This window comes from Streptococcus varani, from assembly GCF_001375655.1.
Taxonomy (GTDB): Bacteria; Bacillota; Bacilli; order Lactobacillales; family Streptococcaceae; genus Streptococcus; species Streptococcus varani.
On record NZ_CTEN01000003.1, the window covers coordinates 173,015 to 230,685 of the forward strand.

Annotated in this window: 55 protein-coding genes and 1 pseudogene (1 of these 56 cut by a window edge); 2 read left to right on the forward strand and 54 right to left on the reverse strand. The window is 40.7% G+C overall.

From position 1 onward, the window contains the following. Nucleotides 1-8: 8 nt before the first annotated feature. From rfbD to recJ, 13 genes are all read right to left on the reverse strand, one after another. Nucleotides 9-860: a dTDP-4-dehydrorhamnose reductase gene (gene rfbD / locus BN1356_RS06910; RefSeq protein ID WP_093650676.1), complete on the reverse strand. Its 852-nt coding sequence runs from the start codon at nt 858-860 to the stop codon at nt 9-11. Between the two features lie 56 nt (nt 861-916). After that, the gene (locus BN1356_RS06915; RefSeq protein WP_093650677.1) at nt 917-1,873 is read right to left on the reverse strand and encodes a glycosyltransferase family 2 protein; all 957 of its coding nucleotides are present in this window, start codon (nt 1,871-1,873) and stop codon (nt 917-919) included. A 125-nt stretch (nt 1,874-1,998) separates the two neighbouring features. Beyond that, nucleotides 1,999-3,039, reverse strand: a complete 1,041-nt coding sequence (gene rfbB / locus BN1356_RS06920) for a dTDP-glucose 4,6-dehydratase (protein ID WP_093650678.1) — start codon at nt 3,037-3,039, stop codon at nt 1,999-2,001. 262 nt (nt 3,040-3,301) lie between these two features. Then, nucleotides 3,302-3,757 (reverse strand): phosphoribosylanthranilate isomerase, encoded by a 456-nt coding sequence (locus BN1356_RS06925; RefSeq protein ID WP_245620316.1) that lies wholly within the window; start codon nt 3,755-3,757, stop codon nt 3,302-3,304. Nucleotides 3,758-3,800: 43 nt separating this feature from the next. Further along, entirely contained in the window at nt 3,801-4,394 is a 594-nt protein-coding gene (locus BN1356_RS06930; protein WP_093650679.1) for a dTDP-4-dehydrorhamnose 3,5-epimerase family protein, read from the reverse strand. Continuing rightward, nucleotides 4,391-5,263 (reverse strand): glucose-1-phosphate thymidylyltransferase RfbA, encoded by an 873-nt coding sequence (rfbA, locus tag BN1356_RS06935; protein WP_093650680.1) that lies wholly within the window; start codon nt 5,261-5,263, stop codon nt 4,391-4,393. The genes BN1356_RS06930 and rfbA overlap by 4 nt, the downstream gene beginning before the upstream one ends. A gap of 475 nt (nt 5,264-5,738) precedes the next feature. Continuing rightward, nucleotides 5,739-6,563 (reverse strand): ZIP family metal transporter, encoded by an 825-nt coding sequence (locus tag BN1356_RS06940; RefSeq protein WP_093650983.1) that lies wholly within the window; start codon nt 6,561-6,563, stop codon nt 5,739-5,741. A gap of 187 nt (nt 6,564-6,750) precedes the next feature. Further along, nucleotides 6,751-7,545: a Nif3-like dinuclear metal center hexameric protein gene (locus BN1356_RS06945; RefSeq protein ID WP_093650681.1), complete on the reverse strand. Its 795-nt coding sequence runs from the start codon at nt 7,543-7,545 to the stop codon at nt 6,751-6,753. Further along, nucleotides 7,535-8,218 (reverse strand): tRNA (adenine(22)-N(1))-methyltransferase, encoded by a 684-nt coding sequence (locus BN1356_RS06950; RefSeq protein ID WP_093650682.1) that lies wholly within the window; start codon nt 8,216-8,218, stop codon nt 7,535-7,537. The genes BN1356_RS06945 and BN1356_RS06950 overlap by 11 nt, the downstream gene beginning before the upstream one ends. Nucleotide 8,219: 1 nt before the next feature. Next, a complete protein-coding gene (locus tag BN1356_RS06955) occupies nt 8,220-8,891 on the reverse strand; it encodes a DnaD domain-containing protein (RefSeq protein WP_093650683.1) in 672 nt (223 codons plus the stop codon). 8 nt (nt 8,892-8,899) lie between these two features. After that, nucleotides 8,900-9,841 carry a homoserine O-acetyltransferase MetA gene (gene metA, locus BN1356_RS06960; protein ID WP_093650684.1) on the reverse strand — a complete coding sequence of 314 codons (942 nt, stop codon included), beginning with the start codon at nt 9,839-9,841 and terminating at the stop codon, nt 8,900-8,902. A 125-nt stretch (nt 9,842-9,966) separates the two neighbouring features. Further along, the gene (locus BN1356_RS06965; protein ID WP_093650685.1) at nt 9,967-10,485 is read right to left on the reverse strand and encodes an adenine phosphoribosyltransferase; all 519 of its coding nucleotides are present in this window, start codon (nt 10,483-10,485) and stop codon (nt 9,967-9,969) included. Nucleotides 10,486-10,633: 148 nt separating this feature from the next. Continuing rightward, complete coding sequence (gene recJ, locus BN1356_RS06970; protein WP_093650686.1) at nt 10,634-12,832, reverse strand: single-stranded-DNA-specific exonuclease RecJ; 2,199 nt, start codon at nt 12,830-12,832, stop codon at nt 10,634-10,636. 167 nt (nt 12,833-12,999) lie between these two features. Here recJ and BN1356_RS13105 point away from each other — a divergent pair. Next, nucleotides 13,000-13,350: pseudogene (locus tag BN1356_RS13105) on the forward strand (transposase); the annotation flags it as partial. Nucleotides 13,351-13,376: 26 nt separating this feature from the next. After that, complete coding sequence (locus BN1356_RS13110; RefSeq protein ID WP_425423525.1) at nt 13,377-13,736, forward strand: transposase; 360 nt, start codon at nt 13,377-13,379, stop codon at nt 13,734-13,736. On the opposite strand, the gene cls is transcribed toward BN1356_RS13110, so the two are convergent. The 41 genes from cls to BN1356_RS07180 form a co-directional block, all read right to left on the reverse strand. Beyond that, nucleotides 13,676-15,223, reverse strand: coding sequence for a cardiolipin synthase (gene cls, locus BN1356_RS06980; protein WP_093650687.1), 1,548 nt, complete (start codon nt 15,221-15,223; stop codon nt 13,676-13,678). The genes BN1356_RS13110 and cls overlap by 61 nt on opposite strands. Nucleotides 15,224-15,459: 236 nt before the next feature. Next, entirely contained in the window at nt 15,460-15,840 is a 381-nt protein-coding gene (locus BN1356_RS06985; RefSeq protein ID WP_245620317.1) for a hypothetical protein, read from the reverse strand. A 186-nt stretch (nt 15,841-16,026) separates the two neighbouring features. After that, nucleotides 16,027-16,341 (reverse strand): phosphoribosyl-ATP diphosphatase, encoded by a 315-nt coding sequence (gene hisE, locus BN1356_RS06990; RefSeq protein ID WP_093650688.1) that lies wholly within the window; start codon nt 16,339-16,341, stop codon nt 16,027-16,029. A 26-nt stretch (nt 16,342-16,367) separates the two neighbouring features. Continuing rightward, nucleotides 16,368-16,691 carry a phosphoribosyl-AMP cyclohydrolase gene (gene hisI / locus BN1356_RS06995; protein ID WP_093650689.1) on the reverse strand — a complete coding sequence of 108 codons (324 nt, stop codon included), beginning with the start codon at nt 16,689-16,691 and terminating at the stop codon, nt 16,368-16,370. Further along, nucleotides 16,688-17,446, reverse strand: coding sequence for an imidazole glycerol phosphate synthase subunit HisF (hisF, locus tag BN1356_RS07000; protein WP_093650690.1), 759 nt, complete (start codon nt 17,444-17,446; stop codon nt 16,688-16,690). The genes hisI and hisF overlap by 4 nt, the downstream gene beginning before the upstream one ends. Nucleotides 17,447-17,448: 2 nt before the next feature. Continuing rightward, on the reverse strand, nt 17,449-18,168 hold the full coding sequence (hisA, locus tag BN1356_RS07005) for a 1-(5-phosphoribosyl)-5-[(5-phosphoribosylamino)methylideneamino]imidazole-4-carboxamide isomerase (RefSeq protein ID WP_093650691.1): 720 nt from the start codon (nt 18,166-18,168) through the stop codon (nt 17,449-17,451). Between the two features lie 189 nt (nt 18,169-18,357). Beyond that, complete coding sequence (gene hisH / locus BN1356_RS07010) at nt 18,358-18,963, reverse strand: imidazole glycerol phosphate synthase subunit HisH (protein ID WP_093650692.1); 606 nt, start codon at nt 18,961-18,963, stop codon at nt 18,358-18,360. 1 nt (nt 18,964) lies between these two features. Then, nucleotides 18,965-19,549: an imidazoleglycerol-phosphate dehydratase HisB gene (hisB, locus tag BN1356_RS07015; RefSeq protein ID WP_093650693.1), complete on the reverse strand. Its 585-nt coding sequence runs from the start codon at nt 19,547-19,549 to the stop codon at nt 18,965-18,967. Nucleotides 19,550-19,660: 111 nt separating this feature from the next. Next, complete coding sequence (serB, locus tag BN1356_RS07020) at nt 19,661-20,302, reverse strand: phosphoserine phosphatase SerB (RefSeq protein ID WP_093650694.1); 642 nt, start codon at nt 20,300-20,302, stop codon at nt 19,661-19,663. Continuing rightward, a complete protein-coding gene (gene hisD, locus BN1356_RS07025; RefSeq protein ID WP_093650695.1) occupies nt 20,289-21,572 on the reverse strand; it encodes a histidinol dehydrogenase in 1,284 nt (427 codons plus the stop codon). Before hisD ends, serB begins: the two co-directional genes overlap by 14 nt. Further along, nucleotides 21,569-22,216, reverse strand: coding sequence for an ATP phosphoribosyltransferase (gene hisG / locus BN1356_RS07030; RefSeq protein WP_093650696.1), 648 nt, complete (start codon nt 22,214-22,216; stop codon nt 21,569-21,571). The genes hisD and hisG overlap by 4 nt, the downstream gene beginning before the upstream one ends. A gap of 13 nt (nt 22,217-22,229) precedes the next feature. After that, nucleotides 22,230-23,186, reverse strand: a complete 957-nt coding sequence (locus BN1356_RS07035) for an ATP phosphoribosyltransferase regulatory subunit (protein ID WP_093650697.1) — start codon at nt 23,184-23,186, stop codon at nt 22,230-22,232. After that, nucleotides 23,183-24,232, reverse strand: a complete 1,050-nt coding sequence (hisC, locus tag BN1356_RS07040) for a histidinol-phosphate transaminase (RefSeq protein WP_093650698.1) — start codon at nt 24,230-24,232, stop codon at nt 23,183-23,185. The genes BN1356_RS07035 and hisC overlap by 4 nt, the downstream gene beginning before the upstream one ends. Before the next feature lie 483 nt (nt 24,233-24,715). Then, entirely contained in the window at nt 24,716-26,440 is a 1,725-nt protein-coding gene (gene ezrA, locus BN1356_RS07045; RefSeq protein WP_093650699.1) for a septation ring formation regulator EzrA, read from the reverse strand. 90 nt (nt 26,441-26,530) lie between these two features. Beyond that, a complete protein-coding gene (gene gyrB / locus BN1356_RS07050) occupies nt 26,531-28,483 on the reverse strand; it encodes a DNA topoisomerase (ATP-hydrolyzing) subunit B (RefSeq protein ID WP_093650700.1) in 1,953 nt (650 codons plus the stop codon). Nucleotides 28,484-28,615: 132 nt separating this feature from the next. Then, entirely contained in the window at nt 28,616-29,164 is a 549-nt protein-coding gene (locus BN1356_RS07055; protein WP_093650701.1) for a DJ-1 family glyoxalase III, read from the reverse strand. 8 nt (nt 29,165-29,172) lie between these two features. Further along, entirely contained in the window at nt 29,173-30,405 is a 1,233-nt protein-coding gene (locus BN1356_RS07060; RefSeq protein ID WP_093650702.1) for an FtsW/RodA/SpoVE family cell cycle protein, read from the reverse strand. A 509-nt stretch (nt 30,406-30,914) separates the two neighbouring features. Then, complete coding sequence (locus BN1356_RS07065) at nt 30,915-31,157, reverse strand: type B 50S ribosomal protein L31 (protein ID WP_093650703.1); 243 nt, start codon at nt 31,155-31,157, stop codon at nt 30,915-30,917. 429 nt (nt 31,158-31,586) lie between these two features. Beyond that, nucleotides 31,587-32,915, reverse strand: coding sequence for an ISLre2 family transposase (locus BN1356_RS07070; RefSeq protein ID WP_093650704.1), 1,329 nt, complete (start codon nt 32,913-32,915; stop codon nt 31,587-31,589). 115 nt (nt 32,916-33,030) lie between these two features. Next, complete coding sequence (locus BN1356_RS07075) at nt 33,031-33,360, reverse strand: hypothetical protein (RefSeq protein ID WP_093650705.1); 330 nt, start codon at nt 33,358-33,360, stop codon at nt 33,031-33,033. Nucleotides 33,361-33,372: 12 nt separating this feature from the next. Next, complete coding sequence (locus BN1356_RS07080; RefSeq protein WP_093650706.1) at nt 33,373-33,642, reverse strand: hypothetical protein; 270 nt, start codon at nt 33,640-33,642, stop codon at nt 33,373-33,375. After that, nucleotides 33,639-34,460, reverse strand: a complete 822-nt coding sequence (locus tag BN1356_RS07085) for a ParA family protein (RefSeq protein WP_093650707.1) — start codon at nt 34,458-34,460, stop codon at nt 33,639-33,641. Before BN1356_RS07085 ends, BN1356_RS07080 begins: the two co-directional genes overlap by 4 nt. Before the next feature lie 139 nt (nt 34,461-34,599). Next, complete coding sequence (locus BN1356_RS07090; RefSeq protein ID WP_093650708.1) at nt 34,600-35,184, reverse strand: hypothetical protein; 585 nt, start codon at nt 35,182-35,184, stop codon at nt 34,600-34,602. 14 nt (nt 35,185-35,198) lie between these two features. Continuing rightward, nucleotides 35,199-36,533, reverse strand: coding sequence for a CHAP domain-containing protein (locus BN1356_RS07095; protein WP_093650709.1), 1,335 nt, complete (start codon nt 36,531-36,533; stop codon nt 35,199-35,201). Nucleotides 36,534-36,546: 13 nt separating this feature from the next. After that, nucleotides 36,547-36,807, reverse strand: coding sequence for a hypothetical protein (locus tag BN1356_RS07100; RefSeq protein ID WP_093650984.1), 261 nt, complete (start codon nt 36,805-36,807; stop codon nt 36,547-36,549). Between the two features lie 13 nt (nt 36,808-36,820). Beyond that, entirely contained in the window at nt 36,821-38,770 is a 1,950-nt protein-coding gene (locus BN1356_RS07105) for a virulence factor (protein ID WP_093650710.1), read from the reverse strand. Nucleotides 38,771-38,780: 10 nt separating this feature from the next. After that, a complete protein-coding gene (locus BN1356_RS07110) occupies nt 38,781-39,428 on the reverse strand; it encodes a hypothetical protein (RefSeq protein ID WP_093650711.1) in 648 nt (215 codons plus the stop codon). Next, a complete protein-coding gene (locus BN1356_RS07115; RefSeq protein ID WP_093650712.1) occupies nt 39,428-39,733 on the reverse strand; it encodes a DUF5592 family protein in 306 nt (101 codons plus the stop codon). Before BN1356_RS07115 ends, BN1356_RS07110 begins: the two co-directional genes overlap by 1 nt. Before the next feature lie 144 nt (nt 39,734-39,877). Further along, nucleotides 39,878-40,162 carry a BRCT domain-containing protein gene (locus BN1356_RS07120; protein WP_093650713.1) on the reverse strand — a complete coding sequence of 95 codons (285 nt, stop codon included), beginning with the start codon at nt 40,160-40,162 and terminating at the stop codon, nt 39,878-39,880. A gap of 5 nt (nt 40,163-40,167) precedes the next feature. After that, nucleotides 40,168-42,282 carry a pLS20_p028 family conjugation system transmembrane protein gene (locus BN1356_RS07125; protein ID WP_093650714.1) on the reverse strand — a complete coding sequence of 705 codons (2,115 nt, stop codon included), beginning with the start codon at nt 42,280-42,282 and terminating at the stop codon, nt 40,168-40,170. Between the two features lie 119 nt (nt 42,283-42,401). Further along, nucleotides 42,402-42,881: a hypothetical protein gene (locus BN1356_RS07130; RefSeq protein WP_093650715.1), complete on the reverse strand. Its 480-nt coding sequence runs from the start codon at nt 42,879-42,881 to the stop codon at nt 42,402-42,404. A gap of 99 nt (nt 42,882-42,980) precedes the next feature. Next, nucleotides 42,981-46,130 carry a VirD4-like conjugal transfer protein, CD1115 family gene (locus BN1356_RS07135; RefSeq protein ID WP_093650716.1) on the reverse strand — a complete coding sequence of 1,050 codons (3,150 nt, stop codon included), beginning with the start codon at nt 46,128-46,130 and terminating at the stop codon, nt 42,981-42,983. After that, on the reverse strand, nt 46,123-46,380 hold the full coding sequence (locus tag BN1356_RS07140) for a hypothetical protein (RefSeq protein ID WP_093650717.1): 258 nt from the start codon (nt 46,378-46,380) through the stop codon (nt 46,123-46,125). The genes BN1356_RS07135 and BN1356_RS07140 overlap by 8 nt, the downstream gene beginning before the upstream one ends. A 221-nt stretch (nt 46,381-46,601) precedes the next feature. Continuing rightward, nucleotides 46,602-47,036, reverse strand: a complete 435-nt coding sequence (locus tag BN1356_RS07145) for a single-stranded DNA-binding protein (RefSeq protein ID WP_093650718.1) — start codon at nt 47,034-47,036, stop codon at nt 46,602-46,604. A gap of 92 nt (nt 47,037-47,128) precedes the next feature. Further along, the gene (locus BN1356_RS07150) at nt 47,129-49,351 is read right to left on the reverse strand and encodes an LPXTG cell wall anchor domain-containing protein (protein ID WP_093650719.1); all 2,223 of its coding nucleotides are present in this window, start codon (nt 49,349-49,351) and stop codon (nt 47,129-47,131) included. Between the two features lie 68 nt (nt 49,352-49,419). Then, on the reverse strand, nt 49,420-50,124 hold the full coding sequence (locus BN1356_RS07155; protein WP_093650720.1) for an LPXTG cell wall anchor domain-containing protein: 705 nt from the start codon (nt 50,122-50,124) through the stop codon (nt 49,420-49,422). Nucleotides 50,125-50,160: 36 nt separating this feature from the next. After that, nucleotides 50,161-51,219 (reverse strand): hypothetical protein, encoded by a 1,059-nt coding sequence (locus tag BN1356_RS07160; RefSeq protein WP_093650721.1) that lies wholly within the window; start codon nt 51,217-51,219, stop codon nt 50,161-50,163. A 10-nt stretch (nt 51,220-51,229) separates the two neighbouring features. Beyond that, nucleotides 51,230-51,577: a TrbC/VirB2 family protein gene (locus BN1356_RS07165; protein WP_093650722.1), complete on the reverse strand. Its 348-nt coding sequence runs from the start codon at nt 51,575-51,577 to the stop codon at nt 51,230-51,232. A 90-nt stretch (nt 51,578-51,667) separates the two neighbouring features. Then, nucleotides 51,668-53,512: an AAA family ATPase gene (locus tag BN1356_RS07170; RefSeq protein WP_176694249.1), complete on the reverse strand. Its 1,845-nt coding sequence runs from the start codon at nt 53,510-53,512 to the stop codon at nt 51,668-51,670. 1 nt (nt 53,513) lies between these two features. After that, entirely contained in the window at nt 53,514-55,262 is a 1,749-nt protein-coding gene (locus tag BN1356_RS07175; protein WP_093650724.1) for a type IA DNA topoisomerase, read from the reverse strand. Nucleotides 55,263-55,421: 159 nt separating this feature from the next. Next, nucleotides 55,422-57,671: the 3' portion of a PBECR4 domain-containing protein gene (locus BN1356_RS07180; RefSeq protein ID WP_245620318.1), read on the reverse strand. The gene runs 2,220 nt beyond the window's last position; only the last 2,250 of its 4,470 coding nucleotides appear in the window; the start codon falls outside the window, past its right edge — the gene reads right to left on this strand; its stop codon occupies nt 55,422-55,424.

Below are 57,671 nucleotides of genomic sequence, written 5' to 3' on the forward strand. Positions count from 1 at the left end.
AAAAAAATTTATTTTTGACCTTGTTTGTAAAAAGCTTCTAACGCTTCTTGCCAAGTAGGAATGACAAAACCAGTCGCCTTGGCTTTGGCCAGACTCATGGTTGAATTGAGTGGACGTTTTGCTTTGGCTGGGAATTGAGCGGATGATACTGGATTAACCGTTACATTCTTATCCTTCAAAATCTCTTTCGCAAAATCATACCACGAAATCCCCGCTTCAGAATCATTTGACAAATGGTAGTAGCCGTACTCTTGCTTAGTGTCTACCAAATGAACCATAAACTCTGCTAAAGTACGTGTCCAAGTTGGGCGACCAAACTGATCATTGACAACACCAAGTATATCGCGTGTTTCAGCCAAGTTTAGCATAGTGAAAACAAAGTTTTTACCATAGTTGCCAAATACCCAAGCAGTGCGAACGGTATAGAACTTATCGGCGAACTGCTCTACTGCTTCTTCACCCAAGCGCTTAGTGCGACCATACTCTGTCTGTGGGTTTGCAGGCTCATCCACCTCTAGTTCTAAACCAACTGGCTTTTGACCTTCAAAAACATAATCGGTAGAGATGTAAACCAAGGTTGCGTCATACTTAGCAGCTGCCTTGGCAACATTCTCTGTACCTGTTACGTTGATTTTATAGTTGAGTTCTTTGCCTTCGTCTTCTGCAGCATCCACTGCTGTGTAAGCAGCACAGTGGTAAACGATACTTGGTTTAACTTCAGAGAAGAAAGCATCAACTTTCTCCGCATCTGTAATATCCATTTCAGCCACATCAGCAGCTACGTATTCGATTCCGCGTTCATCCAATAGATAACGCAATTCTGTACCTAATTGGCCATTGGCACCTGTAATTAAAATCATAATTGACTCCTTTGTTTTGTCCTATGCTTATTTCTTTTTAGCAAAATAGGATGACATTAATCCTCATCAGAAGTACGCTTATCAATGATATAGCGTGGACGGTGTTTGGTTTCCAGATAAATTTTACCAATATATTCACCAATGATTCCAATTGAAACCAATTGAATACCACCAATAAAGGCAACTATTGTTACCGTACTTGACCAACCGGATACAGTATTACCGATAAAGTGACTAACCAAACTCCATATAATAAATAGAAAAGAAACCAGAGAAGTCAAAATCCCCAGACTGGTAATCAAACGAATAGGTTTGATACTAAGACTTGTAATACCATCGAAGGCCAAACCTAGCATTTTTTTCAAAGGATAGTGACTCTCACCAGCAATGCGTTCAAATCGATCGTATTCAACTATCGCATAGTTAAATCCAACCAAGGGTACCAAGCCACGTAGGAAAAGATTAACTTCTGTAAATTCAGCCATAGCATCCAATGCCTTTTTAGACATAAGGCGGTAGTCTGCATGATTAAAAATAATTTCCACACCGAGTTTTTCCATTACATGGTAAAAACCTTCTGCTGTAAATCGCTTGAAAAAGGTGTCTGTTGTCCGTTTTTTTCGAACTCCATAAACCACTTCTGCTCCATTCTGATAAGCTTGAACCATATCATTCATGCAGTTAATATCATCTTGACCATCACAGTCGATAGTGATGATAATGTCAGCTGACTCTTTAGCTTCCATCATACCTGCAAGAACTGTACTTTGGTGACCACGATTACGAGATTGAGAAATCCCTACAATATGCGGATTTTTTGAATATTCTTCAATCAGCTCCCATGTTCGATCCTTGCTACCATCATTGACATACATGATACGGCTATCTTCGGAAACCAGCCCTTTTTCCATCAACTCATGTAATTCCCCTAAAAACATAGGGTTAGTTTCGGGTAAAACAGCTTCTTCATTATAACAAGGTATAACAATGTATAATGTTGATTTTTCTTTCATTTTTTCCTCGTCTTTTTGCCTCAGACTCTATACAAATCAGCGATTTCAAAAATAGAAGACTCGTAGCAAATTTTTATCATTGTTTCATAAAAACTGCACCTCAGCTCTGAGATGCCGCATCATCTTTATTTAATCACTTCTTGTGTTTTTGCGTAATTCGCTTCAACAGCTTCTTTTTCAGCCTTCCACCAGTCTTGGTTTTCAGTGTACCAGTTAATGGTTTCTTGCAAGCCTTGCTCAAAATTGGTAAATTGTGGTACCCACCCCAATTCTTCACGGAGTTTGCTTGAATTGATGGCATAACGAAGGTCGTGACCAGCACGGTCTGTTACATGATCATAGGCATCTTTTGGTTGACCCATTTTTTCAAGAATCAATTCAAGAACCTCTTTGTTGTTCTTCTCGCCATCAGCACCAATCAAGTAGGTTTCACCCATTTGACCTTTGGTCAAAATCGCCCAAACACCTGTTGAGTGGTCATTGGTGTGAATCCAGTCACGAACATTCTTGCCTTCACCGTACAATTTTGGCTTGATACCTGACAAGATGTTGGTGATTTGACGTGGAATGAATTTTTCAATGTGTTGGTAAGGACCGTAGTTGTTTGAACAGTTTGAAAGTGTTGCTTTCACACCGAATGAACGAACCCATGCTTTGACAATCAAGTCTGAAGCAGCCTTGGTTGATGAATAAGGTGATGATGGGTTGTAGTTGGTTTCAGCAGTGAATTTTTCACCTGGACCTTCACCATGTCCTGGCAAATCTTCACGCAATGGAAGATCACCGTAGACTTCGTCAGTAGATACATGGTGGAAACGGATGTCGTATTTACGAGCCGCTTCCAAGAGAGTGTAGGTACCGATAAAGTTAGTGTGGATAAATGGTGATGGATCGTTGAGCGAGTTATCATTGTGGCTTTCTGCCGCATAGTGAACGATCGCATCTGCCTTAGCAGCCAATTTGTCAACCAATTCTGCATCTGCGATATCACCGACAACCAATTCAACACGGTCGCCGAGGATAGACTCGATATTAGCCTTGTTACCAGCATAAGTGAGTTTGTCAAGAACTGTTACATGTACATCTGGATGATTGTCATAGACATAGTGTACGAAGTTAGAACCGATGAAACCTGCTCCACCTGTTACGATAATGTTTTTATACATAATGTTTGTTTTTCTCCGAAAAATTGTTTTTTCTTTTTTGACAGCCCCTTAGGGGGTGGAGACGTCAGCTGAAACGGTCAGGTGTGTGACTATTTCAGGTTTGGGATAAAGCAAACGAAGTTTGCATCATTTCCATGACTTATTTGAGAGTCTAAGGTCTCTCAAATCCTCTGTCTCATAAACTCTTGTTTATGAGAATAGCACCTCAGCGGAGCTGTCCGAATTGGCTCGCTTTGCTCGCCAATTTTTGATTTCACATTTTCTACTCGTTTGATTTTCCTAAAATTTCTTTCAGGTAATCAATCTTAGCAAAATCTTTATTGTTGTTATTCTCTGCTTGATAAGAGTCTTTTGAGGATGCAAGGTAGATTTTTAGGTATTGCTCCAGATTTGGCAGGTAGTATCGGACACCTTTGTCCTCCATTTCTTCCAAATCTTCCAAGGCAACTCCAGCAAATTCCGGCAGAGAATGTAGTCCACCAAACTCAACTGCAATGCCATCTCGTTGAAACTCATGCTCGTGTGGATCTGTAAAAACAAAACCTAGTTTTTCCATAAGGGCAATGAGTTGTTCCCTTTGATGAATTCGTTTGTCATCCGGAACTGCCCAGCCTCTTGGATCACTCGGAACATGAATATCAATATCTCGAGCATTCCAAGAACGCTTGGTCCTGATTTCAAAACCCAGAGAACCCATCAAGAGTGGGTGAATGCCCATACCATTGAGTTAGCGAGCAATTTCTAAAAAAACCTGATACATCCTACAAGTCTTCCTTCTTCAATGCTTTAACATCTCTGAGGAGCGGGTGGTTTTCATCTGCTTCAGATACTTCTGCTTCCGCAAGATTTTCCCATTGGATCCCCAATGCTGGATCAGCATAATTTACAAAGGCATATTTGGGTTTCAATTCCAAAGCCCAGTAGTCATTGACAAGATAGCTATAAGCTACTTTGTCAGACAAGACTTGGAAACCATTGGCCACACCGCGCGGCACAAAGATCCCTTTGGAAGCATCGATGACGGTTTGATAGGTATTTCCAAAGGTTTCACCCTCGCGTAAATCAACCCAAGAACCGAGGACTTTCCCATCATCAGCGACCGAAATGTACTTATCCCAAGGTTCTGCATGAAGCCCACGAAGAACATGTTTACGAGAAAAGCTGACATTATTTTGCAACTTGCCTTCAGCAAAGAAACTTTCAGGAAAACCTAGGGGCAACATTTTTTCTTTTTGGAAGTTTTCTTTAAACCAACCACGATTGTCCCCACGAACTGGAATGTCAAACTCCAACATACCAGGAATACCTTCAATCTTACGGGCTGCTAATTCTTTATCGAAAAATTCTTGTGTCATTTTACTTCTCCTATCAGACGAAGCAAATATTGTCCGTATTCATTTTTCTTAAGTGGTTGTGCCAAGTTATGTACTTGTTCTTTGGAAATATAACCCATACGATAAGCAATTTCCTCCAAGTTAGCTACTTGTACATTTTGCAAGCGTTGAACTGTCTCGATGTACTGAGCAGCTTCTAAGAGACTCTCATGTGTCCCAGTATCCAACCAAGCAAAACCACGTCCCATAAGCTCAACAGACAAGTCCCCACGTTCCAAGTAAGCCTTATTGACATCTGTAATTTCCAATTCGCCACGAGGAGATGGCTTGATATTTTTGGCAATTTCTACCACATCATTATCATAGAAATAGAGACCCGTTACTGCGAAATCTGATTTTGGTACTTCTGGCTTTTCTTCGATGGAAATAGCATTCATTTCATCATCAAATTCAACAACTCCAAAACGTTCCGGATCTTTCACTTGGTATCCGAAAACTGTTGCCCCTTTGTCTTTCCCAGCAGCTCGTTGCAACATCTTAGTCAAACCATTTCCATGGAAGATATTATCTCCGAGAACCAAAGCAACATTATCATCACCGATAAAATCTTCGCCGATGATAAAAGCTTGTGCCAAGCCATCTGGACTTGGTTGTACAGCATAAGAAAGAGAAATACCCAATTCCGATCCATCACCAAGCATATCCTCAAAGCGTGGTAAATCTTGTGGAGTAGAAATAATCAAAATATCTTTAATTCCAGCCAACATCAGAATAGACAGTGGATAGTAAATCATCGGTTTGTCATAGATGGGCATGAGTTGTTTTGAAGCAGCGCGAGTCAGCGGATAGAGACGAGTTCCCGAGCCACCTGCAAGAATAATACCTTTCATTCTAGATACCTTCCATCATTTTATTATAATCAATACATTATAACATACTTTAAAAAGACTGTCATCTCGCAATCTTGGTTGGCTTTTACACAAAAAAGGGGAGCATCCCCCTCGCTTTCTTAGTAATTTCTAATTTTCCTACTTCCCAGATTCCTTTGTAAAAAGAAAGGATAAGACTTTGCTTGAGCCCTCTCGGTAGGCCTAATGACTCCTCAAACGCAAAAGTCTCCTCTAAACCACTGACCCAAGTAGTTTCTTTGGCTTGCTCCTGTAAAATATCAAAAATAATTGACTGTTATTCCATCCTTAATGGTTTGACAAAACGGCAGGTTTGATTAGGTTACCACTCACAAAAATAATGATCGTTAAGACCAAATACTCTTTGGACTGATAGCAAATGAACAAGCCCTAATCAAACTGGATTGGCTAAGATTTGTAGGATTTCTACTTATATTTTATTGATTTTTCTTATCTTTTAACCCAAAGCTACATCTAAAATCATCATGATGACAAAACCCATCATAAGACCCAATGTCGCAAGGTCTGTATTGCCATTGGTCTGAGACTCTGGAATCAATTCTTCCACTACTACAAAGATCATAGCTCCAGCTGCAAAAGAGAGAGCATATGGCAAGATTGGTGTCATATAGATTACCGCAACTGCTCCGATGACTGCCGCAATTGGTTCAACAATAGCCGACATGGCACCCCAGAAAAAAGCCTCTTTCCGCGATTTTCCGTCTGTTCGAATAGGGATGGATAGGGCTGATCCTTCAGGAATATTTTGCAAGCCAATCCCCAAGGCTAGTCCTAGCGCACCAATATAGGCAGCCTGGCTGTAATTGTTGGCTAGGGCACCAAAGGTCACCCCTACTGCCAAGCCCTCAGGAATATTGTGAATCGTAATGGCCAGAAAGAGAAGAGTTGTCTTGGAAAGGCGCCTCCTTTCTTCCTTTCTTCCGCCTTCAGCCTTGGCAAGCTCATTTCCCAAGTGTAAATGCGGTATGATAGCATCAATAAAGCGTAAGAAATAACCACCCAAAAGAAAACCAACTGCTGCCGGAATCCAAGACCAAGCACCGTAACTTTCTTCAGCATAAGTAATAGATGGTGCCAAAAGAGACCAGAAAGAGGCCGCAATCATAACACCTGCCGCAAACCCCTGCATGGTATCCAGTAATTTTCGACTAATCTGTTTAAAAAAGAAGACAATAGCAGAACCGATAATCGTACAGGTCCAGGTAAATAAACCAGCTAAAAATGCCTGTAAAACAACGGACTGCTCCGCAAACCAATCCATGAACATCCCTCACTTTCCCTTTGATAGTACTGTATTTCCAGATTTTTTTCAAGTATTTTTTTGAAAAAAACTTAAGACAAAAGAGGCAAATAGTTGTTAGATAAAAATCTCTTTCAGAGTCTAAGTTAAGCCACTAGAAGTAACCAATGTAAAAAAGAGTATGGCTGATTAAATTCTGCCAATACTCTTATAGGTGTCTGAATGGATTGGTAGAAACGGTCGAAGCCAGAATTTCAAGCTCCCAATCCTTTTCATCTTTCCATTCCAGCAATTTTTCAGTGATTTTTTCGATAAAAAGAACTTCGATATGATGGCCTGGATCGATACCCAAAAGGCCCTGCGTCAACATTTCTTGACCCGTGTGATAATAGATATCGCCTGTAATGAGGACATCCGCCCCTTTAGCAAGAGCATCCTTGTAAAAACTATCGCCCGAACCACAGCAGATGGCGACACGGTTAATATATTGCTGGGCTTGATGATGATAGGTAACCAAACGAACAGCATCCAAGTTAAACGTCGATTTGACTTTGAGAGCCAATTCTTCTAACGTCTGCTCCACAACCGTACCTACTCTACCCAGACCATGACCTGGAATTGTTTCATGGAGTACCTCTGTATCTCGAATCTCTAAAAGCTCACAAAACCAATCATTGAGACCACCGTCGACCACATCTATATCCGTGTGGCTAACATATACAGCAATGTCATTCTTGACCAAGTTAAGATAAATCTGAGTTTGCAGATCATCTGCCACTAGATTTTTCAAAGGCTTGAAGATCGGGGCATGTTTGACGATAATCAAATCAACTTTCTTATCGATCGCTTCTGCTACTGTCGTTTCACGAATATCCAAAGCCACCATGATGCGTTTGACTTCCTTGTTCAATGTACCAATCTGCAAACCTGACACATCACCCTCTATGGAAAGATGGGGAGGACAAAAGTCTTGATAAGCTTGGATCACTTGGCTAGCTAACATGAAGAACCTCCTTGATGGCAGTGATTTTTTCTTGAAGAGCTAAGATATCATCCTGATGGTCAGCTGGAATCCTTGCCAAAGAATGACTGATTTTTTTCAGTTCAGTTTGCCATTTTTCAATAAAAACACTTGATTTTTCCTGCATCAAATATGGACCGAAGCGCCTTTCAAGTTTGGAAAGTTTCATCTGGCCTGGCTCAACCACTAAAATCTCATAGAATTTCTTATTTTCTGTCAACATCTCTTCTGCCACAATCCGAAAACCATGGTCAGATAACCAGTCACGCAGTTCGTCTTCACGATTATTAGGTTGTAAAACCAAGCGTTTGATACTTGACAACTTATCCAAATCAGCAACTAAAATATCCGCAATCAATCGACCACCCATACCAGCAATGGTAATGGTGTCAATCTGGTCATCTTTTTCAATGGCAGCTAAACCATTAGCAAGGCGAACCTGAACTTGCTCCTCTTCACCAGCCTGAGCCACATTGGTCAAAGCCGACTGATAAGGGCCCTGAACAACCTCACCGGCCACGGCAAAATCAATCAGATCATTTTCTACTAAAAAAAGAGGGAGATAAGCATGGTCACTCCCTAAATCAGCAAGGCGCGCCTTCTCAGGTACATAGGCTGCCACTGCTGCTAAACGTTTTGATAATTTTGTTTCCATTTTAATCTTTCCAAAGATTCATTGCATCCATAAAGTCCTTTGAAACCGTCACAGACTTGGTCTGCTGAGCTTCTCGTTCGGCATTTTTTGCCTCTACTTGATTGGGAGTTGTAATCCCTTCTCGACGCCAGTTGCGGAGAATTGCTTGGATGTAGCGCCAATTGGTTTTATTGTTAAAGACTGCCTCCCGCAAGGCTAGACGAACCAAGTCAATGGAGGTCTTATCCTCTTGAAGGGTCTTTTGCAAATCTTCGATTTCAAAAGGGGATAAAAAACGACCCAATTCACGCTCAAAATCAGCCACCAACGTCTTAAACTCATTGGGAGAATGCGTTTTTTCCGTCTTAGCACCTTGCAATAACTGATCTAATTTTTCTAGAGCAGGCATGGCATCGCAAATCATTTCAATTTCACGTTCCAATTCGATGGTTTTAAATTGGAGCAAACCTGCTTCCTGTAAGGTTTCAATAGAACGATTCACTTCAGCTAAACTTTTTCCGATTGCCTGTGAGATTTGGCTGGAAGCTATTTCTTCCAATTTACCAGTGTTTTGAAAAAAGAAAAATTGCCAGACTAAAAAATCATCTGCTGATGGAAATAAGTCCTTAAAATGAAATAGTAAAGCACTTGGTAGTACCAAGTTGCCTGACCGATATTGTTGTGAAAGTTTCATAATTCCTCTTATAAACTCGCAGAATGTGAAGATAACTCCACCATATTCCAATCATAGGGGGTCTCTTGATAAACCGCATAATTGATCCAATTGTTAAAAAATTGCGCTGCAGCCAAGTTCCAAGTGAGGGCTGGTCTCGAATCGGGATTCTTGCCCTTAAAATAGTTGACAGGCAAGTGCGGTTTCAGTCCCGCACCAAGATCCCTGTGATACTCTTTGGCAAGAGTATCGCGATCGTATTCTAAATGACCAAAACTGTAGACTTCTCGCATATCTTTTGTGGCTAAAACAGACAATCCGACATCATCACCACTTGCTAGCACTTCTAGGTGGTCCATACCATCAATATCTTCTTTTCTAACCTCTGTATAACGGGAATGAGGTGCTGTATAGACATCATCAAAACCACGCATAAGCGGACTATCTGTGTTGATTACCTCTTGGGAATAAACGCCAGATAACTTTTCTGACATGTTGTGTTTTTCAATCCCATAACGAGCATAAAGACCTGCTTGTGCTCCCCAACAAATATGAAGGGTTGAATAAACATGATCTTTAGACCAGTCCAATAATGCAACTAATTCTTGCCAGTAATCCACTTCCTCAAAGGCAAGATTTTCTACTGGTGCACCTGTAATGATGAGACCATCATAAAACTTGTCTTGGACTTGTTCAAATGTTTTATAAAATTGCTCCATGTGGCTTTCATGAGTCGTTTTGGAACGATGAGTGACCATATACAAAAATTCAACTTCCAACTGCAAAGGCGTATTGGCCAAAAGCCGTAAAAGTTGAGTTTCTGTCACAATTTTTTGGGGCATAAGATTAAGAATGAGAATATTCAAGGGCCGGATGTCCTGGTGCTTAGCACGGCTGTCATCCATAACAAAAATATTCTCAGTTCGTAATATATCTACTGCAGGTAGGGATTTCTCTATCTTAATTGGCATTATTATCTTCCCTTCATCACTTCTTATCCTATCGCATAAAACAATTATACAATAGGTCAACAGACTTGTCACTTTGGAAGAAATTAGACTGTATTATAGTTATAAACTATAACCGAAACAGTTTTTTAGCCAGGGAAGTTCATCAAGACCTTCATATCGTAATCACCAACTACTTGACGACCACCAAGACCATCCAACTCAATCAGGAAGGCACAACCAGCAACTACACCGCCCAAGCGTTCAATCATATCAACAGTCGCTTTAACGGTTCCACCAGTTGCTAAAAGATCATCAACAATGAGAACACGTTGTCCTGGTTTGATGGCATCCGCATGCATGGTCAATGTATCAACGCCATACTCTTTTTCATAATCCGATGAAATCACTTCACGAGGCAATTTGCCTGGTTTACGAACTGGTGCAAAACCAATTCCCAACTCAAAGGCAACTGGACAACCAACGATAAAACCACGCGCTTCTGGACCAACAATCATATCAATTTGTTTATTGGTAGCGTATTGGACGATTTCACGAATGGCATAACTGTATGCATTTCCATCAGCCATTAAAGGCGAGATATCACGGAAGGTAATCCCTTCTTGTGGGTAATTTTCAATGGATGCAATGTAATCTTCTAATTTCATTTTAAACTCTCTTTATTTTTTGTTTTACTCTTCATTATAGCATATTTCTAAAGAAAGGCGCTTTGAAAAAGTTCATATTTATATTTCCTCTGAGGAAAGAGTGAGAATCGTGTACTCTATGTTTCTCATTTCATTCTCCTTAGAAAATCTACTGTTTCAACCAATCATATATCTCTTGAGGGGTTCCCAGTGCCATGAGTTCCTGAAACCGAACGGTTTCTTTTAAGTCTTGATAGATTTGGCTTTCTGAGATGTCACGTTTTTGGGCCTCTTTGTTGACAGACATGATGCCGTCTGTGATGGTCACAAATTCCAATTCTTGAAAAATCTGCACCATCTTAACCAGTAAAATATACGGAATTTTGAGGTAATCAGCTAATTCCTTCAGTTTGTAGCGAACATCAAATTCTGGAAATTGGTAGATGGCCTTATAAAACTTAGCAAACTGTTCCCTAGTACCATAACCAGTCAGATAATAGTCTTGTTTAATCTGGTTTTTAAAATAAATAGCTTGAAAATCTTTATCCATAAACAAGGCTCTTAAATCAGCTGCTTTTTCAGGAATCTCAAGAAGAACGACACTATCGCTTTGGATATCCTGACTTAAGATAGGAACAGAAGCAGGAAGTTGGTTGGTTTTAGCTCGAATGTCAAAGAGTTGGACACCATTCACACGAGCATCAACCAAGATGAGCTGGATACTGGTATTGCCATTCCATTGATTGACAGATAGTTGGACAGCTAGTTCTAAGTTCTTAACCTGAGTGTATTCTTGCGCTAGCTTCCCTTGACCAAAGGCCACTAAATCAACCGAAACCTCCCCTTTTTGAAGGCGCAGTTTCAGATGAAGATTATCCTGACCCATAGTCCTAGCTGATTCAACATGAAAGTCTCTCAAATAAAAAGTTGGTTTTGCATAATCCATCCCAAAGGGAGCTAGTTTAGCCAGCGACTTGACAGTCTCCAAACTTAGTTGACCTAAATCCAGCTCCTCATCCAGAACCAGTTTGGCTTTGCTGGTCAGATCCAAGTTCTGTTCAATAATAAAATGCGCTAGTGCAGTTGAGACCGCATCTAAATGTTCGACCGATAAGGTCATACCTGCAGCCCCACTATGACCTCCAAAAGCTAGAAAGAGATGACGATTTTCATTAAGAGCCTGAAAAATATCCACTGCTTCTGGAGAACGAGCCGATCCCTTGGCTAAACCATCTTGAATGGATAAAACGATAATCGGTTGCTGCAATTCTTCTAAGAGGAGACCCGCAACAATCCCTAAAACACCCGGATTCCAGCCCTCAGCAGCCAATACTTGAACAGGTTTCTCCGGATTGACCATCGCTCGAGCTTGGTCATAAATGTCCTGAACAAGGGCTTTGCGATCCGTATTTTTTTTATCCACCATCTTAGCAATACCAGCTACTTCTTCCTCATCGAAACCAGTCAAGAGTTCAGCAGCGGGATTGGGATCGTCCAGTCGACCCAGAGCATTGAGTCGAGGTGCTAGTTGAAAACCAACCGTTTCCTCGTCCAAGTTTACTGGATCAACACCAGCCAATTTCAATAATTCCTGAAGACCAACCCGTTCTGTTTGCTTAAGGACAGATAAACCATACTGGACCATAATACGATTTTCATCCGTCAAGGAAACCATATCTGCAATCGTTCCAATAGCCACTAAATCTAAAAATTCCACCTGAACCTGTTCCAGAAGAGCTGTAGCCAATTTGAAGGCAACTCCACAACCCGCCAAATGCTTGAAAGGATAGTGACCAGATGGATGTTCGGGATGGACAATGGCATAGGCATCTGGTAGTTGTTCTGGAAGCGAATGGTGGTCGGTTACAATGACGTCAACATCCATTTCTTGAGCATAAGAAATAGCCTCGTGTCCTGCTACCCCATTGTCCACTGTTACAATCAGGGAAATTCCCTCTTGTTCAATAAAATACTTATAAATCGACTGATTGGGACCATAGCCATCTGTAAAGCGGTTTGGTAAATAAACCTGGCATTCCGCTCCCATCTCTTCTAAAGCTTCTTTAAGAATAGAAGCGGAGGTCATCCCATCCGCATCATAGTCACCATAGACAAGAATGCGTTCATCATTTTCAATTGCCTGACGAATCCGCTCGACTGCTCTATCCATATCATGTAATAAATATGGATCATGCAACTGGTCCAAAGAAGGATGCAAAAAAGTCTCCAAAGCATCCGCTGTTTGAACCCCTCTTTCATAAAGAATCTGAGCCGCCAAGACATCCAAACCCTCTTTTTTTGCCGCTTTTATAAATGTTTGATCTGAAAAACCAGGCATCAACTCCCAGTCATATTTTGATAAAATCACAGTCTTGCTCCTTTAAAATGTCGCTTTTTATTATACCATGAAAGCATGAAAAAGACAGGCATTAGCCTGTCTCAGACTGAAGACAAAGTCCTTGGAATTAGGTTTCTAAGGGCTTTTCTTTGTGAATAGGAGTATAATAAAAGTATCTAGTATGAGGAGGTTTGGCTATGCTTCATAAGGAAAAACCAGATTACAACCGCAATCAATATGGTTTCTATACACTTGATGACCTTGTTCCAATTGATCATTTCCTTCGTCAAGTTGATGAGGTGATTGATTTTAACTTCATTTATGAGTTGGTAGAGGACACCTACTCAACCGATAATGGTCGTCCGAGTTTAGATCCTGTCATGCTGGTTAAAATCCCTCTTATTCAGTGCCTCTATGGTATTCGGTCCATGCGTCAAACTATCAAGGAAATCGAAGTCAATATGGCTTATCGTTGGTTTCTCGGTCTTACTCTCGATGATAAGGTCCCCCACTTCACTACTTATGGGAAGAATTACAGTAGACGATTTGTGAAGATATCCGACATCAAAAAGGAATGAAGGAGCTTTATCAGAAGCGTAAGGAAACCATTGAACGGCTCTTTGGAACAGCCAAAGAGTACCATAATTTGCGCTATACAAGAGAAAGAGGAAAGTCCAAAATGGAAGACAAGGTTGGACTGACCTTGGCATGTCTCAATATCAAAAAACTGGTGAAAATGATGGCTGGGAAGCCTTTTTATTTTGTCCAAATCTGCCAATTTCCACCATATTTCGGCAATATACAAAAAAAGACAAACCTCAAAAATGAAGTTTGTCTACAATCTGAGACAGGCATTAGCCTGTCTGCGTTTCACTATAATAAGGGGCTGATTAAAGCAATCACTGCACCTGCTGCCCGCTTGTACCATGGGTAATTTTTCCTGAATCCCTCTAGTGTAATCTCTTTGGCTTGGGCGAAGGAATCCTCGAAATCACGAGAAATATCAGCCATCACTTGGCGGTGATTATAGATATAGAGTCCACACTCAAAATTGAGATAAAAGCTTCTAAAATCGAGGTTAACCGTTCCAACACATGCTTTTCTATTGTCCACTAAGACAACCTTAGAATGAACAAATCCCGGCATGTATTCGTAAATCTCAATTCCAGCTTCCAAATATATCTCAAAGTCCGTTCTGGCAACCAAGTAAGGCATTTGCTTATCATAGATATGCGGTAGAAGAACCCGAACTTTTACCCCTCGTTTAGCCGCATAAATCAGGCTTTCTTGCATCTCATCATCTAAGACCAGATAGGGTGTCATAATACAAATTGACTGTTGAGCGGAATGAAACATATCCAAATAGACCCTCTTAGCAACGGCATCATTATCAAAAGGACTCTCACCATAAGCAAGAAAGTAGGAATCCGACCCGATCTGAATATTTTCTCTTTGATGGTGTTCTTCCAAATAAGACAAATCATTATGATCTGATTTTTCATCAAAATTCCACATTTGGAGAAACATCAGAGTGAAGTTAGCAATAACTTCTCCAGTGACGCGGATATTGGCATCTTTCCAGTAGCCGAAGCGTTCGATTCGATTGATATATTCATCCGCTAAATTGGCACCACCCGTATAAGCAATTTCGCCATCAATGACAGTAATTTTCCGGTGATCTCGATTGTTTTGGACAGTGGAGAGAGCAGGTATAATCTGAGAGAAAACCTTTGCCTTGATACCTAGTTTCCGCAAACTTTTGTAATAATTGTAGGGGAGATTATTGAGTGAGTTCATACCGTCATACATAAAACGGACCTCTACCCCTTGGTCAGCTTTTTCTTTGAGAATCTCAAGCACGGTTTCCCACATATAGCCAAAATCAACAATATAGTATTCCATAAAAATGTATTTTTTAGCTTGATGCAAATCGACCAAAAGATCCTCAAACCAGTCCTCACCTGAAGGATAATAACGAGCATCGGAATTGGCATGAAGGGCATAGCCCACATGTTCGCTCAGATAATGAGCTAATTTGAGTTGTTCCTTATCCTTATCACCCAAGCCACTCATGACTTTATAGGAGGTATGTCCATACTCCTTTAAAGCATCCGCCTGTTTTTGGAAATTTTTGCGGTAGCGCCTGGTTTCAATATTGGATTGAAGAATAAAGTAAAAGAGCGCTCCAAAGATGGGAACCCCCATCACAAAAAGGATCCAAGTCAGCTTAAAACTAGCATTCATGGGGCGGTTAACTATGGTGATAGCTACAATGATGGAAAAAATCTGTAAAACGATAAAGAGAGTAGGCATGTAGGCCGTCACTGACGTTACTGCCCAGAATATGGAGACAACGGTGATCAGTAGCAAAAGTAAAACAATAAAGACCCGACTGTAAATTAGACGCCAAATTCTTTTCATGACTTCCTCCCTCATTTTTATGTATTAAGACATTATAACAAATTTCCCTTTGAAATACTAGGAAAGACTGAAGAGAACCATTCCCCTTGTTGCCTTTTTCTCATAATTTCGCATATTTTTAAAAAGAATGGAGAGTGAACTTGTCCGCAGAATGGTATTTTTCTAACCTTGACTAGTCATTTCAAAGCTAATCTTGAAAAAAGGGCGCACTTGGCCCTTGTAAGTGGAGGGATTTTTTAAACAACCCAACTCGCCAGATGCGCTTGGTTTCCAGTCTTCAACTTTGCCAGGGCAAAGCCAATCATGACAAGAAAACTCATACTGATAGCTAACCTCATCTTCTTCAGGCCTCGAATGGTATGATTCTCAAAACGAAAATCCCTATTCATATTCAGATGCCGTATCAATTGTTGGTCGGTTTCCAGCTGTAAAATAAATTTAGACACGTAGGCGATGAAGTAAGATTGAACACTGTAATCTCGACGTCCATGACGACGTCTTTCTTCCAGACACTGGAAGAGGTTGGTTTCTGGCAAACCATCCAGAACAGTCAAAATTTTTTCTAGATCGCCCATTTCATGGTCCTCAAAGAGGTTGAGTTGTGTTATAATTTTCATGTGAGACCTCGCTAATAGCTATAGTTGCACTACTATTATAACGCTTTGACGTTGAATGATGGCTCATAAAGGGAAAAATCGCTACAGACCGTGGCGATTTTTCTTTTTAGGTGATCCTTAAACCTTGATAAATCTAAGTTCAAGAAAAAGGGGAATGATTCGAAGAAAAAAAGCACCCTTCGGTACTTAATAATCAGAAATTTTTTGTCGTTCCTCAACCTTGCTTTTCTTTCCTTGGCGAGACTGGAGGACCCTATTGACATCATCTAGTTGAACACCTGTTTCCACCAGCATGACAGCCAAATGGTAGAGAATATCCGCAGTTTCCATGGCAATCTCTTTCTGATCCGCATTTTTAGCCGCAATCACCACTTCCGTAGCTTCTTCGCCAACTTTTTTCAAAATCTTATCCAGACCTTTTTCAAAAAGATAAGTGGTATAAGAGCCTTCTTTGGGATTGTTTTTCCGATTTAAAGCTTCTTTATAAAGTGTTTCTAACATGTGAACTCCTTTTTAAACGTAACCCATTATTCTAAAATCCTATTGAGAAAGCAGGAATATTCTCCTGTATGGCAAGCAGCACCCATTTGTTCAACCGAAATCAAGAGGGTATCTAGATCACAGTCAGTCTTGATGGATTTGACCTGCTGATAATGCCCTGATGTGGCACCTTTATGCCAGACTTCATTACGAGAGCGGCTCCAGTAGTGCATGGTTTTGGTTTCTAAAGTCAGCTGGTAGGACTCTTCATTCATATAGGCCAACATAAGCACTTGTCCTGTCTGGTAATCTGTCACGATAACAGGTATCAGTCCCCCTTGTTTGTCAAAGTCCAATTTGATTTTTGTCATAGGCGCACCTCGATTTCAGCTGCTTGCATGGCTTGCTTGGTTTGACCAATTGTTATCTCACCAAAATGGTAAATAGAGGCTGCCAAGGCTCCAGTTGCTGGTGTTTTCTGGAAGACTTCCACCATGTGTTCATTGTTTCCAGCTCCACCTGATACGATGATGGGCACATCCACAACTGCCGCTACAGCATTGAGCATGCCCAAATCAAAGCCAGACTTGGTCCCATCCTTATCCATAGAGGTCAGGAAAATCTCACCCGCGCCCAGTGCAACGGCTTCTTTTGCCCAATCAATCAAGTTGATGCCCGTATCCTTACGACCACCTGCCACGTAGACATGCCAGCTGCCATCTTCTTCCTGACGACCATCAATGGCGACTACCACACATTGGTTGCCAAATTTTTCCGCACAGTCTTTGATGAGTTGAGGATTAGCAATAGCAGATGAATTGACAGCTACCTTGTCGGCACCAGCTTTGAGCATCCTGTTCATATCCTCAACTGAGCGAATACCGCCGCCAACTGTAAAGGGAATAAAAACCTGATCAGCTACTTGACGGACCATTTCGACCGTGGTATCACGTTCTTCGTGAGTTGCAGTGATATCCAAGAAAACCAATTCGTCACAACCCGCCTCATAATAGGCACGAGCAGCATCAACAGGATCACCAACATCTGTCAGATTAACAAAATTAACCCCTTTGACGACTCGACCATCCTTGACATCTAAACAAGGAATAATTCTTTTTTTCAACATGATTAGCCTCCAAAACTTTTCAGCTCTTCTAAAGTGATATTCCCATTATAGTAGGCTTTCCCGACAATAGTCCCTGCTACTCCAATCTCAGCCAAGGCATCTAAATCAGACAGCTGGGCGATACCACCTGAGGCAATGACTTTTGCAGTCGTTAAGGCCGTAACCAAATTCTCATAATGTTCAAGGTTTGGCCCGGTCAAGGTTCCATCACGATTTACATCTGTGTAGACGAAGAGCTGAACGCCCATTTTTTCCATTGCTATGGCTAGGCTAATATAGTCCACATTACTGGTTTCCAACCACCCTTCTGTCGCTACAAAACCGTCCTTAGCATCGATACCGACCACAATTTTATCAGCACCAAATCTCTCAATAGCTTCTTTGACAAAAGTTGGGTTTCTGACCGCCATAGAGCCAATAATCACACGATCGATCCCGACATTGAGATAGTCTTGGATTTGTTCCAAGGTGCGGATACCACCACCAACTTCAACCCCTAAACCAGTTGCTACTTTAAGGGCAGCAATCAGGTCACGGTTGGTGGCTTTGCCATCCAAAGCACCATCTAAATCAACGACATGAATAAAGTCAATGCCAGCGTCCGCAAATATGCGGGCTTGGCCAAGAACGTCCGGATTGACAATCGTCTCTTGATTAAAATCTCCTTTGAAGAGACGAACTGCCTGACCGTCTCTAATGTCAATTGCAGGTAATATGTTCATCATTTTCTCCTTTTTTCAAAAATTTTTTTGAGACTCACCTTAAGTGGTGGCGCCGTCGCTGCTTGTTAAAGACAATCTCCATGACTAACTTTTGATCCCACGGTCTCAAAAGATTGCTTTCCAGTCACCATAGAGGTAAGTATCGATTCTAGAGAAGCACCGCTTCTCTAACTCATCGCAAGATTCTGTTTACTGACAAAGATTCACAAATTTTTCGATGATTCCTAAGCCGATATCTCCTGATTTTTCGGGATGAAACTGGGCACCAAATACCTTTTCCTTATGAATCATAGCTGGTATTTGAATGCCATAGTCTGCAACCACATCAATGTATTGTCTGGGAACATCTGTGAAAAAAGAATGAACAAAATAGACATCCTTGTCCTCTAAACCAGCTGTCAAGGCTGTTGCTTGCTGAACGTGCAGGTTGTTCCAGCCCGTATGAGGAACCGGTTTTTCCTTGTTGGCTGGAATAGCTCGACAGACACCTGGAATAAAGCCAAGACCTTGCGTTTCTTCGTGTTCCAATCCCTGTTCAGTCAAGAGCTGCATCCCTAGACAAATCCCCAAAAGTGGTGTTCCCTTGGCGACAGCCTCTTTGATGACAGAGACCAAACCTCTTTCTTCTAGCTCTTTCATGGCTGTTGGGTAGGCTCCGACGCCTGGCAAAATCAAGCCACTAGCAGACAGGATTTTTTCAGGATCAGCCGACAATTCCGCAGGAATGCCGAGTTTTCTCAAAGCCCGTAAAACGTTAGCAGTATTGCCCGCATCATAATCAATGACAAGAATCATATTAGAGCATCCCTTTCGTTGAATTGACACCCTTGATATCCGGGTTGATGGTGATGGCTTCACGTAGGGCGTGACCAGTTGCCTTGAAAAGACTCTCCGCCTTGTGGTGGTTATTTTTTCCGTGCAAAATCTTAAGATGCAGATTCATCTGGACATTGAAGGCCAGAGCCTGAAAGAATTCTTCCACCAATTCGGTGTCAAATGTGCCGAGTTTTGGGTTATCAAAAGCGCAATCAAAGACCAAGTAGGAACGACCAGATAAATCTAGGCTAGACAGGCCAAGTGTTTCATCCATGGGAACAAAAGAGGTACCATAACGATTGATACCCGCCTTATCCCCAAGTGCTTCTTTGATAGCCTGTCCCAAAACAATGCCGACATCTTCTACCGTGTGGTGACTGTCCACATGCAAATCCCCATCCACTTTGACGACCAGCGAAATGCGGCTATGACGGGCAAAGAGAAGGAGCATATGGTCAAAAAATCCAACACCCGTATCAATGTCAACTGGCTCCTGAGCATCCAAGTTCAAACTCAGCTTGATTTTGGTTTCAAATGTGTTGCGTTCAATGCTTGCTTTTCTCATGTTTTATCCTTTTCTTTTTTGATATTTTTCTTAAGTGGTGATGTCATCACGCTTTTCACCACGGCGAAAAATATCGGGAAGCACAAGCCAAAGGCTTGCGGGTTGTTCATTTTAAAGACTGTCTACTATCTCAATCACTTTGTACAAATCGGGTTCATTGATTTGATAAGGGGCTTCTTTGCGCACCAGTGGTTTGGCACAGAAGGCGATGCCGATGCCAGCTTTGTGAATCATAGGCAGGTCGTTGGCTCCGTCCCCCATAGCGATGGTTTGGTCCAAAGTCAAGTTATTTTCTGCTGCCCATTGGCAGAGTTTTTCTACCTTGACATCCTTGGTCACGATATCGCCATAAGTTTTTCCGGTCAAGACTCCATCAACAACTTCCAAGTGGTTGGCTTTGACATAATCAATCCCAATTTCCTCCGCCAAGCGGTCCACCGTTTCATGAAAGCCACCTGAAACCAAGCCAACCTTGTAACCACGCGCATGGAGCTCATCGACCAATTCCTTGGCACCTTTATTGAAATGGATGCGGGCAAAAACCTTGTCAAAAATAGATTCTGGCAAACCTTTAAGGGTAGCTACTCGCTCCTCCAGAGCTTCTTTGAAATCTAGTTCCCCACGCATAGCACGCTCTGTGATGTCCGCGACTAATTCCCCAACACCGGCTTCTTCTCCTAATAAATCAATTACTTCTTCTTGGACCAATGTGGAATCCACATCCATGACCAATAATCCTTTAGTTTCTGTCATTTCTTACCTCAATCGCTCTGGCATGAGCTTGCAGACCTTCTGCATAGGCCAGGCTTGTAATATCTTTTTCTGCCGCATGAATAGCGGCTTTACTGTATTGTGTGTACTGGATGCGTTTGATAAAATCATGAACCCCCAGAGCCGATGAAAAGCGGCTAGTTGCCGTTGTTGGCAAAACATGGTTGGTACCAGCATAATAGTCCCCAATGGGTTCACTGGTGTAATGTCCTAAGAAAATAGAACCTGCATTTTCAACCTTGTCCAGATAATCATAGGCATGATTCATGGCGATTTCCAGGTGTTCCGGTGCTACCAGATTCATGAGTTCGAACATGCTATCCACATCTTCCGCAAGGATGATGCGACCATTCTTTTCTATAGACGGTCTAGCAATGGCTTCCCGCTCCAAGGTTTGCAGTTGCTGTTCAAGCTCCACTTCCACTGCATCGGCCAGTTTTTCTGAGTTAGTGACCAGGATGGCACGTGCCAAAATATCATGTTCAGCCTGTGAAAGCAAATCAGCCGCCACATAAGCTGGATTGGCAGATTCATCCGCGATAATCCCAATTTCAGAAGGACCCGCAATCATGTCAATCCCAACAATACCAAAAACTTGCTTCTTGGCCGTGGCGACAAAGATGTTACCGGGTCCTGTAATCTTGTCCACTTTGGGAATGCTTTCAGTTCCATAGGCTAGAGCCGCAATGCCTTGCGCTCCTCCAACTTGAAAAATCTTATCCACACCAGCTAATTTAGCTGCCACTAGGATGGCTGGTACAAATTCTTTCTGCGGTGGGGTAATCATGATAATCTCTTTAACACCTGCAATCTTGGCTGGAATAACATTCATGAGGACTGAAGAGGGATAGGCTGCTGTTCCACCGGGGACATAAACCCCTACACGTTCGATTGGCCGAATCAGTTGCCCTCGGAGTACGCCATCGCTTGGCTGATCCTCAAACCCTTTTTCCAACTGCTGGCAGTGGTAGGACTCGATATTGCCCTTGGCATTTTTAAGGGCAGCCAAGACATCCTGATCCACCTTGTCAAAAGCCTGGTCAATCAAGTCTTGACTAACTTGCAATTCATCTAGGTCTATTTTATCAAATTTGGCTGAATAATGGCGCAGCGCCTCATCACCGCCCGTTCGGACATGCGCAATGATATCCTCAACAAGTTCCTCTACATCACTATTTTGCTGCGACAATTCCAATTGCTCCATATAAAGAAGTTGGGCAATTTCCTGGTTACTTCCTATTAAACGTTTCATTGAAAAGGCACCTCCTCATTTCCGACAATAGATTCGATTTTTTGGATAAAACGCGTGACTTCTGCCTTATTTTTCAGGGCAGCCTTGTTAACGATAAGACGAGTTGAAATACGGCAAATATCCTCATAGACTTTCAGACCGTTTGCTACAAGTGTATTACCTGTCTCAACAATATCAACAATGGCATCAGCCAATCCAATAACAGGGGCAATTTCAACAGAGCCTTGAATGGAGATAATTTCCACATCTTCCCCTTTTTGATTGAAAAACTCACGAGCCACAGTCGGGTATTTGGTCGCAATCCGCTTACGCTTATGGTCGCTTGGCTGGTAGTCTTCTGTTGAAGCCAAGGAAAACTTACAAAGTCCGACATTTAAATCCAACATTTCTAGATAGCCGGATGGGTGTTCCATCAGGACATCTTTCCCCACAATCCCCAAATCAGCCACCCCGTGACGAACATAAGTTGTGACATCTGCTGCCTTGACCAAGAGAAAACGAAATTTTTTATCCGGACTTTCAAAGATGAGATTCCTCCCTTTATTGGCCATAAAGGACAAATCAAAATCGGCTTTTTCTAGTAATTTTAGGGTATCTTTTTCAATTCTCCCCTTGGTCAGAGCGATGGTAATTTGCTTGCTCATATGGCTTCTCCTTCTAGAGTGAGTCGTGAACGGCTTGATAGACCGAATCGATATCTACTGCCCAACCAACCGCCGTCAATTCGGATGCTCCAAAGCGTTGAAAAAGCTTGTCATAGCGGCCACCGGATACAAAGGCATCGGGAACTTTTTCACCAAAAACCTTAAACATGAGACCAGTATAATAGGGCATGGATGGAAATTGTGCCAAATCCACATTAACCTGTAATAGACTGGGTTTCACTTCTTCAATCAAACTTTCTACTTCATCCAAGGCAGATAAAATACTTTCATTGTCTGTCAACTGACGAGCCTCAGCCAATACATCCCCACTCTCCCCAAAAAGATAAGGCAAGCGCCGAATAAGAGCATCAAACTCACTCGGTTTTTTCTTTGTAAACTCTCTGAGTTTTGTAATGTTTTTATCGATAATATCCGTCTCTAACCGTTTCTTTTCTTCATGGGAAAGGTCAAGTTCTGTAACAATAGTTTGGAGAAGTAAGGCGTGAGAAAATTCAAACCGATAAGAAGGAACCTGGGCCACATCCAGAGCCTGCTTAGCTGAGTAAATAGCCTCACGTAAGGCCTTTTCTGCTGGAAAACCGATGATTTCGATTCCAGCTTGAGTGTGTTCATTTATCAGGCCACGCATTTCTTCATGGTAGTTAAAAACCTTGCCGGAGTATGAAAACTTAATGGGTGTTTCTACCTGAGTTGAGGCGATAAGACGCCCAACTTGACTGGTCATATCCGGACGCAGACTAAGAAGAGCCCCCTTTTTATCAAAAAGATGATAATGACCCTCACTAATCTCATCCCCAAAGACCTCAAAATGCTCCAAGGTTGGCGTTTCAATACGATTGAACCCCTGGTCCATCAGTAAATCACTAATATCACGCTCAATCTGATAGGTCACACGTGCTCTTTTGAAGAGTTTATCATGCATGCCAACTGGCAAAGATGTTTTTTTCATGGCGTTAACTCCTGGATAACTTCTAGGACTCTTTCCATTTCAGCCTGACTACCGATGGAAATGAGCAAGTAATCTTTGATTCGCTCTTGTTTTGGAAAATAGCGGACATAAATTTTTTTAGCCTGTAAATGATTGAACAAATCCTCTGCTGAAATACCAGCTGGCTTTGTTAAGATAAAATTTGTTGCACTAGCTATTACTGAAAAGCCGATGGCTTCTAGTTCAGATTGAAACCAAGTACGGGTCTCGATAATTTTCTGGATGGTGTTTTCATAATAATCCCAAGATTGAATAGCTGCTGTAGCTAAGTTCTCAGATAAGCTATTGACATTATAGGGATTGACCGAGTTTTTCACAGCATTGATAACCGCCATCAGTTTCGGGGATCCGATACCATAGCCCACTCGCAGTCCTGCTAGAGAAGCGTCTTTTGAAAAAGTTCTTGTGATAAAGACATTCTCATATTTTTTTAGCAAAGGAAGGGCTGTCTGACCACCAAAGTTGACATAGGCTTCATCGATAATGACGACCACATCCTGATTGGCTTGAACAATGACTTCCAACTCATCTAAAGACTTGAAAATCCCTGTTGGCGCATTGGGATTCGCAATAACGACACCGCCATTGTCTGCTATATAGTCTTCTACTTCAATTTCAAACTCTTCATTGAGAGGTATTTCATGATAGTTTATCTGGTAGAGTTGAGCCCAAACCTTATAAAAACCATAGGTCAGATCCGGAAAAAGAATAGGATCATCAGAGTTGAAAAAAGCTAGAAAAGCCATGAACAAGACATCGTCCGAACCATTGCCAATGATGATTTGGTCAGCTGGCACTCCAAGATTTTCTGACAAGGCATGACGGAGGTCTGCCTGATCCAATGATGAATACTTTCGTAGACTGTCCACACCAAAGTCCGCTAACGCTTGTTTGACCGCAGGACTCGGTCCGTAGGCATTTTCGTTAGTATTGAGTTTAATGATGTTTTTTCCCTTAGGTTGACGACCCGCCACATAGGGTTCAATTGTTCGTAATCCTTTAATCATGCTCTTTTCTACTCTTTGAAAATCAAGAATAATCCTTCCGAACTGACCTTGATGAAATTCAGTTTTATCTGCGACTTCGTCACTCGGTTAGAAGACTGATTTTCGTTGAGTAAACTCCTTTTGATAAAATACAAAAAAGGCCCTCGCAAAAAGTTTGCAAGGACGTATGAAACGTGGTTCCACCTTTGATTTCAGTAGAAAATCGCTTTTCTACCCTCATGAACTCAGATTACTGAGCCCTGGTTTTTAACGGAACCACCCGTCGTGCACTAGTTTCATTTGATTTCGCACACGCACTCAAGAATGTGTTATCTAAGGATTGTATGCCTTCTCACCCCTAGGCACTCTCTGTCTCTTGTCTTAGATTTTTTCTCTCATCGCTTTTTTATTAAATCTATTCTACAAGAAAATTCTGAATATTGCAAGAGAATACATTTAAAATGTAGATTTTAAAAAGTCTTCCGTTTCCAGAAGACTCTTTTTTTAGTAACGAATCATTTCGCGTGTTTTTTCATAAGAGTGAACAAAGCGTTCTGTAACACCCGGTTCTACAGTTTCTAAGGCAAAAGAAATTTCCTCAAAAGCTGCCTCATAATCATACTCTTTTTCAAAGATGGAAAGAGCGCGGTTAAAGGCTTTTTGAACACTAGCATCAAATGAACGATAGCGGTTTGAATACTGAAGAAGTTGTTCGGTCAAGGTTGCATTTTGCACAATGCTATATGCGATTTCTTCTAATTCAGTCATATCAAAGGTTGCACTCTCTAAGAGACGGTTGATAATCTCTACATTGACACGCTTGTAGTCAAGTTCAGCCAAGAGCGCTTCTACATGATCACTGGCTCTGAAGAAAGTATTCAAGAAGATATCAGGGATACCTGGCAAATTACGTTTTTCCATGTAACGTTTGAGAGTATGCAACTGATTGATATAGAGATTAGCTTTCTTACGAGCATTGGTTTCAGAAACTTCTTGAGATTGTAGATAATCAGCTAAAATCAACTGTTCTTCTTCCATCTCTTTCAAGGTTGATAGAGAATGTTCCAAGCGTTCTTCCAAAATCGTATAGGCAACTTCTGGATTGTCAATGTCTTCCAAACTGTCCTTGATAATAGACTCGACAGAGTCCATCCGTTTAGACAACTGGTGAATGCGAGAGAGTTTGCTTTCAGCCAACATGTAGGATTTGTTCAAACGCTCTGTTTCTTCTGTCAGACTCTTAGCATTTTGAGCATTGTGTTCTAAAAATTTTGGAAGGGTCTTACTGAGTTTAACAGTTGCTTTGTGTGCTTCAATTTCAGCAGTAAAGATTTGATAAAGATGATCAATATCTTCTTGAATTTCTTTATTTGCTTCTTCTGCTGCATCCAGATCAAAGGATACGATGAGGGCATTATTTTCACGAATAGCAAAACGGATATCTTGGAATTTCGATTCAATGTTTTGCTCTGTAAAAAGATAGTTCTGCTCTACCAATTTACGATAGCCACTTTCTAAGTCTTCCAATTGTTCTGGAAATGACTTGTTCACCTTCTCAATTAAATCAGGAATACGGTCCATAATTTGGTTGAGGGCAATCATATGTTCTTCTGTCTTATCTAAGATTTCAGATGCTTCAATTGGATCACCAGAAGAGTTGAGCATAACAAACTCGGAAAATTCAACTTCGATATTCTTCAATTGTTTTTCTAACTCTGGTAAGGTTTCAGCAAAACCATCAGCATTTTCGCGAACAGTATCTTGCAGATTATCAAAGAGATCTAGGGCATGCTTAACACGACCTGAATTCTTCACTTCCTGCTCTTTCAAATCTTTCAAACCAGAACGGATAGCCGAAATATCGTCTGAAATCAAATCAATTTGGCTCTCGATGCTTTCAATAGCATTTTTAGCGCTGATGAAACGGAAAGAATTATTAAAAGCCTCTGCTTCGAAAATATGGTTTTCAATATCCGCAAATGAATTGAGAGAAATATCCACCCATTTTTGATTCCATTCACGGAAGGAAACCTGACTTTGACCGATTAGGTGAAGACTTTTGACAGCTTCGACCTCTTCATTGACAGGTAGGTTAAACAAGTCGTCTTTTCGACCTTCCAAAGCGCCCAACAAATTATCGTTACGCTTTCGTACGATTAGCCCAGCAATATAGGCCACCATTAAAATGACAACAATCGCAATGATTAAAATGATTGTTCCTCTAGACATGTAAATCTCCTTAGGTAATAGTATATACTAGAAAATATCGCTTTATTATATCATATTATTCCAGTACTTGCACTAGATTTTTTGGCACTTCTAGACATCTATTGTTGAATAGACAGCATTTTCTTCGATGAAGTCTCGGCGAGGTTCAACTTTATCTCCCATGAGCATATCAAAAATCTTGTCAGCTTCTGCTGCATCGTCTACCGTAACTCTTGCCATTAAGCGATTTTCAGGATTCATAGTTGTTTCCCAAAGTTGATGATCATCCATTTCCCCCAGACCTTTATAACGTTGGATACTCGGTTTTGAACGACCTTCACTATGTTTGGCCAAGGCTACTTGCAAGTTTTCTTCTTGTTTGGGACCAGGTTGAATATACTCCTTAATCTCACTACCAACTTTAATACCATAGATTGGTGGTTGAGCGATATAGACGTAACCTGCTTCTACAATCGGACGCATATAACGATAAAAGAGCGTCAAGAGCAGGGTCCGAATGTGAGCTCCATCAACATCCGCATCCGTCATAATAACCAATTTTTGGTAACGAGCTTTGGAAACCTCAAATTCGGCCCCAAAACCAGTTCCCATAGCGGTGAAGAGGGAACGGATCTCCTCATTAGCCAAAATCTTGTCCATAGTAGCTTTTTCAACATTGAGGATCTTACCACGGATTGGAAGAATAGCCTGGAATTCACGGTCACGACCGGACTTAGCAGAACCACCGGCAGAATCCCCCTCGACGATATACAGTTCTGTTTGACTTGGATCATTAGATGAACAATCTGCCAATTTTCCTGGCAAGTTTGAGATTTCCAAGCCAGATTTTTTCCGAGTTACCTCGCGAGCGCGTTTTGCTGCAATACGGGCCTTGCTAGCAAGGATCCCTTTTTCCACAATACGACGAGCAATCTGTGGGTTTTCCATAAGGAAATCTGAAAAAGCTTCTGCAAAGAGGCGATTTGTTATTTTAACGACTTCACTGTTGCCCAACTTAGTCTTTGTTTGCCCTTCAAATTGCGGATTTGGGTGTTTAACAGAAATAACAGCTGTTAAACCTTCACGGACATCATCACCGGTTAAATTGTCCTCATTCTCCTTGAGAATTTTGTTCTTTTTAGCGTAGTCATTGATGACACGAGTAAGAGCTGTACGGAAACCTTGCTCATGCGTTCCACCTTCGTGGGTATGGATGTTGTTGGCAAAGCTGATAACATTCTCATGGTAGGAAGTCGTATATTGGATAGCTACTTCAACCGTGATGCCATCCATTTCACCTTCTGTATAAATGGGTGTCTCAAAAATAGCATCCTTATTTTCATTCAGGAATTCCACATAGGAAGCAATACCGCCTTCATAGTGATAGTCTTTAGATTGTTCCATACCTGGACGCTTGTCAATAATAGACAGTTGGAGACCACGATTAAGGAAGGCCAATTCCTGAATCCGTTTGTCTAATTTAAGAAAATCAAATTCTGTTGTTTCTGTGAAAATTTCTGGGTCTGGTGTAAAGTGAACAGTTGTTCCAGTACGGTCTGTCGTTCCAATCACTTCCAAGTCTGCAACCACATCGCCTCGATGAAACTCTTGGAAATGAATCTGCCCATTCTTGTGAACTTGAACATCTAACTGAGTAGATAAAGCATTTACAACCGATGATCCAACACCATGCAATCCACCAGATACTTTATATCCGCCACCACCGAATTTCCCCCCAGCGTGAAGAACAGTAAAGACTGTCTCAACAGCAGGACGACCGGTTTTCTCTTGAATATCCACCGGGATACCACGGCCATCATCGACAACAGTAATGGAGTTATCCTCTTCAATGTAAACTTGAATATGGGATGCAAAGCCAGCTAAAGCCTCATCAATTGAGTTATCTACAATTTCCCAAACCAAGTGATGAAGCCCTTCCTTAGCAGTCGAACCGATGTACATCCCTGGGCGAAGTCGAACTGCTTCTAACCCTTCAAGAACCTGGATTTGACTAGCGTCATATTCCTGTGCTTTTTCTTGCATTTCTTTAATTTCTTCTGACATTGTACTTCCTTTAACTATTATCTAACTTTTTCAATGCATTTACCCTTTATTATACCATATTTTTTGTACTTTTAATAGAAAAAAGGGAGTGAATTCCATCACTTCCCCAATTATTCTGACTCTTCTTTGATACTAATCAAATAACTGATTGTAAACCATAGCTTGAGCCAATTTGTTCCCATTGCCACCTAGCAAATCAACCAACTTATAGGCAAAGGCCAAGGCTGTACCAGCACCTCTACTGGTTACAATATGATCATCAATGACAACCAAATCTGTCTGATGATGCCCCTGCTCAATATCCGCTTCTTGCCCTGGAAAACAAGTATATTTTTTGCCAGCCAACAAACCAGCTCTATTAAGAACAATTGGAGCTGCACAGATAGCTGCAAGATACTTGCCAGACGCTGACTGTTTTTGCAAGGCCTGGATTAAGATATCATGATCGCGAAGATTAGCAGATCCTGGCATCCCCCCCGGTAAGACGATCATGTCATAAATAGATAAATCTCCGTCAAAAACCTTGTCAGCAAGGACTGGAATCCCATGAGAACCTGTAACACATTCTCCAGTTAAACCAATCGTATCACACTCGATATCGGCCCGACGAAGAACATCAACTGGTGTCAAAGCTTCAATTTCCTCAAAACCGTCTGCTAAGATTACTGCTACTTTTGCCATCCTATCACCTATCTTTCTACCCGTTTTATGGTAATTTTTTTATATTTTCGTATGTTGTTTGTCTGCTCTTTATCCACCGACAAGTTATACTGGTAACTCATAGAAAGAACCAAACCTACACCAATGAGACTAGCAATCATGGAGGATCCTCCTTGCGAGATAAATGGTAGAGGAATACCTGTCAGTGGCAAGAGCCCCGTTGCTGCCCCTATGTTTTCAAATACGTGAAAGAGCAACATCATAATATAGCCCGTTGAAATATAGCTGTAAAATCGGTTATTGGAAACTAGAGTTACTCGTAGCATGCGGTAAATCAAGAGAGAATAAAGACCGATCAAAACAAGGCCACCAACAAAACCAAAATTTTCTCCGATAACTGTGAAAATCATGTCACTTTCACGAACCGGAATTAAGAGATTACTCATATTAAAACCTTGACCAGTCAAACCGCCAGAACCGATGGCAATTAAACTTTGTGCTTGCTGATAAGTAGTCGATTGAGCATACTTGAAGGGATCCAACCAGGCTGTTATGCGATTAATCTGGTAAGTATCCATTCCTAAATTATGAAGAATAGTAGTGCCACCTGGGGAGGTAAAGAGAGCTAGAAAACCTGCAATCATTGCTAGTGCCAGTATAAATGTGGGCAGCAAGATTTTCCAAGAAACGCCTGACATGAGGACCAGACCACCAAAGATGGCTAGAAAAACCAAGGCAGTTCCTAAATCACTTTGCAAACCGAGAAGAAGAAGAACAGGAAAGGTACAAAGAAGCAAGTAGCCAATGAGTTGGAAGTCCTTCTTAATACCAGAAATAGGATTTCGCTTGTGGAAACTCACAATGATTCTAGCCATCATGATAATATAAGATATCTTCATGAATTCCGAAGGCTGAAAAAGCGTCATACCATTGATGGTAACCCAGTTTTTTGCCCCTGTAGAAGCCACTAAGGTTGGACTATAGAAAAATAGGGGTAAAACCATGATACCCAGTCCAAGTACATAAAGTAATGGCGTTACCTGCCAAAGAAATTTTGTAGAAAAAAACATAACTAAGAAAGCAAGGACAATCCCTAAAAGTATCCACATGATTTGTTGACCAACTATATTTGCTACGTTGTTGGGAAAATCCTGATTAACAGCTACAAAGACTGCTACAACACCAATAATGAGTAAAAAAAGCGTAGGTAAAATAACACTATAGTCAATCCGACTCTCGATAGAGCCGCTTCTCATCTTCATATCAAAATCCTCATTCTTTCAAATATCGACAGAGTCGAAACTGGTTTCATTATAGCAGAAAAGAATGGATTTTTGAAGAGAAAGAGAGAGAATATCCCTAGATAAATTATTTGTTTTTTTAAATTACAGATAAAGTTTTCGAATCAAGAAATTCAGTTACCCCTCCTATCTTTTAGCATTCTAACCAGGTAGGACTAGTATTTCAATCCCTTGTTTGCTATGAATTTCTATGTATTGAGAACGAAATAAGCTAGATCTTGTTTTCAAATTTATGTACAGAAATTTCTTTGGTTGATTCCTGATTTTAAGGCCAACAGCCAAAATACTTTCTATCTTGGTAGTTTGAAGCAACTTCAAGAGTTTTTCCTTTTTAATTATTGAACAAAAGAAAAAAGGACTGAAAAGTTCGTCCAATTTTTAGGAATGTAAAGAGCATCGTAACAAAAAAACCACTCCCACTGCTCGGGAATGGCTTGCAATCAACGCTTCTAAGCAATAAATGCGGTTGATTATTTGATACCGTATTTTTTGTTGAACTTGTCCACACGGCCGTCGGCTTGAGTGAATTTTTGGCGTCCAGTATAGAATGGATGTGAATCTGATGAAATTTCCACACGGATAAGTGGGTATGTTTCACCTTCAAATTCTACAGTCTCTTTAGAGTTCTTAGTTGAACCGCTAAGGAACTGGTAGCCAGTAGTTGTGTCTAAGAAGACAACAGGACGATAGTTTGGATGAATATCTTTTCTCATCTTAAATTTCCTTTCTGCCATGGTCTCTTTCGTGAGGCCATAGATATAGGGATATTCTATCAGAAATCAACTTGTTTTGCAAGGACTTTCTACCTTTGTATGCGGTAGAATTTTTTAGAATGCCCAATTCTGTATTGTTTGAGGAGAACTTGTTACCGAGATGTAAAGAAAAAACTGAACAATTTCTTGCTCAGCCCTTGACAGTGATACGTTTATCTTGTATCATTAATTAGAGACTGAGTAAGAAGGACGAGTTCTTACTCGGTAAGGCGGAAGGTGTTAGCGCACCTTTCGTCTTTTTTATTCGATTAAGTTAACTAGATTATAACACACGAAGACACACAAGGCAAGCACTTTTTGTCAAAACAGCACAAAAAGACCTTTATCATGAAGGTTTTTTATTATATAACTTATTATCTATCTTTTTATCTATAAATTATGGTGATTCCCGTATCTCAGGCGGCCAACGGATTGGAGTTGATATTGCTTGTCTAGCTTATTCTGATCTTGTTTGATTTTGCCTGCACTAAAAGACTCAAGAACCATATATTTCTGATAATCTTCACGCCAGGAACCAAAGAATAACTCTCGTAGCTGGTCTTCATAAGCTAAGACAATCATTTGGCTCATAGTCTCTGCTACCCAAATAGTCCAATACATACCACGCTTCTTCATCCTATAGGTGATCTTGCGATGTTGAGATTCCATAATACCAATACCTGCATGAGTGAAGCCCCTCATTTCAGCTGGTTTAGTGTATTGAAAATTGTTAAGTAGTTTTCTCTTGAAGCGTTCGAACTCTTCCATTTCCTCCTCAGTCAATACAAAGGCTTCTGTCGTATCTAGAGCTGTGCGTAATTTACTTTTTTCATGTTGTTTAATCGCCCGGAAAGCCTTATCCATTAACTCCTCCGAGTAAGGCTTAAAAAAAGCTTTTATAGCTCGATTGAGATGGTATTCATCCCAGAAATGCTCGTGTCGCTTGATTTTTAAAGCTTTGGCAATTTCCCTGAAGACATACGGAGTATATCCATGACCACCATCAGAATTGGTAATAAGCAGAGTATGATCCCCTATTTCATAAGTATTGTAAAGATAGTCCAATACCTGATCTCTAACTAAGCGATTATTCAGTCCAACAAATTCTTTCTTATCTTTCAACTCAAATCGATTACTTCCTACTTTATAGCTTCCAGTATGAACAACAAAGTGAGATAAGTCATAATTTTTATTATCTGTATCGATATCACGGGCCTTCACCATTACGCCATCACCCTCAATATAAATAACGTCCACTTTTTGCCTCTCGTGTTCTGAAATATCTTCGTAAAACCGATACGTTGCACGTTCCTCAAGTAATTTGTCACAAATCTTAACTGCCTGTACAACAGTCGGTTTTGTAATAATGATATGGTAAGTCATTTGAATTACTTGTGTTACTTTCTCATATGGCATCATCGTAGATAATCTAGCAATCTGATACATGAATTCCCAAGAGAAACGTACATTCTTTTTTAATCCCAGTTTTTCATCCACTGGTACAACCCACTTATCACCTTTTTTCCAACGCCGACGGCGAAAGGTAAACTCCCCAAAGGTAAAAGCTACTGTACGCTCCATAGAGTGGATACAGGTATAGCCTCTGGCCTTCATAACGGGAATCATCTCTTCATCATATTTAGTCACAAAATCGTGAAAATCAATGGCATTTTGTACAAACAACTGTTCTTTAAGCTCTCGCTCATCAATAGTCAACATTACCTTTCCTCCAAATTTAAAATAACGAGAACTATTTTAAAGATTCACGACCAAGTTTTCAAATTTCTTTTGATTTTGACAACAAAAAAGGCTTATCCCTATAGGATAATACCTTTTAACCTTTATTCCTCTCTTGCTTCCAACGTTCAAATTTAGGATAGACTGTTTCCATAAAAGCCAAACCAATAGGCAATGACATAAGTCCCCAAAATCCCCAAACAATCGCATCCGCAATGAATGAAAAATCTCCTGAGAAATGGACACCTACTGCAATCAAAAGAATTGGTAAGAACAAGACAGGTACAAATTTTAAAGACAACAGCCCCAAAACTAACAAGAAAAACATATTTAACCCAATTGTCTGATAAAAAACATATAGGGCCATAGCCAAAATTAACCACCAGAAGGTCTGAACAAGTTTTTTGAGTGAAACAAAAATAATCATGATTAGTCTCCTTTAACCCTTTAATTTTCGCTGCATTTTTTCCCACTCTTGGATAATCAATTTCTCCAGGTAATCAGATGCAGATTTAGCACTATTGTAATGAACGAGATCTTCCAGTTTTTCATAACGGACATCATGATGTAACGAGAAGGGAAAACGCCCTTTTTTATTGTAGCTATCAGGTGATTTTTGCGCTGCCTCTTTACGGGGGGGGGCACTTCGCCTTTTTGGAGCTTCCTTGTCAAAGTTTTCTTTTAATTGGGCAAAACGATTATCCGTCATGATACAACCTCTCCTTCCAGTATCGTTAAAATATTGTGATAGACATACTCTATATTATCATAAAACTTCTGATGATCTTGTTTTTGTTTATCTGTCATACCCTCACGTTGCTCAAAAACACTTTGGTTAATCACTAAACTCTTGGCAAGTAGTTCTTTCTTCTGAATAGATCCCAAGTAAGCCTCATCTTCTTGAACCACGTCTAAGAATTGCTTGCAAGTCTCGGTCACATTATTTCCATAGTACTCAATCTTATTGCCAATAAGATAAGCTGCAGCCTTAACATAGCTTTTCTTTGTAATCACTTCTACTGCTTCACTCTTGATATAATCCACAAATTTTTTGAGAGCTAACCAGGCACGAAAACCGTTTGTGGAAGCATCTGTTACCCCCAGGACAATATCAGATACAGCAATAAAATTCGCTGTTACTAGACTTTCATCATTATGAGTATCAATCAAAATGATATCAAACTGTTCAGCTAATTCATCGTAATGCTCGCTAAACCACATAAATAACTGAAGATACTTATTGTTTCGACTGGATAAGTCTAACTGTTCATCTGTCAATCGCTCATCACCACGAATTAAGCTAAGATTGTCATTAATACGGCAGACTTCATACTCACCTGTTGTAAAAATATCATAGATGGTCTTCTCACTCGTCACATCAAAAGAGTGGGTCAAGTTACATTCTCTAGCCCCGTCAATCAATAAGACTCGCTTATTTTTAACACGTGATAACCAATCTCCCTCGTTATAGGTATGGCTACTTTTTCCGCCTCCACCTTTATCCAGGTTAGTTGTTTGAATCTTCATAGAAGCACTCCTTTGCATAAGTAGTTAGATAAATTGTTATATAACTTTTTGTATCTCTATTTTACAATATGCTGATCTTTTTGTCAACAAAAAATACACAAATTGTTATATAACTTTTTGCGTATTTTTATTTTATGTTTTAGCCAAAAGTTCCTCCGATATTCCCACCAATATAGCTTATCAGCTGAATTTGATGGACTGTTGTATTGAAGTTGCCGACAAAGTAACAATTATCCTCGCCTTCTTTTGTTAGAACGATTAAAAATTGCACTACGTCATCATTTTCAGATGGTGTCACTTCTAGTTTAGAAACTTGATAGCTATATTGATTTACTAAAATTGCCATTGCCAAGGTTTGGATCATACCATCTTGGCTCATAGATAAATGGTTTTCTATGGTTCCTTTGACCTCTGTCAAATGCTTAGCTTCCTTAATGGAGTTGATCGTTTCATCAAATGATTTTGCAACTTTCTGTTTTTGTTCCTCACTACCTTCTGTATAAGGATTCTCCAACTTCAATTTGGCTGTTCGATAATTTCTTTCATCGACTGTTTCTGGTTCTACTGTTTGGCTAGAACTAGGGGCTGAAGATTTTGTTTGCGTCGTTTGAGGGGTATCAGTCTTGTTGTTGGTAAAGTTTCTATAGGTAGCTAGTCCTGAAAAGAGAAGCAATAGGCCAACCACGATCACAAAAATCATATTTTTTTTTATCCATTCTTTCATTGAGAGGTCCTTTCCTATTTTCCGAGTTTAGGTTCTTTACCGTCTGGATAAGCAAAGGTCGTGATTTCTGCTTTGTGTTGCTCTGGTGTCCAGATACGGTAATTCCATGTATAAGGTGTCTTGAAATAATCCCATCCTGATAATGGCGTGTTTTGTTCAACAATCAAGATAGAGCCATCTTCAAAGACATGACAGACAATTCCAGTATGGCCATAGCCTCCACCGCCATTTTGAGTTGAAAAGATAGCTCCTTTCTTAGGTGTTGTTTTGACACTATTTCCAAAGATGGTTGCCCAAGCAGCTGCCTGGTCTTTCCCATTTCCAGTGACAGATCCAGAATGTCCCCAGAGATGGTTGCCCAAACTAATGGTTAAATTAACGCATTGTCCAGCTAGAAGGCTACTTTCAGGATTATACCAACCTGTAGAACTAGCATAGCCCATCCCTAGACTTTTAGGATCAATGATGTACTGTTTTAAGCTCTCTGGAATGTTGTCTGGACTATAGCCCCAAGCTGTCGCATCTGCTGGAACTATACCTGTCCCATCTGTTGCATCACCTGAGGATGAGTCACTACAATCTTTGGCAGTACTTGTAAACGTATCTGACGGACTATCTTCTCCTGAAGAAGGGACTTCCTTGTAAGGCTTGTCACCATGAGCACTAATAGCTTCCTTGTCTAACCACTCATACTTCCTTCCAAGTGTGTTGTACATGTCAACAAGCTTGGTTTTATAGGTGCCATCAGTCGCCCAGCCACCATCCGCAATAGCTGAAAGGGTAGATATGCCATCTGTATTATTGATAGCCTTAGTATAAAGGGTTTGGTGAGCCATAAATTCAGCTTTGCCAACAATGCCAGCATCATAACTTGAAAACCAAGCGTAAGCACCACCCGTTCCATCGCCAACATTGGCTCCTGGTTTCGTTCCTGATAAGGCAACACTATCCTGCCCATAAGTAGCTAAGGTGACTGGAAAATCACTTAATCTTGAGGTTTTAACTCCTCCCATATTGTGAGCCTTCCAAAAAGAAGTTCCATTAGGATTGGAGAAGTTAAACCCATTTTCAATCATGGTCTGTGTGATCGAGGCAGACGGTAAGAATCCACCAGCTTTCCAAGAGAGAATATAAGCTTCTTTATGCTCCTTCACAAAGGAATCGATAGAACCATCACCTGAAGAGACTGAGGATCCAGTTGAAGTTGAAGTAACTACTTCTGTCGTACAATCTGCTTGTGAACTGCTAACAGCTCCCAAAATACCAGCTAGTATGGTGACACCAAGGCTAATGAAGAAAACGATTGAGACAAGGGGAACCAGTATTTTTAAGAAAACGATTTTCTTCACATCATTCCTCTTTCTACCACAGACCTAGAGCGGTTTTGAGAATGGCATAAAAGAGTAAAAAGATAATAAAGCCTATCCCTAATTTTTTTAAGCTCCTTAAAAACTCTTGATCCCGTGCCTTTTGAGCGGCTAATCGCTCTGGATCAGATTCCCCTTCAGAAGCGAAATAATCCCTAATTTCCTGGCTTCTCACTTTTCGGACTGTAATATATTGGTCAATTGCTTGTTTTCGTCGGGCAATCATGCCTAGTTTTTGTGGATTCTTGTTTGTCATATTCTTATCCTTCCTACTGAATGCCGCCATACCGCTGTACTTCTGGTGTTAGTAATTGTTGGTTAAAGACTAGATTGCCAACTCCAGCTATATTCATAAAGAGTTGACCTTTAGCTAGCCGAGGCAAGGTTTCTAGTTCTGATTGATTCATGGATCCCGCAAGTGCATTGGCAAGCAAAGGGACACTGGTCTCATCTGTCTGGACAAAGACACGATACTGCATGAGGCCAAAGATGCGTTGAACGGCTGTCACATAGGGATCTTTATGACTCCCTATTCCTGATTCAAAGAGAATCCCTCGAAGGGAATTAACAGATAAAACAACACCTGCAAAATTCTCTCCCATGGAATCAATCATATCAGCTAATAACTCAACACTGCTTTCATACTTGGGATTGATCAGAGTTTGAGCTTCACTAATGTTCACAATATAATGTTCCATATCCATCTCGGTTAGATGAATATTTCCCTTCATCAGTTGCTTACAACATTTCCCATTATTGACAATATCCGCTGAAACTAAGGATAATACTGAGAAGATTTGGGCATTTAACAAATGCGGTGTCCCTTTTAGTCCTGAGAAGTCAAAGGTCACCACTTGTTCAGAGGAAATGTCCTGAAACTCCGTTGTCCCTTCAAAGATTTCCGCATTTGTCGTCAATAACTCATTAAAGGTTTTGTAAATACGATTGACTGATTTGATTTCAATCTCATCAGGTTTACTTTGACTCATCAGGCTTCGTTTATAGTCATCCGCAAACAGAATAAAGTCTGACAAAATTGGATACTCCTCATTCACCAAATCGGTAGCTTTTAGCTTTTCTGGATTCAATTTAGGGTTGCGTGCCCACAGACCTTCTTCGATATAAAACTCATTAAGCATATCACCTAAAGTCGTTAAGTCATCTCCTGTCGCTTCAGTGTTCAGCAGTTTGAAGATACTCTTTAGTTTCTGGATATGAAGATTGTAGGATTTCTTCTTATCAATCTCTGTTCCTTCTTCATTTGTAACAGTTGGGAATACCTGGAAAATATTAATTCGGTTAGCTTCACCTGATAAGTCAAGAATTAGGCCATGTTGTAGTCTGGTCTGATCAAGGAAGGTCCCATTCGCATCAAAATTGCGAATATAGTTCCCCTTAGCATAGAGTCCGTCGGTATGCTTTAAAAGAAAGGAACGTTGACCCATTTTAGGGTTTCCCGAAAGAATCATAAAGGACCTGGTTCGACGTTCATCTCGCTCTAAGAAGTTAAAATTCACAGCTCCCTTAGTCGGTGTCCAGCCCAAGTAGACCCCACGTTGGTCTTCTAGCTTGGTATGATTAAAGAAATAACCACCCGCTAAATCATGGGCCCTAACTGGAATACCACGTCTGTGGTTCGGCAGGTCTATTTGATACTGTGCTGGAATAAATGGCGCATGGTACTCAAAGTCCAATTCACCTGAGAGAATCGTAGATTTGAAGTTGGAAGTCTTATCTTTAATATCCTCCACTTTCTTAAAGAGGGCTTCTTTAGTCGAAGCAGAAGAATAGTTCCGAACATACATTCCTAACATGGCAATATTCTTCTTGGTAATCTCTCTATCCAGTTGAGTCAAATCTTTGATTTCATCTATTTCTTGTTGGTTATCAACAATCTTGCTATTGCCTGTAATGCGTGTGGATTTTTCTTCTATAGAATCCTTAATTTCTTTCTTCAGTTCTTTATTGTTTGCTCGATAAAGCGATAAAAACGAACGTGTTCCTGGAATTAACATGAGGTCAGATAACCAAAATCGATCCAAGTCTTCTGACGGATATTCGTAGAAATGGAGCACCGTATGATAACCATCCCCACTCATCCAGGAACGGTCATCATTTTTGAAATCAATGTTTCCTTGTGGCTGAATACGACTGAGAAAAGCTAGATCATAGCCTTGTGCTTTTAGCTGACGTTGCCTACGTTTAGATAATTCTGGCATGTGTTTCTCCTTATACTTTTTCGTTCATGTTGTTGAATTGCTTGATAATTTGTTCCTTCTTGACCCTAGTGATGTCACGTGGAACAAAATCATTATTTCCATAAGATTTAGCCTTTCGAACCAAGTCATCTAACTCGGTTGTCGTTGGTGCAAAGAGCCAAAGAATGAACTCTGTATTATAGATCTCTTGTTGAATATTTTCTTCAACCTGGATTTCGTTTCTAAGCCAGTTCTCACGATCCAGCAACTGCAAGTAGCGACGGGAATCAGGCAATAACTTTGCTTTTTCTTGACGAACCAAGCTCAAATGATGGCGCAGATCCATAATCTGACTATCTGTATTGGTCGGTAACGTCGTCGTTTCAATTTGGATATCTGCATTAAAGTCCGTTAGCCATTTTTCAAAGTTATCAATGGTTCGTCTAATCTCGTTATAGGATAGTGAACCGAGATCCTTTCCTGGGATTTCCATCAGCTGAAGATAGCCATAATCAACTAACTGAATATAGGCTTGACGATTGTCGATAATCGACTTAACATCGAGTAATTCAACACAAGAATTAAGATCGAAGTACTCTTGTTTCTCCTTCTTTTTATCCTGCATGCGACCCAATGGACGTTTTTCTAACGATTGTGTTTGTGTTTGTTTAATAGCCACTACCGTCTCTCCCCTCTTTGATAATTCAGACTAACATAGCGTTTTCGTCTCCTTCTGAAGAAGAGAAATATGCTGTGCCAATTCTTCTTTCCACCATTAGTTGGTAGAACCAGATAAAGACACATCAGCGGTGTTAGAATCACAAAAGCCAATAATTGTGCCCATTGACTCGTCGGGAAAATCCTCGTTCCAACAGATACCGCCGCAACAGCTGAACCGCCTACGAAAACGATATCGGCCATCACTAGTCCTATAATTTTGACTTTGGCGTAGATGTCACGTGGGACACCGTACTTTTCACTCATTTTCTGTCTCCTTTTTATCTTGATAGTTCTAGTGTAAGAGATAATGACAATTCTTGCATTAAGGGGATAAATTACATCGTCTCTCCCTCTAAAAGTTATCGTGTGTACAAAAAGTTATATATCTTTATACACAAAAAAGAAGCCTCAAAATTGAGACTTCTTTACCATGTTGAAAAACTCTTCTTCAGACAGAATCGTAATAGCTTGGCCTTCTGCAATCCTGGATGTGGCAGCTTCATATTTCTGAGAACGTTTGTCAGGTTCAAAGAGATTTAATTGTTTATGACCTGCAATAAGGATATCTGTTCGAGCTGAAACATAGTTCTGAACAATGGCTCCCCTATCTTCCAGAAAGGAAATAACATCTTGCCTGGTCATTGGACGTAAACTCCCTGTAACGACAACAACTTTTCCCGCAACATCAATCATAAGCCTTACTCGTCACTTTCATCAATTTCAGCACCTCTGATATGCGATTGTCCCTGCATACGTTGAGCGGACTGCTGCATTTGTTGGCCCATGTAGTGCATTTGACTCATGGATTGCTGGAAATTGTGTTTGGAAGAAGATTCTAGTGCAGGTTTTTGAGGAATATTATTCGTCACATTGAAAGGAGCAGTTTCTCCAGCTGGTGGAGTTGGTTCACTAATGCCTCCAAAAGCTTCACCTGATGGTTCAGTAGGAGCTACGGTAGGATCTGAAATTCCTCCTCCAGATGGTCCCACATCTTCATTCATATCGCTAGGACCATCAAATCCTGTTAAGGCATCTGGATCAAATGGAGAGACAGGCCTTGGATCTTCAGGATGACTATAATCCTTCAAACCTCGATATACCGCATCATGAGCAGCTTGTTCTTTCTTTCCTAAATGATCAGCGACTCCACCCGCAAAGTCTTTCACATTGCCAACGGCTTCTTTACCCATAACCTCTGCCAAATCAACCATGTTGCTGACTCCACCTTTAGCAGCACCTGCGACACCTTGGTCTCTCACAGCGTTGAAAGCTCCTCGAAGACCTCCACCTGTGACGGCTAGACTATCCCCGAATTTCTTAGTTCCTGCGCCAATAGCTCCTGGAACTTTACTAGCGACATCCATCCCGAGTTGTCCAGCACCCATGGCCAGACTTCCAACAGCCCCAGCTCCAGTCGCAAAGGCTTGACCAGCCATCATGGCACCGATTAGCTGTTGAGCAGTATCACTGTGACCTGTAGAAACCCCAAGCCAGCGTTCAATCATGGTCACCCCTTGCATGGCTGTCAGGAAAACACCAATATAAACCAGTGAGGCCGCTAGACATTGTTCCCACATGTTGAGACCGTCAAAGAAGCCACCTGAGAGCTTTGTCACAGCAGAAACGGACAAGGTTGGTAAATCCCTTAAGATTTCAAGTGTTACCCGCATAATCACGACTTCAAAGAAGATACCTGCCAATGCTCCTCCCATTGTCCGTAATAACTCCTTATACTTCTTAGAGTTAGACAAGGAGCTATATCCTTGTAAGGGAGATATCATCGCCTGAATGATAATATCAAAAACGGATTTGACCAACTTGATAGCCATCGCAATTAAGAGCACAATCAGAATCACATACTGCATGAACATCCCCATCCAGTTGACCTTATAGCGCATGTAAACAGGTTCAAAAGCGTTTAGTTCACCAACAATACGATGTTCAGTAATCGTTTCAACTCCATCTTGATTGGTGTTTAGTTTGTGTAAGAAAAGTCCTTTTATTCCTTCTTGTTTTTCGTCCATTTCATCTAACAAATCAGCATTAGAAGCTCCATAAGTAGCCCCAAAATCAATCCGTGTCGCAAAATTGGTCGTATCTCTTTTATCTGGACTGTCCGTGATCTGGTTGACAGGCGTAGACCCTTCTTTGGGTGGTTTAATATACCCTTGATCATCTAAATGAAAGAGTTCTGTAGAGAAATCATTATCAATCAGGACTTTGAGATCTACCACATTATTCTTCATGGGCTGAATAGCCAATGAGGAATAATGCTTACTTCCCTCTGGAGCCTCGCTAGAAATCGTTTGGATATTCATGGCATCTTGCGCCATGACAGCGGAAACGGTCGTCAGAGCAAGTGGTAAAACGGCCGTGACCATGGTTACTAAGAGGAAGTTTGTAATCACTCCCTTATACTTGACTGGCTTGGTAAAGACACCTGTGATAGCCGAGACAACAAGAATTAGACTAAAGAGAGTCGTGCCGATCACCTGGAACCAATAGAAGAACTGGCCTATAACCGTATTATTATCACCTAAGTAGCCAAAGAGACCAAAGAGCTTAAACATATTGTTAAAGACATGTTCCAAACTAGCTGTAATGGAATATAGGCCCTTGGCAATGCCTCCTGGGATATAGGCCAAGAAGGAGAGGAAGGCTGGTGTCGGTTCCAGATAATTGCTCCAATACCTGTAAAAAGAAGCCATCTTCTCCGCATTTTCGCCCGTGATATTCCCGTTGGTTTTCCCATTTATATCTAAAAAGCCTTTTTCTAGGGCATTGACCAAGTCCGAATAAGTGTCATATGTCAAATGAAGGTACCTACTTTCTGTTATATACCTCCATCATAAGGGATAATGAAAATTCCTGCGTTAAGGGAAAAAATGACAAAAAGGCATCAAAAAAAGCCTCAAATTTGAGACTTTTTCACTTACTCAGCTGTTCCTGAAAAATCATAATAGCCAAAGCTACGTGGTTCCCGCCCTAAGTAAAAAATACGAATGGACTTCCCACCGTCTGATAGAGCAATTTGATACGCCCCCTCTGAATCATCAATCGTTGGATTTTTTTTACGACTGACAATAATCGTGAAGTTGTCCGTTCCTTTTAGGTGAGGCTCTAATTCCTCAATGACAGTTTGAGTTCCTGAAGGAATATCCTCCTCTGGAATAACTAAAAAATATTTCATATTTCCATAACTGTTAGTAATAGAGTTTTCTTTTTTATTAAAAGTTAATGTATCATCACCAGCTCTAAATGGATACCCACCTCCTGAATCTTCAGAGTAACCAACATAGCTATCCTTCAATTCTGTTTTGATGATATCTTCAGCTGATTTTTGACCACAGGCTGCTAGAAGAATGAGTGCGAGCCCTAACGTCACCAGACTAAACCATTTTTTCATTTTCATAACAACCTTCTCCTTGTTTTTAGTTACTCACATTATACCAGAAATAGGATTTTTTGCAATAGATTGCACACCTTGTTATATAACTTTTTATTTATCTTCTTACATCACATCATCCACAAAGAAGAGATCGTCGTCATCTTCATCCTCAAAGACTTCAGCTATAACTGCATGAGTTAGTTCAACTGGAGAAGTGAATTGAGCTTGAGCCAAAGGTTTAGAGGTTTGCTGCCTCGTTGCTAATTGAGGGACTTCTCCGTTTCCTCTCATACGCTCTGTTAAAGCCTGTCGCCAATCAATAATTTTATTGAAGGTACTCTGTGCCCCTACGGCTATATCCTGAAGGTCAAGCTCCCTATGCTCACTTTCTACTGGAATATCCGCCAAGGTCATAGAGTGATCAAACTCATCCTGAAGGAACATATAGCGATATGGGAAAGCTGTTTTCTCATGTAAGAAGATGGGATCGGTTGTCACCTTGCGACCTGCATTATCTCGACCTTTAACCCCACGTAGAATAACCGCTTCTCCTTCTTGTAATTTGGCTAACTGAGTAGGGGTTAATAGATCCTGCTTCGGATTTTCAATAGAAACATTTGGGTTAGCCTCGTCTAGGATATTGCTGGATCGTCTGCGACGGGTAATGGTTCGTGATCCTAAATCCTTACTAAAGCGACTATTGGTCTTATCAGAAGTAGATTTCACATAGATTTTAAGCGAACAGTTGTCTTGAATAGTTGCGGCAGTATTCTCACCATACTTATCAACCAGTTGTTCCAAGTTTTGAATCCAGAGGTAGTAGAGGATGTTCTGGCCAAGACCAATAGAAATCTTAGTATCCATGTGAGGAATAGCTGGAATATTGGTAAACTCATCCAGTATATGAAGAATCCTGTTGACACATTTGCGACCATTGGATAGTGCCAACTCATAGTTGGCGTTAAACAACTGATCCAAAAACAGGGATACAATACTATTATATTCTGTCCTATTTGGCGGTGTCACCAGGTAAATCACTTTAGGATTGTCTGAGTAAATCAAGTCAATATCTTCTTCCTGAAGAAGATTATCCTCTTGCTTATTCAGAACTGTAACCTTAATGTGGTCCAGTACAGGTTGCCTCGTGTACTCATCCAACTTAATCACCTTGCCACGTTTCTGATAAACTTTTTCAGCTGAGAATTGGAAGGTCTTATTACGAATAGTTGAATTCCCATTGTTTTCGTGATTAAAGTCAATGGTTACCAGGAACTGATCAGGTAGCTTAGGTTCAATCACATAGGTGAGATAGCCTTCACCATCGATCAGAGCTGTTGCTTCTTCCACGTGGGTAACTTGTCTAGTCGTCTTCCCCCAAAAAGATTGGCTAGTAATGGTAACCTTGGCTGTTCTATGAGCGTATTCGTTACGCATAGCGACATTGGAACTTGAACGGAACTTAATAGACAGCCGACGTGGGAAGCCGACGGATTCTAGATCAATCGAATTTTTAGACGTTAGTTTAGCGATGTTGTCTTGTAAGAAGAGGTTAATCCCAGACATCATGCTGGAGAAGACGTTTCCTTTAGTCTCTTCTGAAGCAAAGTCAGATGACCTAAAGTTGAGATCAGCCATATCCCTAAACTTAGAAAACTGTTCCTGATTGATTTTACGCAAGTTATCAAAGTAAACCGTTATTTTCGATTTCTTCTTCACTTGTTGATCTCGATCTGGGTTCTCAACGATTTCTCCAAAGTCATTAACAAAGACTTCTTCAGAACCCAAATCGGTCAAGAATTTGGCAATGTTTCGAACTGTGACAGTGTCCCAGGCATCTGTTTCACCGTTCTTAAAGGTTTCATTGGCACGGTCAATCAGAGCCATGGCAATCGCATTAAAGAGGGAAATGGAGGTGTCTTCCCAGTATTTAGCATTTCCATTGCCCACACCTGGTTTGGTTTTCCGATAAATAGCTTCTGCTACCGCATTAACCCTTGTCTGTGTCATTTCATAGTAGCCCTTCTTAGCTGCTGCTATTGCAAGTGCTAGAGGGTTATAGGACATGGACCAGTCCATGTTTTGAAAAGAAAGAACGTTGATATCATAACCACGTCGGCACATGGTCTTATACGATGACTGATAGTGTTCCCCTTTTGGGTCGGCAAGAACCATAGACGGTTGAATTTCTGCGCGACTATTGATATCCATAGTGGTTGTAATATGCCCTTCCCCCTTACCAGAACGAGTCATACCAATCCCCAGCATATTGGTGGTACTATCATCGATATAGTAATCACCTGAAGCCTTTGCATAGATTCCTAAGATTCTTTCCGCATTCGTCATATAGCGACTAAAGCTGCGGTTTTGCCAAAGCATCTGAGATCCTAGTGTTAAACCTGTGAGATTTTTTCTCGTCTCATGAAGGACTGGTACCCCACCTTCACCTGGATAAGTTTCTGTCTTGTTTGGAACCTTCTTGTACTGCTGGTGGATTTCCTTGACTGTCGCAAAGCGGTCATCCCCTTCCTCGTTATTGTTATAGTCACGATACTGTTCAAAGTTAACCCAAGCAGACCGCCAGGCAACTACTAGTCCAATAAGAAAGATAGGTACCGCTAGAATGGGTGCTATCACAAATACCCTAGCGTTAAACAAGTTATGAAAAAGTAAACTATCAACATTAAAGGCAATCCCTTGGCCATTATCTACTAGAGACATGACAGAAAAATAAAGAAATCGAATAGCAGCCCTTAAAACCGTCACAAAATAATTAGTCAACAAGAAAGCTATCACGCTAAAGCCAAGACCCATTAAGATAAAACTTCGAAAGGTTTTAAAATGGAGAATCGGCTTCATTTCCTTATCAAAGCGTTTCCTATCCTGTTTGACAAAAGGGAGCTTATAGATGATCCGAAAGAGAATATTACCTAGTAACAGAAATAAAAATGAGGGTATCGCCGTAACCAGTCGTTTCATGAGATCCCACAACTGCTTCCCTTTATCTCGACCAGCAGACTTCCAATCAATCTCTTGACGGTGCTTCCAGGAATAAGTGAGTGCTTTTCTCTTATTTCTGATCTGCTCTTTGATAATATCTCTGTTGTCAAAGAAATTTTTTATCAGCTGAAAAAGATCCCTCGTTGGTTTCTTTATGAACTTTATTCCTTGGTAACAAAGATACCCTATAAAGCTGACTAAGAGAATTGCATTGAAGGCGTTGAGTTTTGCTAGTTGAATGAGGGTATAATAAATCATTTCTAACCAACTAAACATACTGCTCACCTCGTCTATCGTCCAAGAATCGTTTTATCTTTTCTCCATAAAAACTGGAGAAGAGAAAAACTTTAAATTGCAACTGAGGTGAAATCAGTTGATACCGTTCCAAATAGGCATTGATTCCCTGCTCAATTCCCAACTGGACAGTGTATCGTCGACAACTTCTACCCTGCTTCAAATAATTTTCTACCTGAAGAGAATCCGCAAGCAAATCGTCTAACTGATTCTCTGTTTGATTTCTTTCCATAAAGAATGTTCCTTTCTTAATGTCATTATGAATGTATAACTAGTGTAAGGGATAATCAAAATTCCTGCGTTAAGGGCACAATTTTTAAAAATAAACAAGAAGTTATATAACTTTTTGTCCCTTTAAAATTTGATCCATCACTACTCCTTCTGGTATAATACATATGAGTTATTACCACACACAGAAATAGCACGTGTCATTTAGAACACGTGCTATTTTGCTTAAAAGGGCTCATCCGCATCCATTGGTTCTGGATAAGAAGAGACTGGGGGAGTTGCTGGCTGAGAAGGATTAAATTGCCCCTGCTTACGTCTCAAGGCAGCATCCCTACTTTCCAAGAAAGTAATCCCATCATGTTGACTTGGAGCAAGGTATTGATAGCTCCGACGTTGCCCCTGCTCATTCGTATAGGTCCGCTGAATAATTTCGCCTTTTACAAGAATAGGAGAACCTTTGGATAAACTCTGTGCCATCAGTTCAGCTTGATTGCCATAGACCTGTACGTGGAAGAAGCTGGTCAAAGGCTTTCCATCATTTCCCTGTAGACTCGCATCACACGCAAAATCAAACTTAAAACTAACATGTCCATTAGCTGTCTTACCAACTGCATCAGATGGAATATTAGCTACTCGACCATTGGCAATAAATTCTTGCATATTTTATCCTCCTTGATAGTAAAAGGCCACAAGTACCTTACCATTATTGTCTTGTGGCCAATTTGTAATGACATCAAATTATGATTCAGTCATTAGTCTTCCTTGCGTTTTTTGAGTCCCATAGCCCCAAGTCCTGAAAGAAGAATTCCTCCTACTAGTGTTAGGATACTTCCTGCTTCACCAGTTGAAGGCAAGACAGATGCTGGTTGAACTGGTGTGTTAGGTGTTGGTGGCGTTACAGGTTGTGGTTGTTCTGGTGCTGGTGTCGTCGTCATCTTGTAGTAGTGGACACTCACTTCAACTGGTGCTGGTGCTTCTGGAGCCTCAGGTGCTTTTACAGTCACTTTGTTCACTGCTACTTTTGGAGCTTCTGGAGCCTCAGGTGCTTCTGGAACGGTCACATCTAGATTTGTAACTTCTAGGTTTGGTTTCTTTGGCTCTTTTGGAACCTCAGAGGCCACCCCGAAGATACCTGCTACAATGGAGGTATTGATATGCCCTGGTAGGAAATGACTGCCACTGAAGGTAACCTTCTTCGCATCATCAAAATTGAATTGAATACCGTTGGAATCAATCACACCACCTGAAGCTTGAGATACATCACCAGCTCCAGCAGAATAGCTGTTACCTGATTGGTTGATGTTACGGCCCTTAACTACTTTTGAACCATCAAGGCCGTTCAAGGTAACTGTTTGACTGTTATCAATATCATTGAAGGTCACTGTTGAGACCGCATTACTAGTAGTCACTTCATAATCGTACGATTTGACCATGGCTAGGATATTTCCTGAATAGCCAATTGTTCCACCTCCAGTAGCGCCTTCTCCAGCTCCACCGCCTACAGTACCATTAGTTGTCGCAAAGACACCCCAAGCAATACCTCCGTCTTTAGCTCCCCAAACCGCTAGATATGTAGCTCTTGCTTGCCAAGCCTGGATATTAGAGATTTTGAGAGTGACATCACCATTTGTTGTATTCTTAATGGTTACTGTACCAGATCCATTGATTTTAAACAGGTTATCGAATTTTGCATCCGTATTTTGGTTACGATCCAAGGATTGAATGGCATCTGCCGCAGCTGTACGAAGGTTGCCCCAGTCAACTGCTGGTTCATCACCTGTCATTTTTTGCGCTGTACCAGCTACTACAGTTGTGTTTTCGGCCCATTTGATACCAGACTCTTGTCCTTTACCAGCTTGGTAATCCGCAAGTAACTTGAGGTAAGCATCCAGTTTTGCTTGTGCATCTTTGGTAGAACCATCTTGTTTAGCAACGCTATCTGCGACAGCTTGAGTATAGAGAGCGATATTATCATTGATTGCCTTGAGGAGGGCATCACCTGTCAAACCTTTGACATCGGTATATTTTGGTATTACTGTTTCATGCTTGACATCGATGGAAACATCGTTCTTTTTAGCCAGATCAATTACTTGGTCTTGACGGCCATCTGCTCCCGCTAAATCCGCTACTCCTGCTGATTTTGCATCTTTAACAGCAGTATTGGCTTGGTTGTAAGCTTTTTGGTTGGCTTGGTAAAGAGCTAGAGCCGCTTTCAAATCCGATACAGACTTGTCTTGAATACCAATACCTGCTTCAATAGCTGCCTTATAGAGATCCAGGTTTTCAGCCATAGCCTTACGCAAGTCGTCTCCTGTGAGACCCTTTGTATCTTTGTAGGTTGGTGTTTGATCTGTTGTGGTATCAGTGACAATCAATCCTGCTTGTTTAGCTTGTTCAATCAATTGGTCCACCTCAGCGGTTGACTTGTCTAAAGCCTCTTGGCCTTCTTTGGTTACCGCTTCATGTTCAGCACTGGTTTCTTCATAAGCCTTTTGATTGTCTGCTTGTTTGGCAGTGGCTTGTTTAACAGCTTGATCCTGTTTATTCAAGTCTGTTAATACTTCAGAAGTCTTCTCAGCAGCATTAGCATCGTCAATAACAACTTCTTGAGGTTCTCCTTCAGTTACAACGACACCTGTATTTTTAGCAGTATCTACGTTTCCTTTTAACGTATCTTGTGCATCCTCAACCGCTGTCACAGCTTGGTCCTGTGTTACACTTGTAGGAACAGAGGTCGGAATATCACTTGTAATAGCTGGAGCTTCTGTATTAGTGGCTGGTTGTTCAACGGATGGTGCCACCACCTCTGTAGCTGGTTCTGCTGGTGTAGAAGTGACTTCGTCTGCGGATACGGATCCAGCTCCCATCAATACTGCCGTTGTCGCAAGGGCAATCCCATATTTAGCCAGTAGGGCTGAATGAGTCCCTGTTTTGAATGTGCGAAGTGAGAAAATTTGTTTTGTTTCTTGATTCATGGTGAATCTCCTTTTTCTTTTTTGTTTTTTAGTTTTACGACATCTCGGTCATAGTTGGTTGATTAGTGTTAAATGATTTTCTTTTTCTTCAGGAAGCCTAAGCTCGTTAGAATGACTGTGCCCAGTAGACTAAACAAACCTCCTGCTTCTTCACCTGTTTGAGGCAGGGTCTTGACTTCTCCTGAAGCAGCTTTCACGGTTACGGTACCGTCCGCATTGGTAGCACCTCCTACCTCTTCAGCATTGACAGTCTGTGTACTACCATCATTATTTTGGATCACAACCTGGCTGTTTTGCGTCCCAACCACTGTCTGCCCACCTGGTGTTTCAAATGGATTAAAGGTCACGACTGGTTCTGGAATGGGTTTGATCGTTTGAGGGGCTTCCCCTGTAGAAGGTTCTGTTGGGACTGGAGTGGTCTGTCCATTGCCGTCAGACGGTGGCGTGACAGGCTCCTCTGAAGGTGGGGTTGGATCTTCTGTTTTTGGTTCTTCAGTTGTTTGTGGTGTAGATGGATCCGTAGGTTCTACAGGAGGAGTCGGATTAGCAGGTTCAACTGGTTCTGTAGGAGTCGTAGGCCCTGTTGGTGTCTCGACAGGCTGTGTCGGTTCTGTAGGTGTTTCCACTGGAGCAGATGGCTCTACTGGAGTCACTACTTCTGTTGAGGGTGAAGAAGGATCAACTGGTGTCACTTCATCAGCTGAAACCAAACCAGCTTGAGCTAAGGGAAGGGTTGATAATGCAAGAGCAGATAAGATTTGTTTCTTTGTCATATTTCTTTTCCTTTTTCTTTATTTGATATAGGCTGACTACTTCGGTTCTGTCGTTATGACATAACCATATTTTGCAGAATCAGATTTCTTAATAGTAAAACTTAAACGAATACTTGAAGCCTTTTCTCCTTCTTTGATTAATAGAACGTAAGTAGGCCTATACTCTTTCGTTTCTGAATCATAGGACAGTTTTTCAAGAATAACTGACTGTAAGATTCCCTCTTTGGGAACTGTATATTTAGCATCTCCATCCGAAAGAAAATCTACCAAGTTCTCCTTCTTACCAGAATAATAATTTGGTAAGAAATAGCGACTGAAAACATCTATTTGATGCTCTTCGTCAAGTAATTTTTGAGTACTTTTCAACTCTTGATAAAGATAGGTTACTTGTTCTTTATGCTTAGATAATTGCATATGCGAGAGTACAGATAAAACCATTCCCCCAATAGCTAAAGCTCCTAGTAGTCCCACAAGCAAATAAATCATCTTTAAAGATTTCTGCTTAGGGGCTTTTACTCCAACTTGTGGAGTAACTCCAGTAGAGTGACGTGGCTGTTGCTTTTGTCGAGGGAAAACAGTTGAAATTTCTTCTCCTTCTTCTGGGAAAAGAGGTAAGGCTGACTCTTGAATGCCTAAACTAGCTTTATAAGCTGGATAAATTTGATTGACAAAATACTCCCGCTTTTCTTGGTAGGTATAAGATCGGAAGTCTTGACCTGTCATAATTGATTGAATCAGTGGTAAGAGTAAATTCTGATACCGTTGATCAATGATAAATGGACTGGCAAAGACTTCTCCTTCAGAGACAGCCTCCTTCCCCTCCAGGTGACAGATTGCTACCTTGTTCAGTTCTACGTGCCCATAAGCCTCTTGTAAAGCTTGAAAGAGTAGCTCTGCCTGATAAAAGGTCATATAAGGCAAGGACTCTTCAATCGTATGTTGGAAGAAATCTAAATATTGTTGATCCAGTCCTTCAATAATCCCAAGTAGCTCGCTATCATCTTCTGGAGATTTACCTTCTTCCCAGGTGATTTCTATAAACAACTCATCTGTCCCCACGCATTTATGACTTTTCTTAAAAGGGATAAATGCCATAGTCGCCACCTTAACCCTTCACAAAGTTAAAGCCCCACTCAACGATACTTGGCCCAGCAGAAACCGCAATAATGGCTATTGCAATAGCCAGCCAATGTTTTTTGATAGCAGCTTTAACCTCACGACCACCAAAACCATAAACTAGTCCAGTTACTACAACAGCCAAGCCTAGAGTCACAACGCCAATTCCTTGAACTTTAGTGATCCCTTGTTGAGCCAAAGCATCTGTTTTGGCGAATGGATCATCCGCATAAGCTGTGTTGGTCAGGAATCCTGACAGAAAGAGTGATAAACTAAGCAAATAGCCTTTTCCTTTCGTTTTCACTTTACTAAAATAATTTGCCAATTTGTTCTCCATAGAAAACCTCCTTTATTTTATTGACATTATTAGTGTAAGGGATAATCAAAATTCTTGCGTTAAGGGCAAAAATTTTAGAGAAAAATTTTTTCAGCTGAAAAGAGAACTCACTTTTTCTTCTCTTTCCTCCTCAATATCTAATTGAATTTGCCTAAAATCTTTTCGGTGTTGATTGTCAGGAGCCTCTCCTTCGACCCATAAATGGACATTATAGGTCTGCCTGCTTCTATCCAATGAAAGGCTTTTAGTTGAAATAGGAGCTAATACTTTTCGTTTAATCAAACGCTCCAAAGGACGGGCTCCATTTTTCACATCTGTTCCCACATCAGATAAATATTGAATTAAACTAGGTTCATAGGAAAGTCTTAGGTTTTGACGGTGCATACGACCAGCTATTTCAGATAGATTTTTCTCGGCTATTGCTTCAATCACATCACGTTCTAAAAGATTGAAGATCAGTTTATTTTCAATTCGGTTTAAAAATTCTGGTCTAAACTCATTTTGTAACTCACTCTCCATCGACTTTTCAAATTGTTGGCGATCACGGTCAGTCAAATCTTTAAAGTTTCCTTTCAACTCCCACTTATTGATAATTTTTTTAGCTCCAATATTAGTTGTCATAATTACAATGGTATTTTTAAAACTGATCAAACGCCCTGAGCTATCTGTTAAGCGACCATCATCTAATACCTGAAGAAAGAGATCCATGACTTCACTATGTGCTTTCTCAACTTCATCTAGCAACAAGACAGAATAGGGTTTACGTTTAATCCCTTCAGTTAGCTGTCCTTTTGTTCTCGTTTCACGATTACCGATTAGCTTGGTCACATCTTCCTTCTGCTTATATTCAGACATATCAAAACGAATCATGGCATTCTCATCATCAAAAAGGGCTTCCGCAATAGCCTTGGCCAACTCTGTCTTTCCAACTCCAGTTGGACCAAGAAAAAGGAAGGAGGAAATCGGCTTGTTTTCATCTTGTAATCCAGCTTGAGCAATCGTCACAGCATCCACAACGGCATCAATCGCATCTTCTTGTCCTTTAACACGAGCCATCAACTTTTCCTTGAAACCATCTAATCGTTCTTTGTCACCCTTTAAAATCGTAGTGACTGGTATGCCCGTTTTATCCTTCAAAACCTGGGCAATATCTTCCTCTGTCACCTTATCTTTTCCCTCAGCAGAGGCAATCGTGGAGGCTTCATCAATTAAATCAAAGGCCTTATCTGGTAAGAATTGATCTGTAAGATAACGAACAGATAGACGGACAGCCTGTTGAACGGCTTCAGAAGAAATCTGAACTCCATGAAAGGTTTCGTAAATGACTTTGGCCTGCTCTATTATAGTTGTTGCTTGTGAAATAGTAGGCTCTTCTATCATAACTGGCTGCATCCGACGTTCTAAGGCTCTATCCATTTCAATATAGTCATGAAACTCATCTAAAGTAGTTGCGCCGACCAGCTGAATATCGCCACGTGCCAAGACGGGCTTAATCACATTTCCTGCATCGAGTGCTTGGCTATCTTGGCTACCTGCTCCAACAACCGTATGAAATTCATCTACAAAGAGAAGATTATGCCCACGTGTGCCAACCATCTCCTCAATAATCTTCTTAAACTTAGCAATGAATCCACCATCTTCTTCACTCATCAAACTAGAAAGCTCTAGGGAACGAACCGTTAACTCTTGTAAAGCTTTTGGAACCTGATTACGTAAAATAGCAAGTGTTAATCCTTCAACAATAGCTGTTTTTCCAACACCTGCTTCTCCGACCAGAATAGGATTGTTCTTGGTTCGTCTGAGAAGAGAGATAATAACAGCTTGAACTTCCTTGTCTCGTCCATAAACTTGATAATCGTCCGATTTTTTAGCAATCTTAGTACTTAGATTATCCGTATACTTATCAAGATATGGGGTCTTCACTTCATTTTCCACTTCAATCACTCCTTCCCTTTGCAGTAGCAACCTGATTCGCCAACTTTTCTTTGATCGCTTCCACAAACTCACGTGGATTAATCTCCCCCTCACCAATTTGAGAGAGGAATAACTCCCAGCCCCCTGTTGTCTCAGGACTGGCAAACTCATTATCATAGAGGTAATGGATCAAGAGATAAGCTTTATTTGTTGGAAATAACTGGCCTGTTTTTTTATTCTTCGTAATGTATCCTCTATCCTGAATTGTTTTTAGCATAGCTGCTCTGGTTGCCTGTGTCCCTAATCCATACTTTGGTAAAATCTCACTGATTAATTGACTCTCCGTTATTCTCTTAGGTGGTTTAGTCACTCCTTCAAGAATGATGGCTTTGGTCTCAATCTGATCTCCTACACGATAATCTGGTAACTCAACATCCCCTTTTAGTTTTTGTTGGCTAAAGGCTGCCCAACCTGGAACAAGCATTTGACGACCAGTTGTCTTAAAGACCATCCCCTGGTTTTCTACTTCAACTGTTGTCGTTAAATAGCGACAATCTGCCGCAAACATCAGAAGCGTTCTACGGACAACTGCTTCATAGATTAACCGCTCATCTGGTTTCAAAGTCACTAGATTAGGAATATGTTCAGTTGGTACAAGGGCATAGTGACTTGTTTTAGCGACTTTTTCAGGGTTAACATAATTTTTCCTTGGTTCTAAGTTGACTGCCTCAAAAGAGCAATTAACAGCCTCCTGATAACTCTTTAAGTGAGTTTTCAGATAATCAAACTCCTCTTCCGTGATAAAACGAGTATCTGTCCGAGGATAAGACAAATATTTTTTCAAATAGAGGCTTTCAATTAGACTTTCCGTTTTAGTTGGTTCAAATCCCCACTGTTTAGCGGCTAGCCCTTGAATATCGGAGAGATTAAAGAGAGTTGGTGCTAGTCTTTGATTCTCTTCTGTTTCAACTGAAGAAACGGTAGAATCCGCACTTAGTTGTCGTGACATCGTAAGAATAGCCTCACTATCTGAATACTTCTCCTTGTTTGAGAAGATTATCCCTGTTTCCTTATCTTCTATCTGTAATTTCCAATAAGTTTTTGGTCTGAAGTTTTGAATCGTTAAATCATTCTCACAGATTAAACGGACACCAGGAGTTTGAACACGACCAACCGATAAGCTATTCCCTTTTCCTTTTGGAAGCCTTCCCTTGTTTTGAAGTTCCAACGTGACCAAGGGTGATAGATTCATCCCCACTAACCAATCAGACTGTGCACGTGCTTCAGCTTCAAGATAGTAATTATAGGTTTCTAACGGTTCCCTTAAATTTTGAAAAGCTTTCTGTAGGGCTCTGGTTGTCAATGAATTGACCCATAAGCGCTTTGTAACCTTTTTCTTTCCCTCAGGAATATGAGATAGAATGGAATAGGCAATCCGCTCTCCTTCTCGATCAGAGTCCGTACCGATAATCACCTGATCCGCTGCCATTACTTCCTGATAAATCTGCTTGAAGGTTTCTTTAGAAGTTTTATCCTGTTTCAAGGTTTGCTTAAAAGAAACATCGATCAAAGGCAACTTATTCAAATCCCAATTATCTTTTGGTAATCCGTATTCAAACAAATGACCTTCCGCAGCAATAATATGCACTTCATCTGAAAAATAGGGTGTCTGTTTGACAATGTGTACTTTTCCTTGTTTACTAGCTCTTCCTAAACTCTCTGCATAAGCTACAGCTTGAGTTTCTTTTTCAGCTAGAATAACTGTTACCATATAACCTCTCTCCTTTTTAACTTGATAGTTCTAGTGTAAGAGATAATCAAAATTTCTGCGTTAAGGGAATTAGTTAGAGCAACGTTGAAAAAGTTATATAACTTTTTGTATTGTTTCTTGTACAGTAAAAGGCAGTCTCAATCGAGACTGCCTTCTGGTTTAGCGGCTTGGCCCTTTGGTTGGGGGCTTAGGAAAATTTGGCCCTTGTCCTCGATTTTTTCCTAATGAATAGGGGTTGCTATGTTTTTCAACATGTTTCATCATGTTAGAAACAGTTTTATGAACCCGTTTCAAAGAATCCGCTAACTGCTTATCGTCTAATGCTTTTAGATTACCTGTCCAGCTGGCCATATAGTTAATCGCTTTTTCAGAGGTATCTAGTCCAAAATGTTTAGATAAAATATGACTCGTCATCTCAGATTCTAACTCCTTTTGTCCTTTCGGCAATTCCTTGTAATCGTCTGCCAATTTAGGATTATGAAGTGTCGCATGTGCGAGCTCATGAATCGTGGTAGCAATTTTTTCTCCAGGTGTGTTATCTGGGTTGATCAGAATAAGCTGTTCACCTGGATAAAAGGCACCTTTTGCGTTTCCTAAAACATGGACTTCATCTTTCATCATGGCAACACCAATTTTTTCAGCGTAATCACACAAGCCTTCAAGCACTTCTTTGGTCTTAACTTTATCCACGTTAAAGTTATAATGACGGTTCGGTATAGCTTTTGGATAGCTTTCTGGTTTCAGCGTTGTTTGGGACAGCTCAAAGACCTTGTAGGTGGTGAAACGTGAATAACCCGTTTTAGGATCTCTTTCTTGAAATTGACGAACAGGAAGTTTACCATCTTTCACCAAAACTTTCTCTTGTGGAGTTGCTTCAGAAAGCATTTTGAATTTTGGATTACCTCTATCATTTTTAATCTGATGACCACTTTCATCAAGAACTGGAATCATCTTGACCATCAATGGTCTAAACAGTGTGATTTGTGATTTCTCTCCTGTTTTGACAGACAGTCCCTGGTGTACCACTTCCTTGGTTTCACCAGTTCTTTTATTTGTATAGGTCGCCTTTGTCTGGATGACATCCTCTGGCTTAATCCCTAAGGCCTCTCCCATCGCTTGCCATTGGTCATAGGTAGTGACTGCATTGGCCCCACGCCATTGTTCATGAATGAGGGCGACATTACGAGGGGATAACTGAGGGAATTTACTCATGAAATCCATGTATTCCAGCAAGTCTTCGGGTGACTGGGTATATTCACGAATTTTTTGAAAAGCATGTTCACTGATTTCATAGGCAGAGGCATTGGTATAGTCAAACGGTTCATCAGGTGTCAAAGTATGTTCCTGTTCATCTTCTTTAACTTGATTTTTAGCTGTTTCTTCAGCCATGATCTCTTCAATTCTTTGGGCTAATCCAGCCTTCATTTCTTGATTAGGAGATTGGAAACTTTCTTTATGGCTACTCGCTTCATCTTGAAGAGCATCTTGTGCCTTCAAGCTCTGCTCATTAGCTTCAGTGGCAATTTCCTGATTTACCTCCTGGTTTTCCAGCTGAGAAAGAACCTTTTCGTCGATGGCTGCTAACTCAGGTTGTCCTTCTAAACGACGATATCCAAGCCCCAATAAACGTGATATAGGTTCCGTTTCATCACCAACATCATAGCGAACATTATCTTTGATTAGAGTACCTCCAGGAGCATACACGTCAAATTTAACTTTAGTAAACGGAATATAATTTGCTTGATTTCCTGTTGCCATACTTTCTTGATGACGTTCATAAAAGGCTCCATTCTGCTTGTAAAGCTCTTCAGCAAATGTTTGATACTCTACAAGCTCTGTTTCCTTAAATGGAATCTGAGGACCGTCTGGCCATATTTCAGCCCATTGAAGGCGTACATGGTAGTTTTCATTATAAATACGATCCTGACTCCATTCTCGATAGAAATTAGAATCTTTATCAATCAATCCCATCTGATCAGCAGCACTAACCACTACGCCAAAGTTACCTTCATGTTTATCTGAAAGTTCATAATAGCGTTCCCAAGCTACTTTAAACTCTTTAAGCACTTGTGTTCCAAGTTTTCTAGGGTCTCCTACATTGTATGCGGCATCTAACACTTGGGTGAAAAGTTCTGATGAGATTTCATCATTGTTAACAATTTCTTGAGTCGGTACAAGAGCTTCTTCATATTGCTTATTCTCCAAAATAGATAACATTTCTTGACCACCATCTTTAACATACTCTTCATTAATTGACAGTTGGTCAAGTTGCCCTTTTCGTTCACGATAAACTCCCAAGATAATGTTTTCTTCAGCTGATTGAGCTAACTGATTTTTTAATCCTATACGTAGCTTCATCAAACTAGCAGGAAAAGTGGTATTATCAACAGTCCTAAGTGCTAAAATAAT

Bases quoted from the DNA above. Each gene is read 5' to 3' on its own strand.
- rfbD (WP_093650676.1), bottom strand. From the start codon at position 860: ATGATTTTAATTACAGGTGCCAATGGCCAATTAGGTACAGAATTGCGT.
- BN1356_RS06915 (WP_093650677.1), bottom strand. From the start codon at position 1,873: ATGAAAGAAAAATCAACATTATACATTGTTATACCTTGTTATAATGAA.
- rfbB (WP_093650678.1), bottom strand. From the start codon at position 3,039: ATGTATAAAAACATTATCGTAACAGGTGGAGCAGGTTTCATCGGTTCT.
- BN1356_RS06925 (WP_245620316.1), bottom strand. From the start codon at position 3,757: ATGGGCATTCACCCACTCTTGATGGGTTCTCTGGGTTTTGAAATCAGG.
- BN1356_RS06930 (WP_093650679.1), bottom strand. From the start codon at position 4,394: ATGACACAAGAATTTTTCGATAAAGAATTAGCAGCCCGTAAGATTGAA.
- rfbA (WP_093650680.1), bottom strand. From the start codon at position 5,263: ATGAAAGGTATTATTCTTGCAGGTGGCTCGGGAACTCGTCTCTATCCG.
- BN1356_RS06940 (WP_093650983.1), bottom strand. From the start codon at position 6,563: ATGGATTGGTTTGCGGAGCAGTCCGTTGTTTTACAGGCATTTTTAGCT.
- BN1356_RS06945 (WP_093650681.1), bottom strand. From the start codon at position 7,545: ATGTTAGCTAGCCAAGTGATCCAAGCTTATCAAGACTTTTGTCCTCCC.
- BN1356_RS06950 (WP_093650682.1), bottom strand. From the start codon at position 8,218: ATGGAAACAAAATTATCAAAACGTTTAGCAGCAGTGGCAGCCTATGTA.
- BN1356_RS06955 (WP_093650683.1), bottom strand. From the start codon at position 8,891: ATGAAACTTTCACAACAATATCGGTCAGGCAACTTGGTACTACCAAGT.
- metA (WP_093650684.1), bottom strand. From the start codon at position 9,841: ATGCCAATTAAGATAGAGAAATCCCTACCTGCAGTAGATATATTACGA.
- BN1356_RS06965 (WP_093650685.1), bottom strand. From the start codon at position 10,485: ATGAAATTAGAAGATTACATTGCATCCATTGAAAATTACCCACAAGAA.
- BN1356_RS13110 (WP_425423525.1), top strand. From the start codon at position 13,377: ATGAAGGAGCTTTATCAGAAGCGTAAGGAAACCATTGAACGGCTCTTT.
- cls (WP_093650687.1), bottom strand. From the start codon at position 15,223: ATGAAAAGAATTTGGCGTCTAATTTACAGTCGGGTCTTTATTGTTTTA.
- BN1356_RS06985 (WP_245620317.1), bottom strand. From the start codon at position 15,840: ATGAAAATTATAACACAACTCAACCTCTTTGAGGACCATGAAATGGGC.
- hisE (WP_093650688.1), bottom strand. From the start codon at position 16,341: ATGTTAGAAACACTTTATAAAGAAGCTTTAAATCGGAAAAACAATCCC.
- hisI (WP_093650689.1), bottom strand. From the start codon at position 16,691: ATGACAAAAATCAAATTGGACTTTGACAAACAAGGGGGACTGATACCT.
- hisF (WP_093650690.1), bottom strand. From the start codon at position 17,446: ATGTTGAAAAAAAGAATTATTCCTTGTTTAGATGTCAAGGATGGTCGA.
- hisA (WP_093650691.1), bottom strand. From the start codon at position 18,168: ATGAACATATTACCTGCAATTGACATTAGAGACGGTCAGGCAGTTCGT.
- hisH (WP_093650692.1), bottom strand. From the start codon at position 18,963: ATGATTCTTGTCATTGATTATGATGCGGGCAATACTGCTAACGTTTTA.
- hisB (WP_093650693.1), bottom strand. From the start codon at position 19,549: ATGAGAAAAGCAAGCATTGAACGCAACACATTTGAAACCAAAATCAAG.
- serB (WP_093650694.1), bottom strand. From the start codon at position 20,302: ATGACAGAAACTAAAGGATTATTGGTCATGGATGTGGATTCCACATTG.
- hisD (WP_093650695.1), bottom strand. From the start codon at position 21,572: ATGAAACGTTTAATAGGAAGTAACCAGGAAATTGCCCAACTTCTTTAT.
- hisG (WP_093650696.1), bottom strand. From the start codon at position 22,216: ATGAGCAAGCAAATTACCATCGCTCTGACCAAGGGGAGAATTGAAAAA.
- BN1356_RS07035 (WP_093650697.1), bottom strand. From the start codon at position 23,186: ATGAAAAAAACATCTTTGCCAGTTGGCATGCATGATAAACTCTTCAAA.
- hisC (WP_093650698.1), bottom strand. From the start codon at position 24,232: ATGATTAAAGGATTACGAACAATTGAACCCTATGTGGCGGGTCGTCAA.
- ezrA (WP_093650699.1), bottom strand. From the start codon at position 26,440: ATGTCTAGAGGAACAATCATTTTAATCATTGCGATTGTTGTCATTTTA.
- gyrB (WP_093650700.1), bottom strand. From the start codon at position 28,483: ATGTCAGAAGAAATTAAAGAAATGCAAGAAAAAGCACAGGAATATGAC.
- BN1356_RS07055 (WP_093650701.1), bottom strand. From the start codon at position 29,164: ATGGCAAAAGTAGCAGTAATCTTAGCAGACGGTTTTGAGGAAATTGAA.
- BN1356_RS07060 (WP_093650702.1), bottom strand. From the start codon at position 30,405: ATGAAGATGAGAAGCGGCTCTATCGAGAGTCGGATTGACTATAGTGTT.
- BN1356_RS07065 (WP_093650703.1), bottom strand. From the start codon at position 31,157: ATGAGAAAAGATATTCATCCAAACTATCGTCCTGTTGTCTTCTTAGAC.
- BN1356_RS07070 (WP_093650704.1), bottom strand. From the start codon at position 32,915: ATGTTGACTATTGATGAGCGAGAGCTTAAAGAACAGTTGTTTGTACAA.
- BN1356_RS07075 (WP_093650705.1), bottom strand. From the start codon at position 33,360: ATGATTATTTTTGTTTCACTCAAAAAACTTGTTCAGACCTTCTGGTGG.
- BN1356_RS07080 (WP_093650706.1), bottom strand. From the start codon at position 33,642: ATGACGGATAATCGTTTTGCCCAATTAAAAGAAAACTTTGACAAGGAA.
- BN1356_RS07085 (WP_093650707.1), bottom strand. From the start codon at position 34,460: ATGAAGATTCAAACAACTAACCTGGATAAAGGTGGAGGCGGAAAAAGT.
- BN1356_RS07090 (WP_093650708.1), bottom strand. From the start codon at position 35,184: ATGAAAGAATGGATAAAAAAAAATATGATTTTTGTGATCGTGGTTGGC.
- BN1356_RS07100 (WP_093650984.1), bottom strand. From the start codon at position 36,807: ATGACAAACAAGAATCCACAAAAACTAGGCATGATTGCCCGACGAAAA.
- BN1356_RS07105 (WP_093650710.1), bottom strand. From the start codon at position 38,770: ATGCCAGAATTATCTAAACGTAGGCAACGTCAGCTAAAAGCACAAGGC.
- BN1356_RS07115 (WP_093650712.1), bottom strand. From the start codon at position 39,733: ATGAGTGAAAAGTACGGTGTCCCACGTGACATCTACGCCAAAGTCAAA.
- BN1356_RS07120 (WP_093650713.1), bottom strand. From the start codon at position 40,162: ATGATTGATGTTGCGGGAAAAGTTGTTGTCGTTACAGGGAGTTTACGT.
- BN1356_RS07130 (WP_093650715.1), bottom strand. From the start codon at position 42,881: ATGAAAATGAAAAAATGGTTTAGTCTGGTGACGTTAGGGCTCGCACTC.
- BN1356_RS07135 (WP_093650716.1), bottom strand. From the start codon at position 46,130: ATGTTTAGTTGGTTAGAAATGATTTATTATACCCTCATTCAACTAGCA.
- BN1356_RS07140 (WP_093650717.1), bottom strand. From the start codon at position 46,380: ATGGAAAGAAATCAAACAGAGAATCAGTTAGACGATTTGCTTGCGGAT.
- BN1356_RS07145 (WP_093650718.1), bottom strand. From the start codon at position 47,036: ATGCAAGAATTTATTGCCAATGGTCGAGTAGCTAATATTCCATCTGAT.
- BN1356_RS07150 (WP_093650719.1), bottom strand. From the start codon at position 49,351: ATGAATCAAGAAACAAAACAAATTTTCTCACTTCGCACATTCAAAACA.
- BN1356_RS07155 (WP_093650720.1), bottom strand. From the start codon at position 50,124: ATGACAAAGAAACAAATCTTATCTGCTCTTGCATTATCAACCCTTCCC.
- BN1356_RS07160 (WP_093650721.1), bottom strand. From the start codon at position 51,219: ATGGCATTTATCCCTTTTAAGAAAAGTCATAAATGCGTGGGGACAGAT.
- BN1356_RS07165 (WP_093650722.1), bottom strand. From the start codon at position 51,577: ATGGAGAACAAATTGGCAAATTATTTTAGTAAAGTGAAAACGAAAGGA.
- BN1356_RS07175 (WP_093650724.1), bottom strand. From the start codon at position 55,262: ATGGTAACAGTTATTCTAGCTGAAAAAGAAACTCAAGCTGTAGCTTAT.